58 protein-coding genes and 1 pseudogene (1 of these 59 cut by a window edge) are annotated in these 56314 nt (G+C 54.4%); 22 read left to right on the top strand and 37 right to left on the bottom strand.

Going from position 1 to position 56314, the window contains the following annotated elements; translation table 11 throughout:
* Positions 1-484, bottom strand: partial view of an aspartate-semialdehyde dehydrogenase gene (gene asd, locus GA0061070_RS08295; RefSeq protein ID WP_090135202.1) — the beginning only. 623 nt of this gene lie to the left of the window's left edge; only the first 484 of its 1107 coding nucleotides appear in the window; its start codon is at positions 482-484; the stop codon falls past the left edge of the window.
* A gap of 175 nt (positions 485-659) precedes the next feature.
* Here asd and GA0061070_RS08290 point away from each other — a divergent pair, with 175 nt between their 5' ends.
* From GA0061070_RS08290 to GA0061070_RS08280, 3 genes and pseudogenes are all read left to right on the top strand, one after another.
* Positions 660-1253, top strand: a complete 594-nt coding sequence (locus GA0061070_RS08290; RefSeq protein WP_090135201.1) for a YhgN family NAAT transporter — start codon at positions 660-662, stop codon at positions 1251-1253.
* 70 nt (positions 1254-1323) lie between these two features.
* A pseudogene (locus GA0061070_RS08285) lies at positions 1324-1493 on the top strand (type II toxin-antitoxin system HicA family toxin).
* Positions 1494-1517: 24 nt separating this feature from the next.
* On the top strand, positions 1518-1955 hold the full coding sequence (locus GA0061070_RS08280) for a type II toxin-antitoxin system HicB family antitoxin (protein ID WP_090135200.1): 438 nt from the start codon (positions 1518-1520) through the stop codon (positions 1953-1955).
* A gap of 79 nt (positions 1956-2034) precedes the next feature.
* Here the strand turns inward: GA0061070_RS08280 and gntU are convergent, their stop codons facing one another.
* The 5 genes from gntU to GA0061070_RS08255 all read right to left on the bottom strand — a co-directional run bounded on the left by gntU (position 2035) and on the right by GA0061070_RS08255 (position 7002).
* Positions 2035-3375, bottom strand: coding sequence for a gluconate transporter (gene gntU / locus GA0061070_RS08275; protein WP_090135199.1), 1341 nt, complete (start codon positions 3373-3375; stop codon positions 2035-2037).
* Complete coding sequence (gntK, locus tag GA0061070_RS08270; protein WP_090135198.1) at positions 3372-3905, bottom strand: gluconokinase; 534 nt, start codon at positions 3903-3905, stop codon at positions 3372-3374. The genes gntU and gntK overlap by 4 nt, the downstream gene beginning before the upstream one ends.
* Before the next feature lie 137 nt (positions 3906-4042).
* A complete protein-coding gene (gene gntR / locus GA0061070_RS08265) occupies positions 4043-5038 on the bottom strand; it encodes a gluconate operon transcriptional repressor GntR (protein WP_090135197.1) in 996 nt (331 codons plus the stop codon).
* A 106-nt stretch (positions 5039-5144) separates the two neighbouring features.
* The gene (locus GA0061070_RS08260; RefSeq protein ID WP_090135196.1) at positions 5145-5840 is read right to left on the bottom strand and encodes a pirin family protein; all 696 of its coding nucleotides are present in this window, start codon (positions 5838-5840) and stop codon (positions 5145-5147) included.
* A 124-nt stretch (positions 5841-5964) separates the two neighbouring features.
* The gene (locus GA0061070_RS08255; RefSeq protein WP_090135195.1) at positions 5965-7002 is read right to left on the bottom strand and encodes an oxidoreductase; all 1038 of its coding nucleotides are present in this window, start codon (positions 7000-7002) and stop codon (positions 5965-5967) included.
* A gap of 328 nt (positions 7003-7330) precedes the next feature.
* On the opposite strand from GA0061070_RS08255, the gene yhhY reads away from it, so the two are divergent.
* A complete protein-coding gene (gene yhhY / locus GA0061070_RS08245) occupies positions 7331-7822 on the top strand; it encodes an N-acetyltransferase (protein WP_090135194.1) in 492 nt (163 codons plus the stop codon).
* Positions 7823-7857: 35 nt separating this feature from the next.
* On the opposite strand, the gene ggt is transcribed toward yhhY, so the two are convergent.
* Positions 7858-9594: a gamma-glutamyltransferase gene (gene ggt / locus GA0061070_RS08240; protein ID WP_090135193.1), complete on the bottom strand. Its 1737-nt coding sequence runs from the start codon at positions 9592-9594 to the stop codon at positions 7858-7860.
* Positions 9595-9717: 123 nt separating this feature from the next.
* Here ggt and GA0061070_RS08235 point away from each other — a divergent pair, with 123 nt between their 5' ends.
* Positions 9718-10086 (top strand): DUF2756 family protein, encoded by a 369-nt coding sequence (locus GA0061070_RS08235; RefSeq protein ID WP_090135192.1) that lies wholly within the window; start codon positions 9718-9720, stop codon positions 10084-10086.
* A gap of 41 nt (positions 10087-10127) precedes the next feature.
* On the opposite strand, the gene ugpQ is transcribed toward GA0061070_RS08235, so the two are convergent.
* From ugpQ to livK, 10 genes are all read right to left on the bottom strand, one after another.
* On the bottom strand, positions 10128-10868 hold the full coding sequence (gene ugpQ / locus GA0061070_RS08230) for a glycerophosphodiester phosphodiesterase (RefSeq protein ID WP_090135191.1): 741 nt from the start codon (positions 10866-10868) through the stop codon (positions 10128-10130).
* Positions 10865-11938, bottom strand: a complete 1074-nt coding sequence (locus GA0061070_RS08225) for a sn-glycerol-3-phosphate import ATP-binding protein UgpC (RefSeq protein ID WP_090135190.1) — start codon at positions 11936-11938, stop codon at positions 10865-10867. The genes ugpQ and GA0061070_RS08225 overlap by 4 nt, the downstream gene beginning before the upstream one ends.
* A 1-nt stretch (position 11939) precedes the next feature.
* Entirely contained in the window at positions 11940-12785 is an 846-nt protein-coding gene (gene ugpE, locus GA0061070_RS08220; protein WP_090135189.1) for a sn-glycerol-3-phosphate ABC transporter permease UgpE, read from the bottom strand.
* Entirely contained in the window at positions 12782-13669 is an 888-nt protein-coding gene (gene ugpA / locus GA0061070_RS08215; RefSeq protein WP_090135188.1) for a sn-glycerol-3-phosphate ABC transporter permease UgpA, read from the bottom strand. The genes ugpE and ugpA overlap by 4 nt, the downstream gene beginning before the upstream one ends.
* Positions 13670-13770: 101 nt before the next feature.
* Positions 13771-15087 (bottom strand): sn-glycerol-3-phosphate ABC transporter substrate-binding protein UgpB, encoded by a 1317-nt coding sequence (ugpB, locus tag GA0061070_RS08210; protein ID WP_090135187.1) that lies wholly within the window; start codon positions 15085-15087, stop codon positions 13771-13773.
* Between the two features lie 446 nt (positions 15088-15533).
* A complete protein-coding gene (livF, locus tag GA0061070_RS08205; protein ID WP_090125827.1) occupies positions 15534-16247 on the bottom strand; it encodes a high-affinity branched-chain amino acid ABC transporter ATP-binding protein LivF in 714 nt (237 codons plus the stop codon).
* Position 16248: 1 nt separating this feature from the next.
* Positions 16249-17016, bottom strand: a complete 768-nt coding sequence (gene livG / locus GA0061070_RS08200; RefSeq protein ID WP_090135186.1) for a high-affinity branched-chain amino acid ABC transporter ATP-binding protein LivG — start codon at positions 17014-17016, stop codon at positions 16249-16251.
* Positions 17013-18290: a high-affinity branched-chain amino acid ABC transporter permease LivM gene (locus GA0061070_RS08195; RefSeq protein WP_090135185.1), complete on the bottom strand. Its 1278-nt coding sequence runs from the start codon at positions 18288-18290 to the stop codon at positions 17013-17015. Before GA0061070_RS08195 ends, livG begins: the two co-directional genes overlap by 4 nt.
* Positions 18287-19213 (bottom strand): high-affinity branched-chain amino acid ABC transporter permease LivH, encoded by a 927-nt coding sequence (gene livH, locus GA0061070_RS08190; RefSeq protein WP_090135184.1) that lies wholly within the window; start codon positions 19211-19213, stop codon positions 18287-18289. Before livH ends, GA0061070_RS08195 begins: the two co-directional genes overlap by 4 nt.
* Before the next feature lie 54 nt (positions 19214-19267).
* Positions 19268-20377 (bottom strand): high-affinity branched-chain amino acid ABC transporter substrate-binding protein LivK, encoded by a 1110-nt coding sequence (livK, locus tag GA0061070_RS08185; protein WP_090135183.1) that lies wholly within the window; start codon positions 20375-20377, stop codon positions 19268-19270.
* 427 nt (positions 20378-20804) lie between these two features.
* Here livK and panM point away from each other — a divergent pair, with 427 nt between their 5' ends.
* Positions 20805-21188: an aspartate 1-decarboxylase autocleavage activator PanM gene (gene panM / locus GA0061070_RS08180; RefSeq protein WP_090135182.1), complete on the top strand. Its 384-nt coding sequence runs from the start codon at positions 20805-20807 to the stop codon at positions 21186-21188.
* Positions 21189-21335: 147 nt separating this feature from the next.
* On the opposite strand, the gene GA0061070_RS08175 is transcribed toward panM, so the two are convergent.
* The gene (locus GA0061070_RS08175) at positions 21336-22439 is read right to left on the bottom strand and encodes a branched-chain amino acid ABC transporter substrate-binding protein (RefSeq protein WP_167353554.1); all 1104 of its coding nucleotides are present in this window, start codon (positions 22437-22439) and stop codon (positions 21336-21338) included.
* Between the two features lie 241 nt (positions 22440-22680).
* On the bottom strand, positions 22681-23946 hold the full coding sequence (locus GA0061070_RS08170) for a 4-aminobutyrate--2-oxoglutarate transaminase (protein WP_090135180.1): 1266 nt from the start codon (positions 23944-23946) through the stop codon (positions 22681-22683).
* A gap of 103 nt (positions 23947-24049) precedes the next feature.
* Between GA0061070_RS08170 and pdxR the strand changes: the two genes are divergently transcribed.
* Positions 24050-25543 carry a MocR-like pyridoxine biosynthesis transcription factor PdxR gene (pdxR, locus tag GA0061070_RS08165; RefSeq protein ID WP_090135179.1) on the top strand — a complete coding sequence of 498 codons (1494 nt, stop codon included), beginning with the start codon at positions 24050-24052 and terminating at the stop codon, positions 25541-25543.
* A 116-nt stretch (positions 25544-25659) separates the two neighbouring features.
* On the opposite strand, the gene rpoH is transcribed toward pdxR, so the two are convergent.
* From rpoH to ftsY, 4 genes are all read right to left on the bottom strand, one after another.
* Entirely contained in the window at positions 25660-26517 is an 858-nt protein-coding gene (gene rpoH / locus GA0061070_RS08160) for an RNA polymerase sigma factor RpoH (protein WP_074776007.1), read from the bottom strand.
* A gap of 270 nt (positions 26518-26787) precedes the next feature.
* Positions 26788-27846 carry a permease-like cell division protein FtsX gene (gene ftsX, locus GA0061070_RS08155; protein ID WP_090135178.1) on the bottom strand — a complete coding sequence of 353 codons (1059 nt, stop codon included), beginning with the start codon at positions 27844-27846 and terminating at the stop codon, positions 26788-26790.
* Positions 27839-28507: a cell division ATP-binding protein FtsE gene (gene ftsE / locus GA0061070_RS08150; RefSeq protein WP_090135177.1), complete on the bottom strand. Its 669-nt coding sequence runs from the start codon at positions 28505-28507 to the stop codon at positions 27839-27841. Before ftsE ends, ftsX begins: the two co-directional genes overlap by 8 nt.
* A gap of 2 nt (positions 28508-28509) precedes the next feature.
* A complete protein-coding gene (gene ftsY / locus GA0061070_RS08145) occupies positions 28510-29892 on the bottom strand; it encodes a signal recognition particle-docking protein FtsY (RefSeq protein ID WP_090135176.1) in 1383 nt (460 codons plus the stop codon).
* A 189-nt stretch (positions 29893-30081) separates the two neighbouring features.
* Between ftsY and rsmD the strand changes: the two genes are divergently transcribed.
* Complete coding sequence (rsmD, locus tag GA0061070_RS08140; protein WP_090135255.1) at positions 30082-30687, top strand: 16S rRNA (guanine(966)-N(2))-methyltransferase; 606 nt, start codon at positions 30082-30084, stop codon at positions 30685-30687.
* Positions 30677-30946 (top strand): DUF1145 family protein, encoded by a 270-nt coding sequence (locus GA0061070_RS08135; protein WP_244153063.1) that lies wholly within the window; start codon positions 30677-30679, stop codon positions 30944-30946. Before rsmD ends, GA0061070_RS08135 begins: the two co-directional genes overlap by 11 nt.
* A 24-nt stretch (positions 30947-30970) precedes the next feature.
* On the opposite strand, the gene GA0061070_RS08130 is transcribed toward GA0061070_RS08135, so the two are convergent.
* Complete coding sequence (locus tag GA0061070_RS08130; RefSeq protein WP_090135174.1) at positions 30971-31330, bottom strand: DUF2500 domain-containing protein; 360 nt, start codon at positions 31328-31330, stop codon at positions 30971-30973.
* Between the two features lie 129 nt (positions 31331-31459).
* Between GA0061070_RS08130 and GA0061070_RS08125 the strand changes: the two genes are divergently transcribed.
* Both GA0061070_RS08125 and zntA read left to right on the top strand, forming a co-directional pair.
* On the top strand, positions 31460-32086 hold the full coding sequence (locus GA0061070_RS08125; RefSeq protein WP_090135173.1) for a lysoplasmalogenase: 627 nt from the start codon (positions 31460-31462) through the stop codon (positions 32084-32086).
* A 75-nt stretch (positions 32087-32161) separates the two neighbouring features.
* Positions 32162-34381: a Zn(II)/Cd(II)/Pb(II) translocating P-type ATPase ZntA gene (gene zntA, locus GA0061070_RS08120; protein WP_090135172.1), complete on the top strand. Its 2220-nt coding sequence runs from the start codon at positions 32162-32164 to the stop codon at positions 34379-34381.
* Here the strand turns inward: zntA and tusA are convergent.
* Entirely contained in the window at positions 34378-34623 is a 246-nt protein-coding gene (gene tusA / locus GA0061070_RS08115) for a sulfurtransferase TusA (protein WP_090135254.1), read from the bottom strand. The two genes, zntA and tusA, sit on opposite strands and share 4 nt — an antisense overlap.
* 188 nt (positions 34624-34811) lie before the next feature.
* Between tusA and GA0061070_RS08110 the strand changes: the two genes are divergently transcribed.
* On the top strand, positions 34812-35477 hold the full coding sequence (locus tag GA0061070_RS08110; protein ID WP_090135171.1) for a 7-cyano-7-deazaguanine/7-aminomethyl-7-deazaguanine transporter: 666 nt from the start codon (positions 34812-34814) through the stop codon (positions 35475-35477).
* 72 nt (positions 35478-35549) lie between these two features.
* Positions 35550-36107, top strand: a complete 558-nt coding sequence (locus GA0061070_RS08105) for a DcrB family lipoprotein (RefSeq protein ID WP_090135170.1) — start codon at positions 35550-35552, stop codon at positions 36105-36107.
* 94 nt (positions 36108-36201) lie between these two features.
* Here GA0061070_RS08105 and GA0061070_RS08100 read toward each other — a convergent pair whose 3' ends face one another.
* Positions 36202-37398, bottom strand: coding sequence for an MFS transporter (locus tag GA0061070_RS08100; RefSeq protein WP_090135169.1), 1197 nt, complete (start codon positions 37396-37398; stop codon positions 36202-36204).
* Positions 37399-37544: 146 nt separating this feature from the next.
* Here GA0061070_RS08100 and GA0061070_RS08095 point away from each other — a divergent pair, with 146 nt between their 5' ends.
* Positions 37545-38594, top strand: a complete 1050-nt coding sequence (locus GA0061070_RS08095) for an AI-2E family transporter (protein WP_090135168.1) — start codon at positions 37545-37547, stop codon at positions 38592-38594.
* A gap of 3 nt (positions 38595-38597) precedes the next feature.
* On the opposite strand, the gene arnF is transcribed toward GA0061070_RS08095, so the two are convergent.
* The 8 genes from arnF to GA0061070_RS08055 all read right to left on the bottom strand — a co-directional run bounded on the left by arnF (position 38598) and on the right by GA0061070_RS08055 (position 46906).
* The gene (gene arnF, locus GA0061070_RS08090) at positions 38598-38984 is read right to left on the bottom strand and encodes a 4-amino-4-deoxy-L-arabinose-phosphoundecaprenol flippase subunit ArnF (protein WP_090135167.1); all 387 of its coding nucleotides are present in this window, start codon (positions 38982-38984) and stop codon (positions 38598-38600) included.
* A complete protein-coding gene (gene arnE, locus GA0061070_RS08085) occupies positions 38981-39319 on the bottom strand; it encodes a 4-amino-4-deoxy-L-arabinose-phosphoundecaprenol flippase subunit ArnE (RefSeq protein ID WP_090135166.1) in 339 nt (112 codons plus the stop codon). The genes arnF and arnE overlap by 4 nt, the downstream gene beginning before the upstream one ends.
* On the bottom strand, positions 39316-40974 hold the full coding sequence (arnT, locus tag GA0061070_RS08080) for a lipid IV(A) 4-amino-4-deoxy-L-arabinosyltransferase (RefSeq protein WP_090135165.1): 1659 nt from the start codon (positions 40972-40974) through the stop codon (positions 39316-39318). The genes arnE and arnT overlap by 4 nt, the downstream gene beginning before the upstream one ends.
* Complete coding sequence (gene arnD / locus GA0061070_RS08075) at positions 40971-41873, bottom strand: 4-deoxy-4-formamido-L-arabinose-phosphoundecaprenol deformylase (protein WP_090135164.1); 903 nt, start codon at positions 41871-41873, stop codon at positions 40971-40973. Before arnD ends, arnT begins: the two co-directional genes overlap by 4 nt.
* Before the next feature lie 2 nt (positions 41874-41875).
* Positions 41876-43855, bottom strand: coding sequence for a bifunctional UDP-4-amino-4-deoxy-L-arabinose formyltransferase/UDP-glucuronic acid oxidase ArnA (arnA, locus tag GA0061070_RS08070; protein WP_090135162.1), 1980 nt, complete (start codon positions 43853-43855; stop codon positions 41876-41878).
* Positions 43852-44835: an undecaprenyl-phosphate 4-deoxy-4-formamido-L-arabinose transferase gene (gene arnC, locus GA0061070_RS08065; RefSeq protein ID WP_090135160.1), complete on the bottom strand. Its 984-nt coding sequence runs from the start codon at positions 44833-44835 to the stop codon at positions 43852-43854. Before arnC ends, arnA begins: the two co-directional genes overlap by 4 nt.
* 1 nt (position 44836) lies before the next feature.
* On the bottom strand, positions 44837-45973 hold the full coding sequence (gene arnB, locus GA0061070_RS08060; RefSeq protein ID WP_090135158.1) for a UDP-4-amino-4-deoxy-L-arabinose aminotransferase: 1137 nt from the start codon (positions 45971-45973) through the stop codon (positions 44837-44839).
* A 426-nt stretch (positions 45974-46399) separates the two neighbouring features.
* The gene (locus GA0061070_RS08055; RefSeq protein WP_090135156.1) at positions 46400-46906 is read right to left on the bottom strand and encodes a phenolic acid decarboxylase; all 507 of its coding nucleotides are present in this window, start codon (positions 46904-46906) and stop codon (positions 46400-46402) included.
* Between the two features lie 98 nt (positions 46907-47004).
* Here GA0061070_RS08055 and GA0061070_RS08050 point away from each other — a divergent pair, with 98 nt between their 5' ends.
* From GA0061070_RS08050 to GA0061070_RS08015, 8 genes are all read left to right on the top strand, one after another.
* The gene (locus GA0061070_RS08050; RefSeq protein WP_090135154.1) at positions 47005-47862 is read left to right on the top strand and encodes a LysR family transcriptional regulator; all 858 of its coding nucleotides are present in this window, start codon (positions 47005-47007) and stop codon (positions 47860-47862) included.
* Between the two features lie 118 nt (positions 47863-47980).
* Positions 47981-49549 (top strand): nickel ABC transporter substrate-binding protein, encoded by a 1569-nt coding sequence (gene nikA / locus GA0061070_RS08045; protein WP_090135153.1) that lies wholly within the window; start codon positions 47981-47983, stop codon positions 49547-49549.
* Positions 49546-50487: a nickel ABC transporter permease subunit NikB gene (gene nikB / locus GA0061070_RS08040; RefSeq protein WP_090135151.1), complete on the top strand. Its 942-nt coding sequence runs from the start codon at positions 49546-49548 to the stop codon at positions 50485-50487. Before nikA ends, nikB begins: the two co-directional genes overlap by 4 nt.
* Positions 50487-51320, top strand: coding sequence for a nickel ABC transporter permease subunit NikC (gene nikC / locus GA0061070_RS08035; protein WP_090135150.1), 834 nt, complete (start codon positions 50487-50489; stop codon positions 51318-51320). The genes nikB and nikC overlap by 1 nt, the downstream gene beginning before the upstream one ends.
* The gene (gene nikD / locus GA0061070_RS08030) at positions 51320-52084 is read left to right on the top strand and encodes a nickel import ATP-binding protein NikD (protein ID WP_090135148.1); all 765 of its coding nucleotides are present in this window, start codon (positions 51320-51322) and stop codon (positions 52082-52084) included. The genes nikC and nikD overlap by 1 nt, the downstream gene beginning before the upstream one ends.
* Positions 52081-52866, top strand: a complete 786-nt coding sequence (nikE, locus tag GA0061070_RS08025; RefSeq protein ID WP_090135146.1) for a nickel import ATP-binding protein NikE — start codon at positions 52081-52083, stop codon at positions 52864-52866. The genes nikD and nikE overlap by 4 nt, the downstream gene beginning before the upstream one ends.
* Entirely contained in the window at positions 52854-53252 is a 399-nt protein-coding gene (gene nikR / locus GA0061070_RS08020; RefSeq protein ID WP_090135145.1) for a nickel-responsive transcriptional regulator NikR, read from the top strand. Before nikE ends, nikR begins: the two co-directional genes overlap by 13 nt.
* A gap of 169 nt (positions 53253-53421) precedes the next feature.
* The gene (locus tag GA0061070_RS08015; RefSeq protein ID WP_090135144.1) at positions 53422-54216 is read left to right on the top strand and encodes an SDR family NAD(P)-dependent oxidoreductase; all 795 of its coding nucleotides are present in this window, start codon (positions 53422-53424) and stop codon (positions 54214-54216) included.
* A 68-nt stretch (positions 54217-54284) separates the two neighbouring features.
* Here the strand turns inward: GA0061070_RS08015 and GA0061070_RS08010 are convergent, their stop codons facing one another.
* From GA0061070_RS08010 to GA0061070_RS08000, 3 genes are all read right to left on the bottom strand, one after another.
* The gene (locus tag GA0061070_RS08010) at positions 54285-55262 is read right to left on the bottom strand and encodes an AEC family transporter (RefSeq protein WP_090135142.1); all 978 of its coding nucleotides are present in this window, start codon (positions 55260-55262) and stop codon (positions 54285-54287) included.
* A 142-nt stretch (positions 55263-55404) separates the two neighbouring features.
* Positions 55405-55920 (bottom strand): hypothetical protein, encoded by a 516-nt coding sequence (locus tag GA0061070_RS08005; protein WP_090135140.1) that lies wholly within the window; start codon positions 55918-55920, stop codon positions 55405-55407.
* Positions 55921-55982: 62 nt separating this feature from the next.
* A partial coding sequence (locus GA0061070_RS08000) for an IS3 family transposase (RefSeq protein ID WP_139109739.1) occupies positions 55983-56314 on the bottom strand: 332 nt, incomplete at its 5' end.

Raw genomic sequence — 56314 nt, 5'->3', positions numbered from 1 at the left:
AGGTTGCTACAGAGGCCCATTCCACCAGATCGTTGGCGAACAGACCGCCCAGCGACATCAGCATCAGGCTGACGGTACAGTTACCGCCAACAAAAGTTTTGATGCCATTATTCAGGCCATCATTGATAACCGCCTGGTTAACCGGGTCGAGGATAATAATGGCGTCATCTTTCATGCGTAAAGAAGATGCTGCGTCGATCCAGTAGCCCTGCCAGCCGCTTTCACGGAGCTTTGGATAGATTTCATTGGTATAATCGCCGCCCTGGCAGGTGACAATGATGTCGAGTGCCTTCAGCGCTTCCAGATTGAACGCATCCTGAAGCGTACCTGCTGCATGGCCGCCAAACGCCGGTGCAGCCTGCCCAAACTGGGAAGTGGAAAAGAAGACAGGGCGAATGGCGTCGAAATCGCGCTCCTCAACCATGCGTTGCATGAGTACAGAGCCGACCATTCCACGCCAGCCGATAAAACCAACATTTTTCATAGCGAAAGTTCCTGCAGAGGTATGTGCTGAAGATGTGTACCAGTATCCCACTGGGCCAGTGCTCACATTACAAAATGCAGCCAAAGTCGCAAGTGAAATTAATCAATGATAGCGAATGCATCAGAAACGCGGCTAATTACTGCAAGTTTGCCGCCAGCGTCAGGGATAATAATAAATGAGTGAAATCATCTCCGCAGCGGTGTTGTTGATCCTGATAATGGATCCATTAGGCAACCTGCCCATCTTTATGTCGGTGTTAAAACATACCGAGCCGAAACGCCGCCGGGCGATTATGATCCGCGAGCTGCTGATCGCCCTGCTGGTGATGTTTATTTTCCTGTTTGCCGGGGAAAAAATCCTCGCGCTGCTTAATTTACGCGCGGAAACGGTATCGATTTCCGGCGGCATCATTCTGTTCCTGATCGCCATTAAGATGATCTTCCCCAGCGAAACCGGCAGCAGTTCCGGCCTGCCTGCCGGTGAAGAACCGTTTATCGTGCCGCTGGCGATCCCGCTGGTCGCTGGCCCTACGCTGCTGGCAACGCTGATGCTGCTTTCACATCAGTATCCAAACCAAATGAGTCATCTGGTGATTGCGCTATTAATCGCCTGGGGCGGTACGGTCGCCATTTTGCTGCAATCGACGCTGTTTTTACGCCTGCTCGGCGAGAAAGGGGTGAATGCACTGGAACGCCTGATGGGATTGATTCTGGTGATGCTCGCCACCCAGATGTTCCTCGACGGCATTCGGGTGTGGATGAAGGGTTAAGCCCGCCGCATCTCCGCCCTCCGTTCGTGTGTATATGTGTGTATAATGATTTTTGGGTTAGGGAGGACCTATGAAATCTGCTGACCTGTTGAAAGAACTGATCGCCGCCGGTTGTGTTCTTCAGCGGCACATCAGATCTGGTGGTCACCCATCACGGGGAAAACCTTTCCTGTACCGCATCCAAAGAAGGATTTACCTCTGGGAACGGTCAGATCAATCAAAAAAATGGCGGGGATCTAATCCCCGCCGACTATGGAGGTAACTATGTTTTTCTCTGTCGGGGTTGAATCACCTAAAGATGCAGATACTGCGTATGGCATTGCAGTTCCGGCTTTCGATCAATTCGACTACGGCTGTGTTTCCGCTGCTGATGAGCAGATTGATATCCCGGTGATGGCTCGCGAGGCCATTCTCAGCATTATTGAAGAGATGATGTTAAACGGCGCGCATTCAGTGAAGGATATAACCGATGCTGGCTACATGGTGTATGCCGCGAACCCGGATTACACGCACTGTGATTCCTGGTTCATGATTGACGTCGATTTGTCAGGGTTTGAAGGCAAACAGCAGCGAGTGAATATCACCTTACCGGATGTGCTGATTAAGCGTATTGATGGTTTTATTCAGGATAAACGCGCTGTTTATAAAGACCGAAGCCATTTTCTGGCGCAGGCAGCTCGCCACGAACTGGCGAATAAGTAGCGCTTGCCGCGCCAACAGGAAATGAAAGAAGGAATAACTATTTTGGCCCAGTAAGCATCTTGCCACTGGGCCATGCAGCTTAACTCAACAACGTGAAAGCAATCATCCCGATAATGGCACCGGTGGTGCCGAGAATGGTTTCCATCATTGTCCAGGTCTTCAGCGTTTGTGCTTCGGTTGCGCCGGTAAAACGGCCATACAGCCAGAAACCCGCGTCGTTCACGTGGCTCACTACGATTGAACCACCCGCGATACAGATGGAGAGTGCCGCCAGTTGCGCGCCGTTGAAATGCAACTGTTCAATAACCGGCATCACCAGACCAACTGCCGTCAGACAAGCAACGGTTGCAGAACCCTGAATAATGCGCACCGCCGCCGCCAGCACGAAGCAGGTAATAGCGATAGGCAGACCCATACCGGTCAGCGCTTCACCCAAAGCCGGACCCACGCCTGAGTCAACCAGTACCTGTTTGAACACGCCGCCCGCACCAATCACCAGCAAAATAATGCCCGCCGGTTGCAACGCGTGGCCGCAGATTTCCATAACGCGATCTTTCGGCATCCCCTGACGCATCGCCAGGCCGTAAATCGCCACCAGGCACGCCACAAGGATCGCGGTGAACGGATGACCGATAAATTCCAGCCAGTTGTACAGGTTGCTACCTTCAGTAACGAAACGCGCAGCAATTGTCTTCATCCCTACCAGCACCAGCGGCAGCAGGATCAGCGACAAGCTGAAGGCGAAGGACGGCATTTTGCCTTCGCCAAGATGCGGCTCGCTCACCTCATCAGGAATGTGCAATTCAACATAACGGCTGATGAAGTTGCCCCACAGCGGGCCGGCAATCAGCATACCTGGAATGGCCGCGCACAGGCCAATCAGGATCATCCAGCCGAAATCAGCGTGCATCTGCGAAGCCAGCAGCATCGGCGCTGGCCCCGGCAGCAGAAACGCTGCCGCTGCCGCAACACCGGCAAACAGTGGAATCACCAGTTTAACCAGGTTGGTACCCGTGTGGCGTGCCATTGAGAAAGCCACGCTAATCAGCAACACAATTGCCACTTCAAAAAACAGCGGCAATGCGCAAATCAGCCCGGCCAGTCCAATCGCATAATGCGCGCGGCTGTGGCCGAAAGATTTCAGCATCTTGACGGCAATTTGGTCCACCGCCCCGGTTTCATGCAGGATTTTGCCGAACATTGCGCCAAGCGCGACTACAATCGCCAAAAAGCCGAGCGTTCCACCCATCCCTTTTTCCATAGTCTGCGCGATCTTAATCAGCGGCATACCGGAAAAAAGCCCTGCACCAATAGAAACCACCATCAAAGCGACGAAAGCGTGCATGCGCGCTTTCATCACTAAAAACAGCAGCAACAGCACGGAGCCGACTGCTGTTAAAACCAGTGTTAATGTACTCACTGCACATTGCCTTTGCTAATAATCTCAATGGTGCTGGCAACAACACCTTCCAGCGGCTGGTCGATATCAACAACCAGAACGTCGCGCTCGTCAGCACCCGGCTCTTCAAGGGTGTCAAACTGCGTGACCAGCATTTGCGTTTTAAAGAAGTGGCCTTTACGCGCCTTCAGACGGCTTTCGATAACGTCGAAATCCCCTTTCATATAGATGAAGGAGAGGTTCGGGTTACCGTCGCGCAGCAGGTCGCGATAGTGCTTTTTCAGCGCTGAGCAAACAATCAGCGACACTTTATTAGTGCGCTGCATGGCGAAAGCGGCATCGTTCAGCGCCTGCAACCACGGTTTGCGGTCGTCGTCGTTGAGCGGTTCGCCGGAAGCCATTTTCATGATATTGCTGCGCGGATGGAGGAAATCGCCATCGAGAAACGCGGCATGTAACTGATGCGCCACTTCGCTGGCGACAGCAGATTTGCCACTGCCTGAAACGCCCATCAGGATATAAATGTGGTGATCAAAGTTCGTCGTGCTCAAGGGTAGCCCCCACAAAGTGCAAGAGTGAATTGTTACGGGTAACTGTTATCGGTAACATTGTCCTGCCGGGGTTACGGAGAAGCAATATGCATTCGTGCCAGAGATAAATAAGTGTGAGCTACTTCAAATTTGTCAGACTAAATAGATCCACCCGGTGACAAAGTGAAACCTAAATCTAACATTTTCGGCGTAACTGCTTCACCGCGAATGCGCGCCAGTAAGCGCTCTGCGCCAATGCGCCCCATGCGCTCACGCGGCGTCAGGACGCTCGCCAGACGCGGCTCCATCACCTGGCCAATATCGTGACCGTGGAACCCGGCAATCGCCATATCTTCCGGGATCCGCAGCCCCAGACGCTGGCACTCAAACGCGGCGCCGACGGCAAGGTCATCGTTGGTACAGAAAATCCCGTCCAGTTGTGGGTACTCGCGGCGCGCCTGACGCATCAGTTCTATTCCTGACGTGTAAGAGGATGACTGCTCCATCATGACGCTGTACGGCGTCAGCCCGGCATCCAGCATCGCCTGCTCGTAACCCTGCTGTTTGATGATAGTACGTTCATCCAGACGTGCGCCGAGATACGCCACGCGCCGGTGGCCGCGTGCGAGAATGGCGGCGGTCATCTGCCGCGCGGCTTCGAAGTTGTCAAAACCCACAGCGATATCAATGCATGGCGAACGGCTGTCCATCAGTTCCACCACCGGAATACCCGCAACCTGAATCATTTTCAGCGTGCGCGCGGTGTGTTTGCGTTCGGTGAGAATCAGCCCGTCGATATTCCACGAAAGCATCGATTCCAGACGTTCCTCTTCCATCTCCGGTTTATAACCGTAGTGGGCGAGCATCGTCTGATAACCGTGCGCGTCAGTCACGCTTTCAATACCGCGTAAAACTTCGGCGAAAACCTGGTTGGTCAATGAGGGAAGCAGAACGCCAACAGCCCGGCTGGTGGCATTGGAGAGAATATCGGGAGCGCGATTGGGAATATAACCCAGTTCATCAAGCGCAGCGGCGATTTTGCCACGTAAAGCCACGGAAACCTGCTCCGGGTTACGTAAAAAACGGCTGACCGTCATTTTGGTCACGCCAACGCGATCGGCCACATCCTGAAGTACGGGTCTTTTCTTTTTCATCGTCCTGACATTTTTATCTGAGAGAGAGTTCCCCAGTTTATCACGGACAATATGCAACCTTCCGGTAATAACCGAAAGGTTGCGTCATTTATTCAACTAAATCAGATCAAACCGGCGGCAAATCGAACAGCAGAATCTCACTATCACTATCGGCATGAACCGAAATAGCCTGCTCGTCCCAGATTGCCAGACCATCGCTGGTGGTCGCTTTGGTGCCATTTATGGTCACACTGCCTTTCACCACCTGGATCCAGACGCGGCGTTCAGCGGCAATCTGATGGACAGACTGCTCATCTTTCAACAGCGCCCAGCGATACAGTTCCATATCCTGATTCACTTTCAGCGAACCGTCGCGGGCATCCGGCGACAGCACGAGCTGTTTACCCTGCTGGGCGTCGAAACGGCGCTGTTCATAACGCGGCGTGATACCTGTTTTTTCCGGAATGATCCAGATCTGATACAGACGCAGACGATCGGTGTCGCTCGGGTTGTACTCAGAGTGACGCACCCCGGTACCGGCGCTCATAATCTGGAATTCACCGGCGGGCACCTGCTCTTTATTGCCCATGCTGTCCTGGTGTTCAACTGCGCCTTCCAGCACGTAGGTCAGGATTTCCATGTCTTTGTGCGGATGTGTGCCGAACCCCTGGCCCGCATCGATCACGTCGTCGTTAATCACACGAAGTGCCGAGAAGCCCATGAAATTCGGGTCGTAATAATCGGCAAAAGAGAAGCTATGCCAGGAATCCAGCCAACCGTGATTTGCGTGGCCGCGATCGTTTGCTTTACGTAAATAGATCATCTTTTTTTACCCCCGTATGTTTTCGATGGAGTAAGTGTGGACGCAAACGTCAGGCAATCATAGAGGGTGAAAATTGACTCCTCTGTTCAAAAAAAATGAATAATTACAGAGGAGCTATTTTTACTTATTTCGCAAGGGTTATCGTGGCTGGAGATGCCTGTTCAAAGGCGCGTTCGAGCAGTTCAAGGTTGGTAAGAACTTCAGATTCCTTGACGTAATTTGGCGCCCCGGTTGTCAGCGTCTGATAGAGCGCATCATAAACGCGTCCATAGTCGCCGGTTTCTGGCGCAACCTCTTCGCGCACCGTTTCGCCCGCCGCATTCACATACTCCAGAATGCCGATACTGTCGTCAGCGGCAAAGCCCGGTTCACCCGGCATAATATTGGCTTTCAGGCTGGTTTCCTGTTGATCGATACCGTATTTGATAAACGAGCCTTTCGTACCATGCACAATAAATTTCGGGTAATCGATTTTTACCAGATGGCTGGTTTTTACGATGGCTTTTAAATCGCCGTAAAAGAGCTGAGCTTCAAAAGTATCGTCCGGATTGGCCTTGTTACGCAGGCTGCGAATATCGTAGGCCGCATGATCGGGGCGACCAAACAGCGAGATAATTTGGTCCATAGTATGCACGCCGAGGCCATAAAACGAGCCATCCTGCGGCAACCCGGGTTTGGTTTCCGCCACCGGGCGGTAATAGTCAAAGTGGCTTTCAATTTCAACAATATTGCCAAGCTTACCGCTTTCAATCGCTTTTTTAGCGGTCAGGAAGCAGGAGTCAAAGCGGCGATTCTGGTACGGCGAAACCGTCAGGCCTTTGCTTTTCGCCAGTTCAAACAGCGCGATCGCTTCCGCCATTGTCGGGGTAAACGGCTTTTCCACCAGCACGTTTTTCCCCGCTTCCAGCGCGCGCTTCGCATAGTCGAAATGGCTGTCGGCATGAGTACAGACAATCACCAGTTTTACCTGCGGATCGAGCAGAATGTCGTCCAGATCGCTGGTGAAATGAATATGTTGATACGCGGGATGTTGTTCTTCCGGTTTTGCATGGCGGCGAAAGATGTGCGCCACGCTCCAGCTCGCTTTCCGGTTGAGAACATAGGGAAGATGATAACGGGTCGTGCTTTTGCCAAAGCCGATAAATGCGCAACGTAGAGTCATGATCCAGTCCTTGTTGAGGTGACTGTCACTACCATAGCGCAACTTCGAAAACCATGCCCCTCGCCCTTTTCTCAAAAGGCAGCCGTGAAGCGGGTACCACCAGCAAATGACAGGCAAAAAAAAGCCAGCACGCGGCTGGCTAAGAAATACTGGAAGCAATGTGAGCAATGTCGTGCTTTCAGGATTACCGCAACGGTTCCCCTGAATGCATGACAATAATAATTATTATCATTCGCACTTGTCTACAATTTTTTGCAAAAAATGGCAGTTGACGCTTTTTATGAAAGCCCGGAATGTATTGGTAAACCTAACCAAACGGAGAAGCAGGATGAGTGAGATAGTGATACGCCATGCCGAAGCGCGCGATGCAGAAGATTTACGCCAGTTCTATGCGCTACCTGAGGTGTATCACAACCTGCTACAGCTACCGCATCCGCCTGCCGAACTGTGGGAAGATCGCCTGAAACCACAGCCAGGACGCCGCCAACTAGTCGCCTGCATTGATAATCAACTTGCCGGAAACCTGACATTGATGGTGGAACAGAACCCGCGCCGCAGCCACGTTGCCACCTTTGGCATGGCAGTTTCGTCGGCGTTTCACAACCGTGGCGTCGCCAGCGCGCTGATGCGCGAGATGATCAACCTGTGCGACAACTGGCTACGCATCGACAGAATTGAGCTAACCGTGTTTGTCGATAATGATCCGGCGTTGGCGGTGTACCGTAAATTCGGCTTTGAAATTGAAGGCACCGGAAAACATTATGCGCTGCGTAACGGCGAGTTTGTCGATTCGTACTTTATGGCGCGCATGAAAGGCTAACCCCTTCCCTCTCCCCTACGGGAGAGGGAAACCATTCAATATCCGGCCGTTAGATCATCCACCGAACGCGGGTCCGACGCGCCATACAGCGTACCATCTGGCGCCACCATAATGCTCTGCGTGCTGCCCATCGCCTCTTTCACCACCACTTTTTGCCCTTTCTGTTCCAGCAGTTTCAGCGTATCCGGACTAAAGCCTTTTTCAACGCGCAATTCATCCGGCAACCACTGATGATGGAAACGTGGTGCATTGCTGGCTTCCGCGACGTTCATTCCGAAATCGATAGAATTCACCACCATTTGCAGCACCGTGGTAATAATCCGGCTGCCGCCTGGGCTGCCGGTCACCAGCCACGTTTTACCGTCTTTCAGCACAATGGTCGGCGACATTGATGACAGCGGCCGTTTGCCAGGCTCAACCGCGTTCGCATCGCCGCCTACCAGACCATATACGTTTGGCACACCGGGTTTGGCAGAGAAGTCATCCATTTCGTTGTTCATCAGGATGCCGGTATTGCCAGCTACGATACCGGTGCCGAAGACCGTATTTAGGGTATAGGTGACGGCCACCGCCGTGCCCTCTTTATCCACCACCGAATAGTGCGTGGTTTGGTTGCTCTCGTAGGGTTCAAGCTTGCCGGGGCGGATCTGGCTGGAAGGGCGGGCTTTATTGAGATCAATCTGCGCGGCAATCGATTTGGCATACGCTTTATTGGTCAGCGCCTGCCACGGCACTTTGACGAAGTCCGGATCGCCGAGATATTCGGAGCGGTCAGCATAGGCGTATTTCTCCGCTTCAGTCATCACCTGCATAGCATCGGCGCTGCCAAAGCCATATTTCGCCAGATCGAAGTTCTCCAGAATATTGAGGATCTCGACGATATGGATCCCACCGGAAGAGGGCGGCGGCATGGAGTAGACCTGGTAGCCGCGGTAGTCGCCGCTGATCGGCGTGCGCTCCACGGCTTTGTAATTGGCTAAATCCTCTTGCGTGATAAGCCCGCCATTTTTGCTCATCTGCTGGGCGATTTGCTCAGCGATAGCGCCTTTGTAGAAGGCGTCCGGCCCTTTTTCCGCAATCATCTCCAGGCTTCTGGCCAGATTGCTCTGCACCAGTTTGTCACCCTTTTTCAGCGGCTCACCATCCTTCCAGAAAATTGCTTTACTGTTTTCATTATTTGGCAGCACTTCGCTGCCGTAGATTTTCAGATCGTTAGCCAGCGCATCGTTGACCACAAAGCCCTGCTTCGCCAGTTTAATCGCAGGCTGCACCACTTTTTTCAGCGGCAGCGTACCGTACTTTTCCAGCGCCATTGAGAAACCCGCCACCGTGCCGGGCGTACCGGATGCCAGATGCGAAGTCAGGGATTTCTTGCTGTCCGGATTACCTTGATCGTCAAGGAACATATCGCGCGTGGCGGCGGCAGGCGCCATTTCCCGGAAATCGATCGCCGTGACGTTCCCCTCTTTGGTACGAATCAACATAAAACCGCCACCGCCGAGGTTACCGGCCTGCGGGTGCGTGACCGCCAGCGCATAACCCACCGCGACGGCCGCATCAACGGCATTCCCTCCCTGCTTCAGGATATCGACGCCGACGCGCGTTGCGGCTTCATCCACCGACGCTACCATGCCTTGCTTCGCAACAACCGGGTGGAAGACATCGGCTTCAACACCGTATGAGACCGGCGGCGGCGCAGCCGAAACGCAAAAACATCCTCCCGCTGTCAGCGCAGCAATTGCCACCCAACGCGCAAACTTCTGTTTCATCATCGTCGTTACTCCCGAGTAAGAGGCTACCGTTCCCGCTTAAGCCTGGTTCACAACTCTTAAAAAATCATTTTCATCAATGAAAGCAAGTAAACTGAAAGGAAGCATCAACAGGAGGGAATAACAATGAAACATTTACTGATTCTGGCGGCTCTGCTGCCTTTTAGCACCTTTGCACAGCCGCTAAACACGACGAATAACCCAAACCAGCCGGGGTATGTGATCCCAAGCCAGCAGCGGATGCAAACTCAGATGCTCAACCAGCAACAACAGCAGCAAAGCATGCTGAAGCAACAGCAGCAGACGCAAAGCCGAATGCAACAGCAAAATCTGCAAATGCAAATGGATAACAACTCGCAGCGGATTAAACAGGCACAGCCTGGCGCGCTTAACCAGGGCCAGCAGGTACTGCCGAATAGCGGTAGCGGAATGTTAAGCGGCGGGGCGAATTCTGGCGGGACGACGACGCAGCAGCATATGCTGCCGCAAAATTAAAACGGCAACTTGCAGCAAAGCACGTCGTCGTCGACCACATCTCAATAACGGAAGTGCGGCCCGATATCGTCGATTTTATCGGTGCAGATGCTGTCCACGCCCCAGCGCAACAGTTCGGCAGCGCGCGCGGGCTGGTTTACGGTGTAAACCAGAATGCGTAAGCCCGCGTCGCGCAGCATACGCACCCGTGCTTCATCCAGCAGTTTATGATTTAGATGGATGGAGACGCATCCCAGGCGCGTGGTCAGCACCTGCCAGTCATCGCGCCACTCATCAAGTAACAGGCCGCGCGGCAGTTCCGGCGTGGCTTGTTGGGCTGCTTCCAATGCGTCGATTTCAAACGAAGAGAGCAACGGTGCAATCATGCCTGCCCACAGTTCACGGGCGGCCAGCGCCACCACTTTGCCGGTCAGCGGACCGGTGCCAGTGGTGGGTTTGATTTCGATATTCGCCATCAAGCTGTGCTGGCGGCAACGTTCCGCCACCTGCGAAAGCAACGGCAGCGGCTCGCCTTTGAATTCGCCGCTAAACCAACCACCAGCATCCACTTTCAGCAAATCATGCCACGGCAGCTCTCCCGCCACTCCCCAGCCATTACTGGTACGCTCAAGGTTGTCGTCATGCAGCAGGAAAATCTCGCCGTCTTTCGACAACTTGGCGTCAAACTCAATCATGGTATGCCCGTAACGCGCGCCGACGTCGATTGCCGCCAGCGTGTTTTCCGGTGCCAGTTTCCCGCCGCCGCGATGGGCGACGATGTGGGGATAAGGCCAGTTACTCATACGCGTTGTCCTGTTTCACCATCAAATAAGTGCAGGTTATTTTCCGGCAGATGCAGCCATAACGTGCTGCCCGCCGCCGGGCGTTCCTGATGCGATAAGCGAACCACCAGCTTCTGCTCGCCCCAGCGACCGTGCGCCAGGTTGTCTGCGCCGAGCATCTCCAGCGTCTCCATCACCAGCGGAACACCACCTTCGGCCTGTGAGCTTAACGCAATATGTTCCGGGCGGATACCCAGCGTCATTTTGCGCCCGGCGTAGCCGCGGTAGTACCAGCTGATCGGCAACGCCATACCGCTACCCAGTTCAAAATGGGTGCCCTCGCTATTGATGCGACCCTCCAGCAGATTCATCGCCGGGCTGCCGATAAAGCTCGCCACAAAGCGGCTGGCGGGTTTTTCATACACCTCTACTGGCGTACCGATTTGTTCAGCGACGCCTTTATTCATCACCAGTACACGTTGCGCCAGCGTCATCGCTTCAACCTGATCGTGCGTGACATACAGCGAAGTGGTATTCAGGCGGCGATGCAGTTGTTGTAATTCCAGACGCATCTGCACACGCAATTTAGCATCGAGGTTCGACAGCGGTTCATCAAAGAGAAACACCGCCGGATCGCGCACAATGGCGCGGCCCATCGCTACACGCTGACGCTGGCCGCCGGACAATTCGCGCGGGCGTCGCTTTAGTAAACCATCCAGTTCAAGAATGCGCGCCGCTTCCGCTACCCGACTGGCAATATGCGTTTTGCCCATGCCGCGGATTTTCAGTCCCCACGCCATGTTCTCTTCCACGCTCATATGCGGGTAGAGCGCATAGTTCTGGAACACCATTGCAATACCACGATCTTTCGGCTCCCTTTCGGTCACGCGCTGGGTATCGATCCAGATATCGCCGCTGGAGACGCGCTCCAGCCCGGCAACCATACGCAATAACGTTGATTTCCCGCAGCCCGAGGGGCCAACCATCACGATAAATTCACCATCCGCCACGTCCAGCGTCAGCGGCTGGATAACCTGCGTTTTGCCGCTGTCCCAGCTTTTGGTTACAGCCTGTAATTTTAAACCTGCCATCTTATTTCTCACTGTCCACTAAACCACGCACAAACGCGCGTTGCATGGCTAAAACGATAACGACCGGGGGGATCAACGTCAGCAGCATCGCCGCCATCACCTGATTCCATTGCGTAGTGCCTTCACCGCTGGCAATCATGCCTTTCACGCCCGCCACAGCAGTGCCGAGGTTAACGTCGTTGATAATCAGCAGCGGCCATAAATACTGGTTCCAGCCGTAAATAAAGGTGATCACGAACAGCGCTGCCAGGTTGATTTTGGAAAGCGGTAGCACAATGTCGCGGAAAAAGCGCATTGGCGAGGCGCCATCAATGCGTGCGGCTTCCATCAGCTCATCGGGCAGAGTCATAAAGAACTGGCGGAACAGAAATGTCGCGGTGGCCGAGGCCATCAGCGGCAACGTCAGACCAGTGTAACTATCGAGCATCTTCAGGTTGGCGATCACTTCCACCGTCGGGAAAATACGTACCTCGACCGGCAGCATTAAAGTGATGAAAATCATCCAGAAGAAGAGGTTCCGCAGCGGGAAGCGAAACCAGACGATAGCGAAAGCCGACAGCATCGACACCGTGATTTTGCCCACCGTAATCGCCAGCGCCATGATGAAGCTGTTGGTCAGCATCAGCCAGAACGGCGCGCTATTTACGCCGACGCCGTTCACCCAGATGTTGCGCAGGTTTTCCCACAGGTGCGAACCGGGAATTAAGGTCATCGGCGTGTCATAGACGGCGTTGATATCCAGCGTCGCAGTCACGAAGGCGACATACAGCGGAAACAGCACCACGACGATACCGAGAATAAGCATGATATGGCTGAACAGTGTCAGTCCGGGGCGATTCTCAATCATTGGTAGCGCACCTTACTTTCAACATAGCGAAACTGGATAACCGTCAGCACAATCACCAGCACCATCAGTACCACCGACTGCGCCGCCGACGCAGAAAGATCCAGTCCGGCAAACCCTTCGCGGTAGATTTTGTAAATCAGCGTGGTCGTCGCCTGTACCGGGCCACCAGCAGTCGCAGCATCAATCACCGGGAAGGTATCGAAGAAGGCGTAAACAAGGTTCACCACCAGCAGGAAGAAACTGACCGGCGCGATAAGCGGCAGCGACAGTTTGAAGAAGCGGCGAATCGGCCCGGCACCGTCAATAGCGGCAGCCTCGACCAGCGAACGGGGGATCGATTGCAGCGCAGCGAAAAAGAACAGGAAATTGTAGCTGATCTGTTTCCACACCGAGGCGAAAACCACCAGAAACATCGCCTGACCGCTGTTTTGTGCATGGTTCCAACTGTAGCCAAACTGTTCCAGAAAATGGGTAATCAACCCACGGCCGGGGTTAAACAGGAAGATCCACAGTACAGCGGCAACGGCCGGCGCAACCGCATAAGGCAGCAGCATCAACGTCTGGTAGATACGGCTGCCGCGCACTACGTTGTCCACCAGCGCAGCAAAAAACAGCGAGACAAACAGGCCGCTAAAGGTAACCAGCGCGCTAAAGCGCATCGTGGTCCAGAAAGAATCCAGATAGTAGCTGTCATGAAACAGCGCGATAAAGTTGTCCAGCCCGACAAACTGGCTGGAAAGCCCGAACGGATCCACGCTTTGTACCGAGTACCACAACGCTTCGCCCGCAGGCCAGATAAAGAAAATAATGGTGATGACCAGTTGCGGGGCAACCAGCAGCCAGGGTAGCCAGCGAGAACGGAACACCGGACGGGATGATGACATTGCGATTTGCTTCCTGAACCGCGCCAGGTGGCGCTCTGCTTATCCGGCCTACAAGCATCTGCAGGCCGAATAAGGCAAAGTCGCTACCCGGCATTTCTACATTAGGACTTCGTTGACTGCTCGAAACGGCGCAGCAGTTGGTTACCACGCTCAACGGCGGAATCCAGTGCCTGTTGCGGGGTTTTCTTACCGGTCCACACGCTTTCCAGCTCTTCATCGACAATGGTGCGAATCTGCGGCATGTTGCCCAGACGCAGACCTTTGGTGAACGCCAACGGCGGCTTGTTCAGCATCTGACGCGTAGCGATATCAGCACCCGGGTTTTTGTCATAGAAGCCCTGTTTGCGGGTCAAATCGTAAGCGGCAGTGGTGATCGGCAGGTAACCGGTTTTCTGGTGCCATTCGGCGGCAATTTCCGGTTTCGCCAGGAAGTCGAGGAACTGCGCCACGCCTTTGTAGGTCGCCTTATCTTTGCCCTGCATCACCCACAGGCTTGCCCCGCCGATGATGGCGTTCTGCGGTGCGCCTTTTACGTCAGCGTCGTAAGGCATCATGCCCACGCCGTAGTTGAATTTGGCGTAGTGACGAATATCCGCCAGCGAACCGGAAGAAGCCGTAGTGATGGCACAGTCACCGTTGTAGAACTTCTCGGTGGATTCGTCTTTACGCCCAAAGTAGCTGAAATCGCCTTTCTTGTTCAGATCTTCCAGCATGGCGATATGTTTCACCTGCTCCGGCTTGTTGAACTCGAGCACTGCGTCAGTACCGTCGAAGCCGTTATTTTTGGTCGCTACCGGCAGGCCGTGCCAGGCACTGAAGTTTTCAATCTGGATCCAGCCCTGCCAGCCGCTGGCGTAACCGCATTTCATTCCGGCCGCTTTCAGCTTCGCGGTATCAGCAGCCAGATCCTGCCAGGTTTTCGGCGGCTGCTCCGGATCTAAACCGGCTTTTTTGAAGGCATCTTTGTTGTAGTACAGTACCGGCGTGGAGCTGTTAAACGGCTGAGAAAGCAGATGGCCGGATTTAGAATCGGTGTAATAACCGGAAACGGTCGGTACGAACTGGCTTTCATCAAAGTTAATACCAGCGTCTTTAAATACCTGATACACCGGCTTGATCGCTTTGGACGCCATCATGGTGGCGGTGCCTACTTCATACACCTGCAAAATGGCAGGCGCGTTACCGGTACGGAACGCAGCGATACCTGCGCTCAGGCTCTGCTCATAGTTGCCTTTGTAGACCGGAACAATTTTGTAATCCGGGTGTGTGTCATTGAAACGTTGCGCCAGGGAGTCAACTTCTTTACCTAACTCCCCTTCCATCGAATGCCAGAACGGAATGGTGGTTGCAGCCATAGCGTTGCCTGCAAAAACTAACCCCATAGCCAGACCCAAAGCTGTATGCCGTAACGTTGTCATTGTGATCTCTCTTGTTATACGGGATGCGCGATATCACGCGTTTTTATGCTCGCGAGGTAACATGACATGCTCGAATTACAGAAAAATAACCTTTTAATTACAATAAAATGACAGCCAGGCGTCAGGGAAATGTCGCAGAGATGATGGTACGGTGACGAAAAAATGGCGGCTAATCGGCGGGTTGATGACGCCGTCCGTAAAGGTAAAAAGGCTTCCCCGTAGCGGAGAGGCCTTTTTGTTACATCAATAACAGTACAATCTGCATCGCCTGGCGGCTCAACATGTCAGCCATATCAATCAACCGCCTGAGGTACTGCCCGCATAAAATTTGCTAAAAAACCGGCTCTTACAAAGCCGGGTTATAGCCTAAATAATTCGAGTTGCAGGAAGGCTAACACACATGCAATTTGAAGTATGACGGGTATAGATACTGTTACCTCAAAGAATTACCCACCCAAATAAGCGCTGCGCACCGCTTCGTTCGCCAGCAGCGCGTCGCCGGTATCTTCCAGTACCACGTGGCCGTTCTCCAGCACGTAACCGCGATCGGCGAGCCTCAACGCCTGGTTGGCGTTCTGCTCCACCAGGAAGATGGTCATCCCTTCTTTGCGTAGTTGCTCGATGGTGTCGAAGATTTGCTGAATGATGATGGGCGCCAGGCCCAGCGACGGTTCATCCAGCAGCAACAAACGCGGCTGGCTCATCAGTGCGCGGCCAATCGCCAGCATCTGCTGTTCACCGCCGGACATGGTGCCCGCTCGCTGAATACGCCGTTCATGCAGACGCGGGAACAGCGCATAGACCCGCTCAATGCGGCTCTGGAACTGTTCACGATCGGCGAAGAAACCGCCCATCGCCAGGTTCTCTTCCACGGTCATTCGAGAAAAGACGCGGCGCCCTTCCGGCACAATCGCCACCGCTTCACGCATGATTTTCGCGGTCTGCCAGTCGGTGATCTCTTTGCCGTCAAACACAATATGCCCGCTGCTCGCGCGCGGATCGCCGCACAGCGTGCCCAGCAGCGTAGTTTTGCCCGCGCCGTTAGCACCAATCAAGGTCACGATTTCACCCTGATTAATATGCAAACTGACATCGTGCAGCGCCTGAATTTTGCCGTAGTGGGCGCTAACTTTGTCAAAAGATAACATCACTTTTTCCATCTTATGCCTCACCCAGGTATGCGCGGATCACGTCCGGGTTGTTACGGATCTGTTCCGGCGTCCCGTTCGCCAGCGGCGTACCCTGGTTCACCACATAAATCCTGTCGGAAATCCCCATCACCAGTTTCATATCGTGCTCAATCAGCAGAATGGTGGTGTTGTGGTTGTTGCGCAGCTCGACGATCAGCTCGTCCAGCTCTTTGGTCTCTTTCGGGTTCAGACCAGCCGCCGGTTCGTCGAGCATCAGGATCTCCGGCTGCGTCACCATGCAACGGACGATCTCCAGACGACGCTGATCACCGTAAGCCAGGTTACTGGCCTGACGGTTAGCGTGGGCTAACAAACCGATACGCTCCAGCCACACTGCGGCGCGATCCAGTGCTTCACTTTGCGCGCGGCGGAATGCAGGGGTTTTCAGCAAGCCAGAGAAGACGCCGGTCTTCAGTTGCTGATGCTGGCCGACCAGCAGGTTCTCAATCACTGTCATTTCACGGAACAGTCGCACATGCTGGAAAGTACGTACCACACCCATCCGCGCGATTTGCTGGCCCGGCAACCCTTCGAGGTGCTTATCACGCAACATAATGGTGCCGCCGGTCGGCTTATAGAAACCGGTGAGGCAATTAAATACGGTGGTTTTCCCCGCACCGTTCGGACCAATCAGCGAAACGATCTCTTGTGGATGCAGATCCAGCGCGACGTTGTTTACCGCCAGCAGACCGCCGAAGCGCATCATCAGGCCGTTTACGGATAACAATGGCTGACTCATGCCTGCTCTCCTTTCACTTGCCCGTTTTTCAATTTCAACTGCGGACGGGTCATCGGCAGCAAGCCTTGCGGACGCCAAATCATCATCAGTACCATTAAACCACCCAGCATCAACATGCTGTATTCATTGAAATCACGCATCAGCTCGCGGGAAACCACCAGCAGGATGGCCGCGAGAATAACCGCAAACTGCGAACCCATACCGCCCAGTACCACGATCGCCAGCACAAAGGCAGATTCGGCAAAGGTGAAGGATTCCGGGCTGACAAAACCCTGGCGCGCAGCGAACAGCGTCCCGGCAAAACCGGCAAACGCGGCGCTGATGGTAAAGGCGGTCAGCTTGATGCGCGTCGGATTCAGGCCCAGCGAGCGGCAGGCAATTTCATCTTCACGCAGCGCTTCCCACGCGCGGCCAAGCGGCATACGCAGCAGGCGGTTAATGACAAACAGCGTGGCCACGACCAGTAACAGCGCTACCAGATAGAGGAAAACCACGCGATCGTTCGGATCATAGGCCACATGGAAGAAGTTGCTGAAGGTGTCCCAGCCGCCTTCACGCGCAGTACGGCTGAACTCCAGGCCGAACAGCGTCGGTTTCGGGATCTGACTGATGCCATTCGGGCCGCCGGTAATTTCGGTGTTATTCAGCAGCAGGATACGGACGATTTCACCGAAACCGAGGGTCACAATCGCCAGATAATCGCCGCGCAGACGCAACACCGGAAAGCCCAGCAGGAACCCGGCAGCAGCGGAAACCAGCCCCGCCAGCGGCAGACAAGTCCAGAAACCCAGCCCGTAATAGTGGTTCAACAGCGCGAAGGTATAGGCGCCGATGGCGTAAAAACCGCCATAGCCCAGCACCAGCAAGCCTGAAAGCCCCACCACAACGTTCAGCCCAAGACCGAGGATGATATAAATCATCGTCATGGTGGCGATGTCCACTGTGCCGCGCGACACAACAAACGGCCATGCCACAGCGATAACCAGCAGCGCCAGCAGGAACAGTTTCTGTTTTACCGTAGAGCCATCAATCGCTGGCAGAACGAATTTCGGACCGGAAACACCGCGCAGACTTTTCTGTAACAGCGGACGCAGCAACTGGAAGAAAAAGACCACGGCAGTACCGATGATGATCCACTGCCAGCGGATATTCGCCGCCGTGTTCACCACCAGTTTGGTACCATCCAGCTCAAGCTGAACACCCATAAAGACGCCAGCCAGCACGAAGAACATCGCGGCGGAAAGCAGCGCCATCGCAAAATGCATCGGTTTCATACTTTTTCCACCTCCGGGCGACCCAGGATACCGGTAGGCATCACCAGCAGCACCACGATCAACAACCCGAACGAAACCACGTCTTTATATTCCGTACTGAGATACGCAGAGGAGAGCGATTCGGTAACGCCGAGGATCAGCCCGCCGATCATCGCACCAGGAATGCTGCCGATACCGCCCAGCACCGCTGCGGTGAACGCCTTCATCCCGGCCATAAAGCCGATGTATGGGTTGATTACGCCGTAGAACTGGCCCAGCAACACGCCAGCCACCGCCGCCATTGCCGCACCGATCACGAAGGTCAGCGCGATAACGCGGTCAGTGTTAATCCCCAGCAAACTGGCCATTTTCAGATCTTCTGCACAGGCGCGGCAAGCGCGGCCCATACGGGAGTAGCGGATAAACAGCGTCAACGCCAGCATCGCCACGAAAGTCACAATCCAGATGACTAACTGCATGGTGGTGATGGAAGCAGAGAAGTTTTCGCTACGGCCAACAATCCACTGGCCGTTGAACAGGCTCGGCAGCGCCACATCACGCGAACCTTCGGTCAGGCTGACGTAGTTTTGCAGGAAAATGGACATACCGATGGCAGAGATCAACGCAATCAGGCGCTTGGAGTTGCGCACCGGGCGATAGGCCACCCGTTCTATGCTCCAGCCGTATGCGCTGGCGATCACGATGGCACCAATAAAACCGGCAGCGACCAGCAGCCAGCTGCTGTCGATACCCATCATCATCAGCGCGGCGATGATCATAAAGGAGACATAGCTACCGATCATGTAAACCTCGCCGTGAGCGAAGTTGATCATGCCGATGATGCCGTAAACCATGGTGTAGCCAATGGCAATCAATGCATAGGTGCTTCCCAGCGTTACGCCGTTAAACATCTGCTGCACAAAATAGAGAAACTGCTCGGACATAACTTAACCTTCTTAAAACTTCCCGAGCATTGCGCCCGGGAAGCGGGATGACAGTTATTTCGCCACAGAGGACGAACCATCGGCGTGCCATTGGAAGACGCCAAACTCAAATCCTTTCAGATCGCCTTTTTCATCCCAGTTCAGCGGCCCAATCACGGTTTTAGCCCCGTTGGCTTTTAAGTCTTTGATAAGCGTCAGCGGGTCGTCGCTGCCGGTACGCTCCAGCGCGGTCGCCAGCGATTGCACTGCGGCGTAAGTGATCCACACATATGGCCCACTCGCATCTTTCTTCTGCGCTTTCAGGGCATCGACGATGCTCTGGTTCGCCGGATCCTGGTCATAGCGCTTCGGCATGGTCACCAACATACCTTCCGCCGCATTGCCCGCGATGTTAGACAGAGAAGCGTTACCCACGCCTTCCGGCCCCATAAACTGGGTTTTCAGTCCGCTGGCGCGCGCCTGACGCAGCATTTGTCCCATCTCCGGGTAATAACCACCGTAGTAGACAAAATCGATATTTTCTTTTTGCAGACGGGCGATAAGCGCGGAGAAATCTTTCTCCCCGGCGGTGATGCCATCAAAGAAGATAATGTTAGCGCCGCCGGCTTTCAGCCCTTCCTGCACGGAACGCGCAAGACCTTCGCCGTACTGCTGTTTATCGTGAATGATGGCGATACGCTGCGGTTTAACGGAATTCAGAATATATTTCGCGGCGGTCGGACCCTGTGAAGAGTCCAGCCCGGCGGTGCGCATAATGTGCTGATAGCCGCGCAAAGTCAGTTCCGGATTCGTCGCGCCTGGCGTGATCATCAGAATACCTTCGTCTTCGTAGATATCAGATGCAGGCTGCGTGGAGGATGAGCAGAGATGGCCAATTACATATTTCACACCGTCGTTAACGATTTTGTTCGCTACGGCAACAGCTTGTTTCGGGTCACAGGCGTCGTCGTATTCAACAGCAACCAGTTTGTCGCCTTTGATTCCGCCTTTGGCATTGATATCGTGGATAGCCTGGCGCGCGCCGTTAAACTCCATGTCGCCCCACTGGGCAACAGGACCGGACATCGCCCCAACAACCGCCACTTTAATACCCTTCGCCACGGCCGCGTGAGACATCGCAAGTGCAACCATTCCCGCGATTAATGTCTTCGCGTTCCTTCTCATTGTTGAAAATCCCCATTCGTGATGTCGTGTAATAATTTTGTTTTTTTATGGTTAAAAAGCATTCTGTACTTTTAATGCACAACGCTATTTTTACCAGCGCCTTTAATGGTTTAGCGCAGTTTTTTGGCAAAAACCAGACTAAATCCTCTATTTTTCAGGCGATTAAGCACAGATAATATTCTGTATTTAATCGGAGATAAACAAAAAAAGTCCCATTGCCAGCATAAAATAATGGTACATAAAGCGGAATAAATCACTACCAATCAGGTTAAAATGCTACCTGTTTTTCAATCTCTAATGTTTCACACTGGCTAAGCGTCTGCGGTAAAATTATTCCCCTACCAAATGAAAAATAAAAAACCACCACTCCCCGACCGATAAAATTGATTACACTCACCCTCTCTTTTGCGTTTTGGACAAGTTGTACATGAAATTGACTATCATCCGACTGGTAACCTTTACCGAGCAGGATCATATTGATTTAGCGAAAGTCTGGCCGGAATACTCCCCTGCTTCCCTTGAAGTAGATGATGACCACCGCATTTATGCGGCCCGCTTTAACGATCGCCTGCTGGCCGCCGTGCGTGTAACCCTGCTCGGCACCGAAGGCGCGCTGGATTCGCTGCGCGTACGCGATATCACCCGCCGGCGTGGCGTCGGGCAGTACCTCGTTGAAGAAGTGATTCGTGATAACCCCAGCATCACCAGTTGGTGGATTACCGATATTGGTGTCGAAGATCGCAATGTGATGGCGGCGTTCGCTCAGACGCTGGGCTTTACCGCGCAGGAAAATGGCTGGGAAAAACGATAAAAAATGCCGGATAGCATTTGCTTACCCGGCATAACTAAAGAACGACATTGTTCTCTCATCCCCGGAAGCTTACTGAAGTAAGTGGCCGGGGTGAGTGAATGCAGCCAACGCACCTGCGGCGCGAAAGGCGACGGTCAGTTCAGAAAATTACTTAGCGTCAGTCGCCGTACCATTCGCGTGCCAGGTAAACACACCAAACTCAAAGCCTTTCAGATCACCCTTCTGATCCCATGACAGTGGCCCCATCACGGTGTCAACAGTGTGTCCTTTCAGGTAAGTGGCAATCGCGTCAGGTTCCGCAGCCTGGTTCAGACCTGCCGCCAGAGATTGCACGGCTGCGTAGGTGGTCCACACAAATGCGCCGCTCGGATCCTGTTTCTTCGCTTTGATAGCATCAACAATCGGTTTGTTCGCCGGAACCTGATCATAGTTCTTCGGCTTAGTCACCAGCATACCTTCCGCTGAATCGCCCGCGATGTTAGACAAAGAGACGTTCGCTACGCCTTCCGGCCCCATAAACTGGGTTTTCAGGCCAGCCGCGCGTGATTGACGCAGGATCTGTCCCATTTCCGGGTGATAGCCGCCGTAGTAAACGAAATCGATGTTCTCTTTCTTCAGGCGCGCCACCAGCGTGGAGAAATCTTTCTCACCGGCGGTGATACCGTCAAAGAACACTACGTTGGCGCCGCCTTTTTTCAGGCCTTCCTGCACAGCACGTGCCAGACCTTCACCGTACTGCTGTTTGTCGTGGATGACCGCGATGCGTTGCGGTTTCACTTTATCCAGAATGTATTTCGCAGCGGTCGGGCCCTGATCGGAATCGAGGCCAGTTGTACGCAGCGTCAGTTTGTAACCGCGAGCAGTCAGCTCAGGCGCTGTCGCCGCAGGCGTGATCATCAGAATACCTTCGTCTTCATAGATATCCGACGCAGGCTGAGTAGAAGAGGAGCACAGGTGACCGATAACATATTTGATGCCGTCGTTAACCACTTTGTTGGCTACAGCAACCGCTTGTTTCGGGTCACACGCATCGTCATATTTTACCGCTACCAGTTTATCGCCTTTGATGCCGCCCTTCGCGTTGATGTCTGCGATAGCCTGCTCAGCGCCGGTAAATTCCTGGTCGCCGTACTGCGCAACCGGACCGGACATCGCACCGACAACGGCAACTTTAATATCTTTGGCGAATGCCACGTTGCTCATTGCTAACGCAATACATCCTGCCAGTAACGCTTTGCCCTTCATTTTCATCCTGAGTTTCCCCATTGTTATGGTTATTGCATTTGTTGTGATGTTGTTATGTGGCACATTATTTTACTTACCATCATAAGCAAAGAATATGATAGTAGTTATTAACCATTCTGCCGGTGCCTTAGCAGCATACTCTGCTAAAACATACCCCATTTTTCGGAATATGGAATAACAATTTTGAAGGTTATGCGACAGAGTGATGACACGCGGTGAAAAAGCCGCCCGTAAGGCGGCTGAATCATTAGCGGGTCAGCGACTGGTGGATAATGTCCAGCGCTTTGCGGAACTGAACTTCCGGAATGGTTAACGGATAGAGGAAACGGATCACATTGCCGTAGACACCGCAGCTCAGCAGCAGAACGCCTGCCGCCAGTGCCTTGTCCTGCACCTGTTTGGTAAATTCAGGCGATGGCGCGCCAGTACTGGGATCGTTAAATTCCGCTGCTACCATCGAGCCCTGCGCGCGGACATCTGCAATATACGGGCACTGCGCTTTTGCCTGCGTCAGCACTTCCACCAGATGTTTGCCCAGATGGTTAGCACGCTCACACAGGTTTTCTTCATCGATCACATCCAGCACCGCGTGTGCTGCGGCCACCGCCAACGGGTTACCGGCGTAAGTGCCGCCCAGCCCGCCAGGGGCAGGTGCATCCATCACCTCTGCGCGACCAGCCACTGCCGACAGCGGCAACCCGCCCGCCAGGCTTTTCGCCATCGTGATCAGATCCGGTTTAACATCGTAATACTCGCTCGCGAACAATTTGCCGGTACGGGCAAAGCCGCTCTGCACTTCATCAACAATCAACAGAATGCCGTGGTTGTCGCACAATTTGCGCAGCGCGTTCATAAAATCTGCTGGTGCCACGTTAAAACCACCTTCGCCCTGGACCGGCTCCAGCAGAATGGCCGCAACCTGGTCCGGCGCGATATCCGCTTTAAAGATGCGTTCAAGACTTTTCAGCGCATCGTCAGTGCTGACGCCGTGCAGCGCATTCGGATACTGCGCGTGGTAAATCGAACCGGGGAACGGACCAAACCCGATTTTGTACGGTGCGACTTTTCCGGTCAGCGCCATAGTCATAAACGTACGGCCATGAAAACCACCGCCGAAGGTAATCACGCCAGGACGTTTGGTGTAAGCGCGGGCAATTTTCACCGCATTCTCCACCGCTTCCGCGCCGGTTGAGAAAAACGCTGTTTTCGCCGGGCCATCAACTGGCACGCGCTCATTAATACGCTCCGCCAGCGAGACATAGCTTTCGTAAGGAACAATTTGGTAAGCGGTGTGCGTAAATGCCTGCAACTGCTTTTCTACTGCGGCCATCACTTTCGGGTGACGATGCCCGGTGTTGAGCACCGCAATCCCGGCGGCAAAGTCGATGACCTCGTTGCCTTCAACATCCCATAATGTGGCGTTTTCTGCTTTTTCCGCATAAAACCCACACATCACTCCAATACCGCGCGGCGTCGCCTGTAAACGGCGCTGATGTAGTTCGTTATTCTTCACCTGATGACCCTCGTCTGTGTTCGTTGTTGCTGCGTCTGTTGTGAAAACATGACATAAGTGGTTCTATAATCGAGTACCAGTTTTTAATAATTGAGGGATCCAATTGCGCTCGCTCGTCTCTGACTTGCTGCAACTGCGTCTGGACGAGCAGCACGAAGGCAAGCTGCATAAGAAATTATATAACGCGATTCGCCTGTCGATACTCGACGGTAGTCTGCCAACACAAAGCCGCCTGCCGCCGAGCCGCGATTTAGCCACACAACTGAATATGTCGCGCAATACAGTGCTGACGGTATATGAGCAGCTACTGGCCGAAGGGTATGTTGTTTCCCGTACCGGCAGCGGCACCTTTGTGGCAGGCACTGTCCCGGACAGTCTGCTGGCCGCGCCCCTGACTGCGGGGGAAAAACTCAGTGCCAGCCTGCCTTCACAGCTTTCCGCCCGCGGCCAGCATCTGCTGAGCCACAGCAATGCCAGCGCGCGTCAGTGGGGCGCGTTTCTGCCTGGCGTCCCGGATATCAACGCTTTCCCACATGCGCTGTTGCGAAAAATACAGTCTCGCGTAAGTCGAAAACCGCAGGCAATACAGCTTTCTTATAGCAATGCTGGCGGCGGCAGCGCGCTACAGCAGGCACTGGTGGAGTATTTGCGGGTAACACGCTCGGTTCGCTGTAGCGCGGAGCAGATCCTGATTACGGAAGGCATTCATCAGGCCATTGATCTGGTCTCGCGCATGCTGTGCAATCCTGGCGATCTGGCATGGATTGAGGAGCCTGCCTACTGGGGAATTCGTAATGTGTTGGCGGTGAATGGCGTTAACTTGCAGGCCATAGAAGTCGACAGATCCGGGATGAACCCGCCGGAGCCAGGCGATGCACCGCCGAAACTGATTTTCGTTACCCCTTCACACCAGTATCCGCTGGGCTGCGTAATGAGCCTGGAGCGCCGACAGCGGCTATTAGCACTGGCACGGCAAACCGGGAGCTGGATTATTGAGGATGATTATGACAGCGAATTCCGCTTCTCGGGTCAGCCTATTCCCGCCTTGCAGGGGCTGGTGGACGATGCGCCAGTGATTTACACCGGCACATTCAGTAAAACGCTCTACCCTGGGTTGCGGCTCGGTTACCTGGTGTTGCCGCGCCCGTTGATGCAGGCGCTAAAAACCGCGCATGCCGAACTCTATCGCGGCGGGCGTTTGCTGGATCAGGAAACACTGGCACAATTCATTCGCGAGGGACATTACACGGCGCATATTCGCCGGATGCGGTTGCTGTACGCCCGTCGTCGCGCGCGGCTGGCGCAGCTTATCACCGATTATCTTGGCAAAGAGGCGCTTAGCGAGTTTAACGATAATGCAGGGCTGCATCTTGTGCTGTCTTTGCCTGCTTCCTGCGATGATGTCGTACTGGCGCAAATGGCTAACGTCCGTGGCATTCTGGTGCGGCCGCTGTCGCGTTATTACAGCGGCAACAGGCCAGCGCGCGGCCTGTTGATGGGATTTGCGGCGATGGAAGAAGAAGAGATGGAACCGGTGTTTGCCGAGCTTGCGGCGCTGATACGCGAAGCGCCGGGAAGCAAAAATGCAGCGCGTTAAAAAATAACGGGCTTAAAGCCGAAAGCTTTGCGAGCCCCCAACCCAGCAGGGGTTTTCTGTAGATAACAAAAAGCCGGGCGAGGCTTGCGCCGACCCGGCTTCTTCACGGTATATGCTTACGCTTCGATAGCAGCGCGCAGTTTTTTCATCGCGTTCTTTTCAAGCTGTCGTACACGCTCGGCGGAAACGCCGTAACGGTCAGCCAGCTCCTGCAGCGTGGACTTGTTCTCTTCGTCCAGCCAGCGGGCGCGGATGATCTGCTGGCTGCGTTCGTCCAGCCCTTTCATTGCATCAGTCAGCTTGTTGGCGGCCTGCTCTTCCCAGTTGTCGTCTTCAATGCCATCGGCAAAGTTCGACGATTTATCCTGTAAATAGAGCACGGGAGCCATCGGCTGGCTGTCGTGAGCGTCATCGTCCGGGGACATATCAAACGTCATGTCCTGCGCCGCCATACGCGATTCCATTTCACGCACGTCTTTGCTGGTCACGCCCAGTTCACGAGCCACCATTTCGACTTCGTCCTGGTTAAACCAGCCCAGACGCTGTTTTGCTTTACGCAGATTAAAGAACAGTTTGCGTTGTGCTTTGGTGGTTGCCACCTTCACGATACGCCAGTTGCGCAGCACATACTCGTGGATCTCAGCTTTGATCCAGTGCACGGCGAAGGAAACCAGTCGTACTCCCACTTCCGGGTTGAAGCGACGCACAGCTTTCATCAGGCCGATATTACCTTCCTGGATAAGATCCGCCTGCGGCAGACCATAGCCCGAGTAATTACGAGCAATATGAACAACAAAGCGCAGGTGAGACAGAATCAGCTTTTTCGCTGCTTCCAGATCGCCCTGGTAATGCAGCTTTTCAGCCAGCGCCCGTTCTTCATCAGCCGTCAACATCGGCCATGCGTTAGCGGCCCGGACGTAAGACTCCAGGTTACCAACAGGGGCTAAAGCTAAAGTTTGCATTTCTTTGGTCATTCAAATCCTCTCAATTTACTTTCCACTGGCGGCGGTCTGTCCCCATCAAGCAACAAACATGCCAGCAATTATGAGCAACGAGATTAACATTCACATTTGTATCAGACAGTGATTTTATCCACAAGTTCCATGTCGCCCTGTGAATAAATTACGCACAAATTGTGACATCAGGATGAAAAAGCCGGTGCAAGGAAAACATCAGAAAGGGGCGATACGCTTTCCCTGCTACGGGAATACTTCATTGCAGGGAAAGAGTATACCAGACTTTTTTTAATCGGGAGTAAAGTGACGTAAATGTTGCACCGTTGCCAGCCAGGCAGCTATCCAACCGATCATCGAACAGACCAGCAGCAGCAATAAGCATTCGTCAAAAGACAAGCCACTTAGCTCGAACTGAGTGCCGAACACTTTCGCCACTTCGGTAACGGCTGAAGAGAGCCGCAATACCATAATCTCCGACAGGATCAGCGATAAGAACGCGCCTGAGAACCCGAGCAGCGCGCCACCATACAGGAACGGACGCAGAATAAAACCGTCCGTTGCGCCGATCAGTTTCTGCACGTTGATGGTATCGCGGCGGGCAAAAATACTCAGCCGCACGCTGTTGCCGATAACCAGGAAGACAGCCGCAACCATCAGTACGCCGATCATCGCCGACACGCGTCCGACCAGCCCAGTCAGCGACGCCAGACGTGCAAACCAGCTATCGTCCATACGCACTTCATCAATGCCATGGATATGAGAGATACGATCGCGCAGAGTCTTCAGCGAATCCGTGCTCTGAAAATCCAGTTTAGGAACCACAACCGCCACGGCGGGCAGCGGGTTTTCTTCCAGCATGTCCAGCGCGCCGCCAAACCCGGACCAGTTGCGGAATTCACCGAGCGCATCCTCGCGGGAAAGGTAGTTCACCTTCTCCACGCCCTGTTCGGACTGGAGCTGGCCCACCACCTGCTGTGCAGCGTTATCATCCAGTGCTTTGTCGAAATAGACGGTGATCTGCGGCGACGGATAGTACTGCGACGCCGCCTGATTGACGTTTTTGTAGACCATATAGCAAACGCTCGGCAACGTCAGAGAGATGGCAATCACCATCACCGTCAGGAACGTAGCCAACGGTTTGCTTTTCAGATCCTGCAACGCGCCGTGCCATGCGTAACGAACCTGCTCGTTAAACACATTGGTTTTACGTGATGGCGGTTTGTTTGTCGCTTTACCACGGCGTGGGGCGTTGCGATTACCATCGCCGACACCAGTAGCGGATTTACGGAAACGGTCAAGCCGGCTGCCAAACTGCCGGATATGATTTAATGCGTCGCGCTTATTCACCCGCCGCGCCTCCATGCAAATGGCCATCGCTCAGGGTTAGCATGCGGTACGAACGCCGGGAAATAAGCCCCAGATCGTGGGTCGCCATCAGTACCGTAACCCCAACACGGTTAAACTCTTCAAACAGACGTAAAATCCCTTCCGACAATGCGTCGTCCAGGTTACCGGTCGGTTCATCTGCCAGCAGCACTGCCGGTTTATTCACTACCGCGCGGGCAATGCCGACACGCTGCTGTTCACCGCCGGAAAGCTGAATCGGGAAGCTTTTCGCTTTATCGAGCAGCCCGACCTTATCCAGCGCCGCCGACACACGACGACGAATGTCATCACCGCTCGCGCCAGCGATAATCAGCGGAATCGCCACGTTGTCATACACCGTGCGATCCATCAGCAAATGGTGATCCTGAAAAATCATGCCGATCTGACGACGTAAAAACGGGACTTCACGGTTCTTCAGACGGCTAATGTCGTGGCCGCTGAACAGGATTTTCCCGGTGCTTGGCCGCTCAATCCCGCAGATAAGCTTCAGCAGGGTACTTTTCCCCGCGCCGGAGTGCCCGGTCAGAAAGGCCATCTCGCCTGGTTGCAGATGGAATGTGACCCCCTGCAACGCTTGTCTCCCACCGAGATAGGCTTTGCTGACTTGTTCAAAGCGAATCATTGTTAATCCTCTCGGGCAAAAAGCGCCTCAATAAAATCGCCCGCATTAAACGGACGCAGATCTTCGATACGTTCGCCGACACCAATGTAGCGGATCGGAATGCCGAACTGATCCGCCACCGAGAAAATCACGCCGCCTTTGGCGGTGCCGTCGAGTTTGGTCAGTGTGATACCGGTAAGACCAACAGCTTCGTGGAACAGTTTGGCCTGGCTTATCGCATTTTGCCCGGTGCTGGCATCAATCGTCAGCATCACTTCATGAGGAGCGTCCTCGTCCAGCTTTTTCATGACGCGGACAATTTTCTTCAACTCTTCCATCAAATGCGATTTGTTCTGCAAACGCCCGGCGGTATCGGCAATCAGCACATCAATATTGCGCGCTTTCGCCGCCTGAATAGCATCAAAAATGACCGAAGCAGAGTCTGCGCCGGTATGCTGAGCAATCACCGGGATATTGTTGCGCTGGCCCCAAACCTGCAACTGCTCAACCGCTGCCGCGCGGAAGGTGTCGCCCGCCGCCAGCATCACCGATTTGCCCTGCTGCTCAAACTGACGCGCCAGCTTACCGATGGTGGTAGTTTTACCCACGCCATTAACGCCAACCATCAAAATAACAAACGGCGTTTTGCCTTCAATATTCAGCGGCTCATCAACTTTCGCGAGGATGTCGCTCATTTCCTCTTTCAGCAAACCATAAAGTGCTTCTGCATCGCGAAGCTGCTTACGGCTTGCGCCTTCCGTCAGATTGGTGATGATTCTGCGCGTGGTTTCAACGCCAACATCTGCAATCAGCAACTGCTCTTCCAGTTCTTCAAACAGATCATCATCGATTTTTTTACCGCGAAACAGACTGATAAATCCGGAACCCAGATTTTCTTTTGTTTTCAGCAAACTGCGTTTCAGACGCGCGAAGAAACCCTCTTTTGTCGGTTTCTCCTGCTCCTGCGCCGCGTCCTCTGGTGGCACAACCATCACTGCCTCTTCCGCAGCTTCAGCGGCCAGCGCCTGCGCATCCAGCTCTTCATCGCTCAGTGACCCATCGTCCTCTGCGGCTTCTTCAACCAGCGGTTCTGCTTCAGTCTGCCACTCTTCCGCACCGATCTCTTGCTCTGCGACCTCTTCCGGCAACGGCAGTTCTTCGTGTTCAACCTGAAGCGCCTGCTCTTCGACGACGGGTTCCGGCTGCGTCTCTTCGTGGGCCAGTTGTTCGCTGACCTCAATGACCTCTTCGGCAAATTTTTCGTGGTCGGTGGCAGGTTCGCTCGCCAGTGTCTCGTCGACCGGCTGCTCAGTTACCGGCTGTTGTTCGGTTTGCGACCCTTCGGCCTGTTCTTTCTGCCCAAAGCCGAGCCAGGAAAAAAAGCCACGTTTCTTCTCATTTGCCATTGGCGACTACACTCCCGCTGTTGATTCATGGCGCAGCCCGTCTTACATAACAGGGACTGAAAACATTTGTTAATTAGTCGGATAGTCTAACACTTTCCTCAACTCGCATCACGGCCTGCGGATTAGGGTTTAACGTCCTTCGTCAGACCGCTAGAATAGCAGGTCGAAATGATGAGCAAAGCGAAAACCATGAAGAAACCTAACCGTGCCGCCAGCGGCCAGATACGCATTATTGGCGGGCAGTGGCGGGGCCGTAAATTACCGGTCCCGGATAGCCCCGGCCTGCGTCCGACCACCGATCGCGTGCGGGAAACCTTATTCAATTGGCTGGCGCCATCGCTGGTTGATGCGCACTGTCTTGATTGCTTTGCCGGAAGTGGCGCATTAGGGCTGGAAGCGCTCTCGCGCTACGCCGCCAGTGCGATCCTGGTGGAAATGGAGCGTAGCGTCGCGCAGCAATTGCAGCAAAATCTGGCGATGCTGAAAGCCATCAACGCCAAAGTGGTGAATACCAATACACTGTCCTATTTAGCAGGCCAGGGCACGCCGCACACCATTGCCTTTATCGACCCGCCGTTTCGTAAGGGGATGCTGGAAGAGACCGTGCAACTGCTGGAAAACAACGGCTGGCTCGCCGATGACGCATTAATTTATATCGAAAGTGAAGTCGAAAATGGCTTACCGCCAGTGCCGACACACTGGCACCTGTACCGGGAGAAAGTCGCGGGCCAGGTGGCGTATCGTTTATATCACCGCGAAGCACCACAAGGAGAAAAACATGCCGCTGCTGATTAATCTGGGACGCTTGCTGATGCTTTGCATCTGGGCCTTTCTGCTCTGGAATCTGATCCAACCGTTTCCGCGTCCGTTGAATATTTTCGTCAACGTCGCCCTGGTCTTTACCGTTTTCATGCATGCCTTACAGGCAACGATGCTGAAAACCGCACTGCCGAAAGATGGCCCGCAAATGAGCAAAGCTGAACAGATCCGTATTTTTCTGTTCGGCGTGTTTGAGCTGTTGATTTGGCTGAAAAAACTAAAAGCGAAGAAGTAATGTTATAGCCCGGGAGCATCGCGCTTACCGGGCTTGTTCAAAGCCAACAAAACGCGAGCCTTTATAGCTCAGCACGCCTTTATCGCCGACTGTCAGCATATGATATTGCTGCTCATCAACACGGAACATCATCTCCAACCCGCCGTTTTGCGGTTTGAAACTCACTTCATAACGCATGGCACTGCCCGCCGGGATCACCTCTTGCTGGCGCGACCGGCGATCGTTAAGGGGTTTTTCCCGCTTATTGCTCACTACTACGTTTTTTTGCTGTAACGGCGCCGCATCGTTTGCCGCCTTTTCCCGCCGCTGTTGAACATAGCGAAAAGAAGCGAGCACGACGATCAACCCAATGACAAGAATGAAAAAAAGCGGTGGTTTACTCATGGCAGCGCCCTGTCAGAAAAAGCGAAATTGAGCTTATCGTGAGTGAAATAGCATTGTCATCCTCCTTTTTCCGCCACTACACTGAACAGGAGAGATTTACGCAAAAATAACAGATACAGGGACTTAATTATGCTGTGGTCATTTATTGCTGTCTGCTTGTCTGGCTGGCTCTATGTCGATGCATCTTATCGCGGCCCGACCTGGCAACGCTGGGTTTTCAAACCCGTAACCCTACTGCTCCTGCTTTTGCTGGCCTGGCAAGCGCCGATGTTAGACGCCATCAGTTATCTGGTGCTGGCTGGCCTCTGCGCCTCACTGATTGGCGACGCGCTAACCTTGCTGCCGCGGCAAAAAATGCTCTACGCCATTGGCGCTTTTTTCCTCGCCCATCTGCTTTACACCATCTACTTCGCCGGCCAGATGACACTCTCCTTTTTTTGGCCGTTGCCAGCAGTGCTGCTGGTTATTGGCGCGTTGCTGTTGGCGGTGATCTGGACGCGTCTCGAAGAGCTACGTATGGCCGTATGTGCTTTTATCGCCATGACGCTGGTGATGGTCTGGTTGGCGGGCGAGCTGTGGTTCTTCCGCCCTACCAGCCCCGCGCTGTCGGCGTTTATCGGTGCGGCGTTGCTGCTACTCGGCAACATCGTCTGGCTGGGTAGCCACTACCGTAAACGCTTCCGTGCCGATAACGCCATCGCTTCGGCCTGCTACTTCGCCGGACATTTTCTGATCGTCCGTTCGCTGTATATTTAAAAGGCTTGACTCTGGAGTCGACTCCAGAGTGTATCCTCCGGTTAATGAGAAAATTATCATTACCCGGAGGATACTATGCCGACCCCCACCTCGCCCACCGACACGAAGAAAGCCCCACAGTTTGCGGCGATAAAACTGCACCCGTTGCCGGAGAAAGTGCAACCCTGCTGCGCTGATGGTGCCTGCGAAAGCAAGGCTCAACCGACTCTGAGTGCGGAAGGAGAACGCTATAGCTGGCTGGTTTCTGGTATGGACTGCGCCGCCTGCGCTCGTAAAGTAGAAAATGCCGTCCGCCAGGTTGAAGGCATTACTCAGGTTCAGGTGACCTTTAGTACAGAAAAATTGATCGTTGTGGCCAACAGCAATGTGCGCGAACGCGTCGAGCAGGCAGTTCAGCAGGCTGGCTACCAGTTGCGCAGCGAGAACAGTACGCCCGAGCCCGCAGCTTCGCGGCTGCGGGAAAACCTGCCGTTGATAGCCCTGATGGTGATGATGGCGCTCAGTTGGGTGCTGGAGCAGTTTAGCCATACTCTGAGTCAAGCTGCCTTTATCGCCACCACGTTAGTCGGCCTGTGGCCAATTGCCCGCCAGGCGCTGCGCTTAATCAAAAGCGGTAGCTGGTTTGCGATCGAAACACTGATGAGCGTGGCGGCGATAGGAGCACTGTTTATTGGCGCAACAGCAGAAGCGGCGATGGTATTGCTGTTATTTCTGATTGGCGAACGCCTTGAAGGCTGGGCCGCCAGCCGCGCACGCCGTGGTGTCAGCGCGCTGATGGCGCTTAAACCGGATACGGCCATCCGGCTGCGTAATGGTGAACGCCAGACGGTCGCTGCCAGCGAGTTACAGCCGGGCGATATCATTGAAGTCCCGGCAGGTGGGCGTTTACCCGCCGACGGCAAGCTGGTGTCGGCATTTGCCAGTTTTGATGAAAGTGCCTTGACCGGCGAATCGGTGCCGGTGGAGCGCACTCACGGCGAATCGGTACCGGCTGGTGCTACTAGCGTTGATCGGCTGGTGACGCTGGAAGTGGTATCGAAGCCCGGCGAGAACGCCATCGACCGTATCCTCAAGCTGATCGAAGAGGCCGAAGAGCGTCGCGCGCCAATTGAGCGCTTTATCGATCGCTTTAGCCGCATCTATACACCAACGATTATGGCAGTAGCGCTGCTGGTTGCGGTTGCACCGCCGCTGTTATTTGCTGCGCCGTGGTTACCGTGGATCTACAAAGGGCTGGCGTTGCTGTTGATTGGGTGCCCGTGCGCGCTGGTGATCTCTACGCCAGCCGCGATTACTTCAGGGCTGGCAGTAGCCGCACGGCGTGGCGCGTTAATCAAAGGTGGCGCGGCGCTGGAGCAACTTGGTCGCATCCGCCAGGTGGCATTTGATAAAACCGGCACGCTGACCATTGGCAAACCGCAGATTGTCGCGGTCACGCCGCTGGCGGGGATCGACGAAGCGGAACTGCTGGCGCTCAGTGCCGCCGTTGAACAGGGTTCTACGCACCCACTGGCGCAGGCTGTAGTACAGGAAGCACTGCGCCGCCAGTTGCCGATTCCGACGGCGCAAGCACAGAGAACGCTGGCCGGGAAAGGGATTGAAGCACAGATTGACGGGCAATATATTCGCATCAGCGCACCGGATAAACTGCCGCAAGGAATGCCAGGTAGCACGCTGTTAACACACATTCATCAGCAGGAGAGCCTCGGCCAGACCGTCATTGTGGTTGAGCGTGATGGCGAAACAATTGGCACGCTGGCGTTGCAGGATACGCTGCGCGATGACGCCAAAGAAGCGGTCACCGCGCTGGATAAACTGGGCGTTCAGGGTGTGATCCTGACCGGAGATAACCCACGCGCGGCGGCGGCGATCGCCGGGGAGCTGGGACTGGATTTCCGCGCCGGGCTGTTGCCGGAAGATAAAGTGCTGGCGGTACAGACACTTAATCAGCGCTTACCGCTGGCGATGGTTGGCGATGGCATCAACGATGCGCCCGCCATGAAAGCCTCAACTATCGGGATTGCAATGGGCAGCGGCACCGATGTCGCGCTGGAAACGGCGGACGCGGCATTAACGCATAACCGCCTGATCGGCATTGGGCAGATGATCCGCCTGGCACGGGCAACACAAAGCACTATTCGCCAGAACATTGCTATGGCGCTGGGTTTGAAAGCCATCTTTCTGCTGACGACGCTGCTGGGAATGACCGGGCTGTGGCTGGCGGTGCTGGCGGATACCGGCGCAACGGTACTGGTGACAGCTAATGCGTTGCGCCTGTTACGCAGCAAAGATTAGTGGCTTTTACGCACCACGTACCGATACGGCAGTGATTCGGTTTGCCCGGCGACCAGCTCATGTTCCATAAAACGACAAAAGCCGGGAATATCGCGGGTGGTAGCCGGATCGTCGGCGATAATCAACAATGTTTCGCCAACCTGCATATTGCGCACGGTTTTGCGCACCATCATTACCGGCTCCGGGCAGCGTAAACCCTGCGCATCCAGCGTATGGTCAGCAGTGAAAAAGAAATCGGTCATTTTCATCTCGCAAGGGGAAAAACCGCATTAGTTTACGCTGCCTTTTTTGTGACGCAAGCAAGGTTAACGATTGCGTTAAAATTAACCATTGCATCCAGCAATGGTTGCAGTATCATGCGGCGGCTCTGCATGACAGAGTACAAAAAAGTACTGGGTTCCCTCACCCCATTTACCAAAAAGGTTACAATATGACGCAATTTTCATCCTCGCAGCGCATGAAAGCGCTGGTCTGGCTTTCGCTCTTTCATCTGCTGGTGATTATCTCCAGTAACTATCTGGTGCAGCTACCAGTCGCCATTTTTGGTTTCCAGACCACCTGGGGCGCATTCAGTTTCCCGTTTATTTTCCTTGCAACAGATTTAACCGTGCGCATTTTTGGCGCGCCACTGGCAAGACGCATAATTTTCGCCGTGATGGTGCCTGCACTACTGGCCTCTTACGTGATCTCTTCGCTGTTCTATATGGGAAGCTGGCAAGGTTTTGGCGCGCTGGCGCATTTCAACTTGTTTGTGGCCCGTATCGCCAGCGCCAGCTTTATGGCCTATGCGTTGGGGCAAATTCTCGACGTGCATGTATTTAACCGTCTGCGTCAGAATCGCCGCTGGTGGCTTGCGCCTGCGGCTTCCACCGTCTTCGGTAATGCCAGCGACACCGTTGCGTTCTTTTTTATTGCTTTCTGGCGCAGTCCGGATGCATTTATGGCGCAACACTGGACGGAAATCGCGCTGGTGGATTACAGTTTTAAAGTGCTTATCAGTATCGCTTTCTTCCTGCCGATGTACGGTGTGTTGTTGAATATGTTACTGAAAAGGCTGACAGACAAATCTGAAATTAACGCGTTGCAGGCCAGTTAAGAGTACCGCCGAGCAGATGTGATAAGATGGATTGATGAGCCGTTATGGCTGTTTATTGAAAGGAAGAATTCAATGCGCAATCTGGTTAAATATGTCGGTATTAGCCTGCTGGTCGTCGGTCTGGCTGGCTGTGATAACAGCGACAGCAAGAAGCCGGTTCAGGCCGCTTCAGCCGAAAGCAATGCAACAGGCCAGCCAATAACGCTGCTTGATGGCAAGCTCAGCTTCTCGCTGCCGGCGGATATGACCGATCAGAGCGGCAAGCTGGGCACCCAGTCTAATAATATGCACGTTTACTCCGACGCCACCGGCCAGAAAGCGGTGATCGTCATTGTTGGTGACAACACGCAGGAAGATTTAGCGGCACTGGCGAAACGACTGGAAGATCAACAGCGTGGCCGCGACCCGCAGTTGCAGGTTGTGACCAATAAAGCAATTGAGATCAAAGGCCAGACGCTGCAACAACTCGACAGCATTATCTCGGCCAAAGGTCAGACGGCCTGGTCTTCCGTGGTGCTGGGCAAAGTCGATAATAAACTGCTGACCTTGCAGGTCACGCTGCCGGCGGATAACCAGCAGCAGGCGCAAACTGCCGCAGAAAACATCATCAATACCATCGTGGTGAAATAATCCCGATGTGAATGGTAAAAAAGGGGATCTGCGGATTCCCTTTTTTATTGGCGGATGACATTGTCGACTCGATAAACTGAGCGCTACCGGACAATCATCCCACCAACACCGGTTTTTGTTTTAATCGCCAGGCTAGCAGCAAGGCGATTGCCACCAACCCTGCCGCCGCCAGATAAATCGATGACACGCCCGTCCATGCCATCAGTAACCCTGCCAGCGGGCCGGTAATGCCCAGAGATAAATCCATAAACACCGTATAAGTCGCCAGCGCAGAACCCTGGTTATTCTGCGGTACCACTTTTACAGCTACGACGCCCAGCGCCGGGAACACCAACGAAAAACCTGCGCCGGCAAGAAACACACCGAGTTTTGCCATCCATGGATCTACCGCCAGCCCTACCAGTACCAGGCCGAGCGTTTCGACCACAAAACAAATCATCGATACATTCAGGCCGCCAAAACGGTTGATGCCGTTCGGGAATAGCAAACGTGCGCCAACAAACGCACAGCTAAACAGCGTCAGCGCAAATGCCGCGCCATCCCAGCCTTTGGCCGCGTAATAGAGCGTGATGAAGGTAGCTATCACGCCAAACCCCGCCGAACCCAGCGCCAGCGCCATGCCGTACGGCCAGACGCGTCCCAGCACTGCGCGAAACGGCAGTGGTTTGCCTTTGCTGGCTTTCACCCTCGCCCGCGGTAATGCCAGCACAATCGCCAGCAACGCAATACCCATAATGGTTAATGACAGGCCCTGTAACCCGCCGTAGCGGTAACAGAGTACGCCGAGCGGCGCACCCAGTGCCATTGCGCCGTAGGTGGCAATTCCATTCCACGAGATCACGCGGCCAATATGAATGGAACCGACAACGCCCACGCCCCACAGCGTCGCGCCGGTTCCGGCAAAGCTCTGGCCAATACCCAAAATCACACGCCCGAGGCACAGCAACAGCAGGCTTAATATGCCAAGGCTGCCGCCCATTGCCGCCAGCAAATAACTGAGACCGCTAAGAAAGGCGCCACACAGACCAAAGATAACGACCTTCTTCGGTCCCAATAAATCGGCATAGCGCCCGGCATGCGGTCTGCTGAGCAGCGTGGCGAAATATTGCAAGCTGATCACTAACCCAGCCCAGAAGGCGCTATAACCCATCACATCATGGACATAGCCAGGCAACACCGCCAGCGGCAGTCCAATGGTGAGATAACTGGCAAAGTTAAAAATAACGACGGACAAAATCCGCAGATTGAGGCGCAATCCGCTAAGCGCCGGTTCGGCGGCATTTTCAGGCATGAAGTTTGCCCCAGAGATTCACAACAGTGTTTCACTATTATCACGTCAGGGCGCAGAAATCAGCACCCACTTTAAGAATATCTCTGTCGGGCGAAGATGTTACGGGGCACTACACTTAACGGGCGTGATAACAAAAGGAATGCCGAATGACACAACCTCAGCCGGACCAGGCAGGTCTTCATATTCTGTTAAAACTGGCAGCACTGGTGGTGATCCTCGCCGGGATCCACGCCGCCGCCGACATTATAGTGCAACTGTTGCTGGCGCTCTTTTTCGCTATCGTCCTTAACCCACTGGTGAGCTGGTTTATTCGCCGCGGACTGAAACGGCCACTCGCCATTGCGATTGTGGTGCTGGTGATGCTGATTTTCCTCAGCGCGCTGTTCGCGGTGCTTGCTGCATCAGTGAATGACTTTATGACCTTGCTGCCGAAATACAATCGCGAATTCACGCGCAAGTTTCTCCAGTTGCAGGATGCCATACCGTTCCTCCAACTGCATATGTCACCAGAGCGCATACTGCAACGCATGGACTCCGAGCGGGTAATGACTTTCGCAACATCCATGGCAACACAGCTATCGAATGCGATGGCCAGCATTGTGCTGCTGGTGATGACCGTGGTGTTTATGCTATTTGAAATACGCCACGTTCCCTACAAAATGCGTTTTGCCCTTACTAATCCGCAGGTGCATATTGCCGGGCTGCACCGCGCGTTAAAAGGCGTCTCTCACTATCTGGCGCTAAAAACGCTGCTCAGCGTATGGACTGGCCTGATCGTCTGGTTGGGGCTGGTGTTGCTGGATATTCAGTTCGCGTTAATGTGGGGCGTGCTGGCTTTTCTGCTTAACTATGTACCCAATATCGGCTCGGTGCTCTCCGCTATCCCACCGATGATTCAGGCGCTACTGTTCAATGGCGCTTACGAATGCTTGCTGACTGGTGCGCTGTTCCTGGCGGTGCATATGGTGATTGGCAATATTCTTGAACCGCGCATGATGGGCCACCGCCTCGGGATGTCAACGCTGGTGGTCTTCCTGTCATTGTTGATTTGGGGATGGCTGCTCGGCCCGATCGGTATGCTCTTGTCAGTACCGCTGACCAGTGTCTGTAAGATCTGGATGGAAACCACCACCGGTGGCAGCAAGCTGGCAATTTTACTGGGTCCAGGCAGACCGAAAAGCCGTCTGCCCGGGTAAATATTATTTTCCTGACCGCCCAGGCAGAAAAATAACCAGCACACCGGCGACAATCAGCAGCACGCCAAGCCCACCGCGCAGAGAGAAGGGTTCATGCCAGCCGGGCAACCAGATGGCGGCGACCCACACCAGAATGTAACTCACGCTGAGCAGGGCATAAGCTTTGCTCAGCGGCAAACGGTGCAGTGCAAAATACCAACATCCCATCGATGCCAGGTAGCCGAAAAGCCCGGCAATCAGCGCCAATGTTCCTTTCTGCGGCTGTAGCAGTACCGACACAAACTCCCACGAGAGGCTCACCGGCGGCAGTGAAATCATCGCATAACGTAGCAACAACTGCGCGACGCTGACCAGCAGCACGCTCGCAAGCGCCCATACCATGCCCCTCATCGCGTACTCCCCAGCAGAACAATACCGGCAATGATCAGCACAACACCCACCGCATGGCGCACGGTAACTCGTTCATGCCAAATAAACCGCGCGGCCAGCGTAACCCAGACAAAATTGAGGCTTAGCATCGGATACGCCACGCCGACCGGAATACGCTGAAGCACCAGCAGCCATAGCGCCATACCGGCACCCAGTGATGCCAGCGCCAGCCCCAGCCACAGGCCGAGATGGATGCCGCGATGCCCCGAGGGCGCGGGCCGTGTCGCCTGTTTCTGGCACAGTTGCCCGATGCAACTCAACAGGCTGGCGACGAGGAGCCAGAGCCAACTGGTCATTGAGGATAGTACTGAATGAAGACCATACGCCCCTGCACGTAGACATTATCAGGTTTCGGGATCGGCAAACGGGTAAAATCATCCGGTTTAGATTGGTGCAATATCAGCGATATCACCCCTTGCTGACGGTGTTGTGCCAGCCAGTCGGTAAAACCATCCTCACTGACAAAGCGGCCCTGTCCGTCAGGGTACCCCATTCCGTAGGTAAGCTCACCCTGCGTATCGAAGAGAATAATATCTTCGCGCTTCAGCTCCCACGCCAGACCGGCTGCGACCCCTACATTATCGGTCAGCACATAGCGGCTAGGGGTAAGCGATTCATTGACGAAGTTAATTAAAAATTGCGGCTGTTTAGAGTCCATTACTTTGTCCGGGACAACAATGCCTACCAGCAGTGCAATCCCCAGCGGACACAGCGCGGCATAAGACCAACGCTTATGACTGACGCGCAACGTAAACAGCCCGACCAGCGCCCAGCAGAAAAAGGCAAATGCTGCCAGCGCTGCTTTATACGCTTCGATCGGCGCCCATACCGGATGCTTCAAGAAGCCCCACGACGATACCACCAGCGCGGCAACCGTGACGATCAAACCAAAAGCAATGTTGATCCAGGCATTAACGCGCAGCACCCGGCCATGCTCTTTGGCCGCCGTCACCGCATAGCGCGCCATCAAGATAGCCAGTGGTCCGAAACACGGCAGAATATAGGTCGGCAATTTCCCTTTCGCGATGCTGAAGAAAATCAGCGGCATCACCACCCAACCCAACAGATAGAAGGCTTCGCGCAACCCCTCTTTACGCGCCAGCCAGCCCATTTTCAGCGCGCCAGGCAACAGCGCGAGCCATGGCAGCGAACCGGCAATCAGGAACGGGATGTAATACCAGAACGGCGCTTTGTGCTGCGCGTCCTGCTGGGCAAAACGCTGAATATGCTCAACCCAGAAAAAGTAGCGCCAGAAATCTGGCTCACGGGCAGCAATCGCCAGCCCCCAGGGCAGCACAGTCACAACACAGCAGATCACCGCCAGCCAGCCCCAGAGCAGTACCTCTTTCCAGCGTTTCTGCACAATCACCCACGGCAGCACGCCGATCACCGGCACTGCCAGCGCAAGGAACCCTTTGGTCATCACCCCCATGCCGCAGGCAATGCCCAGCAGCACATAGCCGCCAAACTTACCACGCAGCGTGGTGGCTTGTGACGCGAGCCAGAAGCTGAGCATCGCCAGCGTCATCCACAGCGTGATCATCGGGTCGAGCACCGCATACGTACCGATGCCGTAAACCAAAAATGCCGTCAGGAATATCACACCGGAGAGCACCGCAATCCGTTTGTCGCGCCACATCTTCCACGCCAGCCCGCTTACCAGCAGCGCCGACAACGAGATCGAAAAGATGGAGCCGAAACGAACCGCGAAGTTATTGTGACCAAACAGCCACTGACCAATATTGTTGATCCAGTAGCCAGCAATCGGTTTTTCGAAATAGCGCAGGCCGAGGAAATGCGGCACCACCCAGTCGCCGCTGCGCAGCATCTCCCGGCTGATTTCCGCATAGCGGGTTTCATCGGGCTGCCAGAGCAAACGATACTCAACAGGAACGAGATAGTAGAGGACAAATAGCGCGAACAGCGCCAGCGTAAAATAACGGGATTTCATGACCCAGAACTCAATAGTTGTTGGCAACCCAGCCAGCCTTCCCGGCCAGCCACTTCTCCGCGCACGACTTTGCCCACCGGCAACGTGGCAACATCATTCGGCAATAGCTGACTCAACGGGCAAAAGACGATTTGCTCGCGGGCCGCCATTGTCAGTAATTCATCAAATCCATCCGCGCCGATGATCCCTTCTACTTCAGCATGAATGGTATAAACCGGCGTACCGTTGTCATGATGGATACAGTCGAGAATATAGCGATTGTATTCTGTGGCACTCACCGTAGTGCCGACTACTTCATCCCAGGTCGGCAACGTCACCGGGATCTGCGGAACAGCACAGGTGCTATCCGTCAGTTGCGGGCGAAACGGCTGAGTACCGCGACAATCGCTGTTATAACGGAAGTCGAACGCAGACTTCGCTTTTACTACCCGCTGATCTGCGCGCCAGCCCGCGACGGCAGAACAGGTCACCGAACGACCGATAATCACTTCCAGCGCCAACAGGCCGCGTTCGATCTCCGCTTCTAAACGCTTTTGATCCCATACACCGCTCCAGCGCTGCCAGGCGTGGTGATCCCAGGCGTGCAGTCCGACTTCGTGGCCCTGCGCGGTCTGGCGAATAATCTCCGCATTCCCTTCACCAATTAACCGCCCCGGCCAGGCTGTTCCGGCCAGCAGAATATCCCAGCCGTAGAGCGATGCCGCGCGCGAACGCAGCATCTTCCACAGAAACTTCGGCTTAAGCAGGCGCCAGATATGGCGCCCCATGTTGTCCGGCCCGACGCTAAAGAAAAAGCTCGCCTGAATATGGTGCTTTTTTAACAGCTCCAGCAGACGCGGTACGCCATCACGTGTGCCGCGAAAGGTATCGACATCAATGCGTAAGCCGACATATTTCATGCTTATTTCTCATCCGTCAGTTCGACAGTGCGCAGGAAGAAATCCAGCGTCTCGTCAATGGTCTGACGCATATCGATGGTCGGTTCCCAGTGCAGGCAGCGTTTAGCGTTACGGATACTCGGTTTGCGATGTTCTACATCCTGGTAACCTTTGCCGTAATAGCTGCTGCTTTCCACTTCGCGGAAACCGGCGAATGGCGGGAAACGATCGCGCAGCGGGTGTTTCTCAAAGCTCGCCAGCAGCATTTCGGCCAGCTCTTTGATGCTCGCTTCGTTATCCGGGTTACCGATGTTGATAATCTCGCCATCGCAGCGGCCATCTTTATTTTCGATAATACGGAACAGCGCTTCGATACCGTCGCTGATATCGGTGAAGCAGCGTTTTTGTTTACCGCCTTCAATCAGCTTAATCGGCGAACCTTCCACCAGGTTGAGGATCAACTGGGTGATGGCGCGGGAGCTACCGATGCGTGCAGCGTTCAGGTTATCCAGGCGCGGCCCCATCCAGTTAAACGGACGGAACAGGGTGAATTTCAGACCGTGTTTGTCGCCGTATGCCCAGATTACGCGGTCGAGCAGTTGCTTCGATACCGAGTAAATCCAGCGCTGTTTGTTGATCGGGCCGACCACCAGGTTTGAATTGTCTTCGTCGAAATTCTTGTCGGTACACATGCCGTATACTTCGGATGTCGACGGGAAAATGATGCGTTTATTGTATTTCACGCAGTCACGGATGATTTTCAGGTTCTCTTCGAAATCCAGCTCGAACACGCGCAGCGGGTTACGGGTGTATTCGATCGGCGTAGCGATCGCCACCAGCGGCAGCACCACGTCGCATTTTTTGATGTGATACTCGATCCACTCGGAGTGAATGCTGATATCGCCTTCGACGAAGTGGAAGCGCGGGTTGCCAAGGAAACGGCTGATCGCATCCGATCCGATATCCAGGCCGTAGATCTCGTAATTGTCGTCACGCAGCAGACGCTCGGTCAGATGGTTACCGATAAAGCCGTTCACGCCAAGGATCAGCACGCGGGTACGGCGTTTTATCGCCACCACTGGCTTACTGGTCAACAATGCGCCAGCGACCAGCCCCAGCGACTGCGCCAGTTGCGCGCCCTGCATATAAACGCCGTTGTCGGCCTGGCCAGTCAAAATTTCCAGCGCGCCTTCACCACAGGCAACGATCAGCGGCGCAACAGACAGCACGGTGCCTGCGCGGGCCGGGCTGAGGTCGGTACGTACACGGGCTTTCCAGACGATAAATTTATGGGTACCGGCAAAGCTGTAGGCGCCCGGCCACGGATCGGAAACAGCGCGCACCAGGTTTTGCAGCGTCTGTGCCGGTTTTTCCCAGTCAAGACGGCCATCTTCCGGCGTGCGGCGACCAAAATAGCTTGCTTTGCTCTCGTCCTGCGCGGTTTCGCTGAAGCTCTGCGCTTTGATGTCTGGCAGCACGCTACTCAGCATCGCTTTTGCCGCCTCGGACAGCTTACGGTGCAACGCGAGGGCATCATCATTTTCCGCAATTGCCACACGCTGCTGCGCGATAATCGCGCCCGCATCGGCCCGAGCGACCATGCGATGCAGAGTGACGCCGGTTTCCGTTTCACCATTCACCAGCACCCAGTTCAGCGGTGCGCGACCACGATAAGCTGGCAGCAGGGAGCCATGCAGGTTGAACGCGCCAAGACGCGCAGTATTGATGATGTTGTCGGACAGCAGGTCGCGGTAGTAGAACGAGAAGATCACATCCGCATTGAGGTCGCGAATACGGTCAACCCACAGCGGATGGTTAACATCATCCGGTGCATAGACCGGAATGCCACGTTCAGCGGCAATGCGTGCCACGGAGCCAAAAAAGTGGTTTTCGTTCGCGTTGTCAGGGTGAGTAAAAATCGCCGCAATCTCAAATCCGGCATCCAGTAACGCCTGTGTACCAACACATCCCATATCGTGGTAAGCAAAAACTACGGCTTTCATTGATTTTTTTCCTCTTGCGAATCATCAGATTCTTGACGAACAACACGTTGAATAAAGTAGCGGGGACGGGCGCGCACATCGTTGTAGATACGGCCGATATACTCCCCAAGCAGCCCCATGCCGATAAACTGCGCGCCGATAAAGGTGAACAGAATGGCGAAGAGCATAAACACCCCTTCCCCCGCCCACTGCGGGCCAAACGCCAGACGCAGCACCACCAGCAATACCGCCAGTGAGAAGCCCGCCAGCGCAATCACACTACCGAAGACGCTTAGCAAGCGCAGCGGCGTAGTGGTCAGGCAGGTCACCAGGTCGTACATCAGATTGATCAGCCGCAAAAAGCTGTATTTCGAATCACCAAACTCACGTTCGGCGTGCTGCACCGGGATCTCAACCGCCCGGCGCGCAAAGGTGTTGGCGAGGATCGGGATAAATGTGCTGCGCTCGTGGCAGTGCAACATAGCATCGACAATATGGCGACGGTAAGCGCGCAGCATGCAACCGTAGTCGCCCATTGCTTTACCGGTGGTACGTTGAATCAGGCGGTTAATGGTGCGTGACGCCATTTTGCGGAACTGGCTGTCCTGGCGGTTCTGGCGCACGGTACCGACCACGTCATAACCTTCATTGGCTTTCGCCACCAGACGTGGGATCTCTTCCGGCGGGTTTTGCAGATCGGCATCCAGCGTGATAATCAGATCGCCGGTGACATGGTTAAAACCGGCCATGATTGCTGAGTGCTGCCCGTAGTTGCGGTTCAGCAGCACAGCAACCACATGGCTGCCTGGCTCTTCAGCCGCAGCAGTTAACATCTGCGCGGAGTTGTCGCTGCTGCCGTCATCGACCAGCAGAATTTCGTAATCAATGCCCAGCAGATTGCAGCTCGCCGTGGTACGGCGAATCAGCTCTGGCAGGCTCTCTTGCTCGTTGTAAACCGGGATAACCACGGAAACTTTTTCGACAAGCGGTAAGGTAAACATATCAGCGCCCTGCAATGTTTCTGAGCGCATCAATGACGCGGGTTGAGTCGTCATGGGTCATATCCGGGAAAAGCGGCAGGGAACAGATACGCGCGCTGTTCCACTCCGTATTGGGTAAAACAATCGGGAAGCGTTCGCGGTAGTACTTTTGCGTATGTGCCGCGCGAAAATGCAGGCCAGTGCCAATGCCCTGCGCTTTCAGGGTTTCCATCAGTGCGTCGCGGGAAATACCGCAACGTTGTTCGTCAACGCGAATAATAAACAGATGCCAGGCGTGTTGATGCGGCCATGACGGCAGCGCCAGCGGCTGGAACGGGGTATCAGACAGTTCGTGTAAATAGCGTTGAGCAATCTCCTGGCGACGAGCATTAGCCGCTGGCAACTTGCCAAGCTGCACCAGCGCAATGGCGGCGTTGATGTCGGCCAGGTTGTATTTAAAGCCAGGAGAGATAACTTCCGCCTGCGGCGCGCGGCCGTGGGTCTGCCGATCGTAGGCGTCCACGCCAAGCCCGTGGAATTTCAGACTGCGAATACGGTTGGCCAGTTGTTCGTCATCCGTCACCACTAACCCGCCTTCAGCGCAGGTCATGTTTTTAATAGCGTGGAAAGAAAAAATCGCCGTACCGCGCGAACCTACATGCTGGCCTTTGTAGTAAGTTCCGGCCGCGTGCGCTGCATCTTCAATGACCGGAATACCGTGCTTCTCGCCAATGGCGCGAATGGCATCAATATCGGCAGGCGCGCCCGCATAATGGACAGGAATAATGGCTTTGGTTCGTGGCGTAATCGCCGCTTCAACCGCTTCAGGCGTGACCATCAGCGTATCGCGATCGACATCGATCATCACCGGCGTCGCGCCCAGCAGGACGATCATGTTGAGAGTGGAAACCCAGGTCATCGACGGGGTGATGACTTCATCGCCCGCACCAATCCCCAGCGCCATCAGCGTGACGTGCATTCCGCCTGTCGCCGAACTCACTGCAATCGCATGGCGGTTGCCGGTCAGCGTGCAAAAAGCTTCTTCCAGTGCCTGGTTTTTCGGACCTGTCGTGATCCAGCCGGAAGAGAGCACTTGCTGAATGGCTGCGAACTCTTCATCCCCCATCGACGGGCGCGAGAACGGTAAAAAATCACTCATCTTTTTTCCTTGGCGTCAAAGACGCATAAACAGACAGTCGCAAAGGCACTTTGCGACTAGTGAGTAAAATGGCGGATGAATGTTAAACCACAATATAATAACTGCACATTTTTTTATGCGTTAATCAGCATTCACATTGATCTGGGTATGTTACCAAAGGAATATTAGGACAAGATTAAGAAATCAGGGAAGCGACAAATTTAACAATTATAAAAAATTTTATTTTACAATAAGTTAAATAGGCAGGCGAGACATTCAGTCTGTGACTGTTGTCAAAAAAACGAAACAATTAACGCCTCCGACTGTGTACAAAGGCGTTTTCGTTGCTATTTAAACAATACATCAACAAAATAGAAAAAGTTAAGATTATTACGCAAATAATTATTTCTATCGTTACTGTTTAAATATATTTATCTGAATAATCAATCAGGATAAATTCTGCGGAAAATTAGCCGGTAATTCGCTGGCGGCACAGTCTATCACGCTATCGTTATTCTCACCGCAATCGCGCACAAACGTAATAGTGGCGAATTCATCAATCACTTCAGTCGGATAGGCCGGGCCAGCCGCGCGGTAAGACTCCATCAGCGGAATGTGATCGTTCTGGAAACAGACGGTTTTTTCCGGGTTGTTGATCACCCAACGCGGGAAGAAGATAGTGCCGTGGAACAGGCGATCGCCGAGGTTGACAATCAGGCTTACATCCGTGCCGGTCGGTTCAGTCCAGGAAATCTTATAAATACTTTCCCCTACACGAACGATATACACACGCTGGTTTTTCACCCAACGGTTAGCCACGATGCCGCTATGAATACGGTAATCGATAGTTTCGCCGTTTTTCACGTAGAGCTCGTAATTCCAGCCATTATCGTAGGTATAAACCAGATGTTTGCCGATAAAACCGCTCAAATCATGTTTATCAAAAATGCTCATTTTTAATCTCCTCTGTTCGATAAGATGATCCTACGCTCGTAAAAATCCAATGAATAACGCTATATTTACATCATATTCATTCAATTTTTAGATGAGTTATGCACAAGACCACGCTGGAACAATGGACGCTGCTGCAAAAAGTAGTGGAACTGGGGAGCTTTGCGAAAGCCGCCGACGAAACACACCGTAGCCAGTCATCAGTGAGCTACAACCTGGCGCTATTGCAGGAAAGGCTGGGGGTTGCATTGCTGGTACAAGAAGGGCGTCGCGCGGTGCTGACACCCGCTGGAGAACTGCTGCTCAATCAGGTTAAACCGCTGCTCAAAGCCTTCGACTGGGTCGAAACCCGCGCGGCAACGCTGCGTAATGGCATGCGCACCCGTCTGGATCTGGTAGTGGATAACATCTTTCCCCGCGCACGCCTGTTCGCCATCCTGCGCCAGTTCCAGCAGCGCTATCCACAAACTCAGGTACGATTGACCGAGGTACTGGAAAACGCCGCTAACGATCTGCCGGTATATGCACAGGCGGATGTGATGGTGCTGACCCGCCGCCAGGACACCACCGGGCGCGGTGAATGGCTGATGAATATTGATTTTGTCGCCGTCGCGCACCGCGATCACCCACTGGGCGCAGCGCAACAGGTGAGCGAAGAGATGCTGGCCGAGTGGCCATTAATCCGCATTGCCGAGAGCGATGCCCGGCAAAACCAGAGCGCGCAGGAGTCATGGACCTTTTCCACCATCGATGCGGCGATAGAAGCCGTACAGTATCAGGTCGGCTATGGCTGGCTACCGGAAGAGCGCATCCAGACATTGCTGACAAACGGCGTGCTGAAAGTGCTGCCGCTCAGCCACGGTATACGACGCGCTACACCGCTGCATCTGATCGTAAAAAAAGACCTTGTGCCGCTGGATGAACAGGTTGAGCTTCTGTTGCAGCTATTTAAGGCATAGCGCCCGACAATAAATCCATATAATCCGCATGGCTTTTGATCCAGAACAGGCCATGAGTATGATGAATAAATAAAATCGTCACACCTTCTCTCCACCGACTTTCGTCAGGGAATTCAACGTGTCCTTCTTTCGCCATGCCGCCGCGCTGCTGTTATGCGCCTCCTTTGTCGTCAGAGCAGCGCTACCAACATTGACCACAGCCTGGCCGGTGAATGTTGGCCCGCTCAACCCACACCTTTACACACCGAACCAGATGTTCGCCCAGAGTATGGTGTATGAACCGCTGGTAAAATATCAGGCTGACGGCAGCGTAAAACCCTGGCTGGCCACGCAGTGGACACACTCGGAGGATGGCAAAACCTGGGTATTTACCCTACGCGACGGCGTACTGTTCTCCAACGGCGAGCCGTTTAATGCCGAGGCCGCAGCAGAGAACTTCCACGCGGTGCTGGAGAACCGCCAGCGCCATGCCTGGCTGGAGCTGGTAAACCAGATAACTGACGTCAAAGCCCTGAACTCCAGCCAGTTACAAATCACCCTCAAAAGCGCCTACTATCCGTTTCTGCAAGAACTTTCCCTGCCCCGACCGTTTCGCTTTATCGCCCCGTCGCAGTTTAAAAACCAGCACACTATGAACGGCATTATCGCGCCGATCGGCACCGGGCCGTGGGTGTTACAGGAATCCCGACTCAATCAATATGACGTAATGGTACGTAACGAACGTTACTGGGGCGAAAAACCGGCTATCGGCAAAGTCGTTATTAAGGTGATCCCCGACGCCACCAGCCGCGCAGTGGCGTTCGAAACGGGTGACATCGATCTGCTCTACGGCAACGAAGGGCTGCTGACACTGGATACCTTCGCCCGCTTTAGCCATAACCCGGTCTGGCGCACGCAGCTTTCCGCACCGGTAGAAACAGTGATGCTGGCGCTTAACTCTACGCGCGCACCAACCAGTGAACTGGCGGTGCGTGAAGCGCTGAACTACGCGGTAGATAAAAAAACGCTGATCGATGGCGCGCTCTACGGCACGCAACAAATCGCCGACACCCTGTTTGCACCAACGGTGCCTTACGCCAGTATTGGACTAAAACCCCGCAGCTACTCGCCGGATCGGGCGCGGGCATTGCTGGAAAACGCTGGCTGGACGCTGCCCGCCGGGAAAACCATCCGTGAAAAAGCCGGCCAGCCGCTGCATATTGAACTGGCGTTTATCGGCACCGATGCGCTGAGCAAGTCGATGGCGGAGATTATCCAGGCCGATCTGCATCAGGTGGGCGTCGAGGTGGCGTTGGTGGGTGAAGAGGAGAGCAGCATTTATGCCCGTCAGCGCGATGGCCGTTTCGGTATGATTTTCAACCGTAGCTGGGGTGCGCCGTACGATCCGCATGCCTTTATGAGTTCCATGCGCGTACCGTCCCATGCTGATTACCAGGCACAGCGCGGCCTGGCAGATAAAGCAATCATCGACCGCGAGATCAGCGAGGTGCTGACCACCCGCGATGAACACGCGCGCCAGGCGTTGTACCGCGATATTCTCACACGTCTGCACAACGATGCAGTTTATCTGCCGATCAGCTATGTATCGACGATGGTGGTGGCGAAACCGGAACTGGGTGTGATCCCGTTCGCGCCGATTGCGTCTGAGATCCCCTTCGATCAGATTTCGCCGGGGACGGTGCAATGAGCCGCTATTTACTCCGTCGCTTGCTCATCCTGATCCCGATGATCCTCGCCGCATCGGTGGTGATTTTCCTGCTACTGCGCCTTGGTACTGGCGATCCGGCAATGGATTATTTGCGCCTTTCCAGCCTGCCACCAACGCCGGAGATGATTGCTGCTACGCGGGCGCAGCTTGGTCTCGATCAACCATTGGCCGTGCAATATTTCCACTGGTTATGGCGCGCGCTGCACCTCGACTTCGGCATCTCCTACGCCACCCAGCGCCCGGTGCTGGATGACGTGCTGCACTTTCTACCCGCCACATTGCAACTGGCGGGTGCGGCGTTAGCGCTGATTTTGCTCATCTCTGTTCCGCTCGGCGTCCTGGCCGCGCGTCATCGCGACGGCTTACCGGACTTTATCGTGCGCGCGATTGCCTTTCTCGGCGTGTCGATGCCCAACTTCTGGCTCGCTTTTTTGCTGGTGATGTTCTTCTCAGTGTACCTGCAATGGTTGCCTGCACTGGGTTATGGTGGCTGGCAACACCTGATTTTGCCTGCACTGTCGATTGCGCTGATGTCGCTTTCGATCAACGCCCGTCTGCTGCGCGCCAGCATGCTGGAAGCGGCGGGCCAGCGCCATGTCACCTGGGCGCGGCTGCGTGGCTTAAACGAAAAGCAGACCGAGCGCGGGCATATCTTACGTAACGCCGGGCTACCGGTGATCACCGCACTGGGCATGCATATTGGCGAACTGATTGGCGGCACGATGATCATCGAAAACATCTTCGCCTGGCCCGGTATTGGCCGCTATGCGGTGTCGGCCATTTTTAACCGTGACTACCCGGTGATCCAGTGCTTTACGCTGGTAATGGTCGTGGTGTTTGTTCTGTGCAACCTGGTGGTAGATCTGCTGAGCGCCGCTCTGGATCCCCGCATTCGCCATCATGAAGGAGCGCACTGATGCACTTTTTTCTTACTGCACGCTGGTCGGTACGTGGAGCGATGCTGATCCTGCTCCTGCTGCTGGTGATTGCGCTGACCTGCCAGTGGTGGGTGCCGTTCGATCCGCAGGCCATTGACCTGCCTTCGCGCCTGCTGCCGCCCGGCAGCCAGCACTGGTTCGGCACTGACCACCTCGGGCGCGATATCTTCTCCCGGCTGCTGGCCGCCACCCGTGTGTCGCTCGGCTCGGTGATGATTTGCCTGCTGCTGGTGCTGGCGTTGGGGCTTGCTGCAGGCGGCTGCGCCGGGCTGTTGGGTGGACGCGTCGATCAGGCGATTATGCGCGTGGCGGATATTTTCATGACTTTCCCCACATCGATCCTGTCGTTTTTTATGGTCGGCGTGCTCGGCACCGGGCTGACCAATGTGATTATCGCCATCGCCCTTTCCCACTGGGCATGGTACGCGCGCATGGTGCGCAGTCTGGCGATCTCCCTGCGCAGCCGGGAGTATGTACTGGCGGCGCGCCTAAGCGGTGCGGGCTATCTGCCGCTGTTTCGCGATCATCTCGCGGGCGCGATAGTGCCCTCGTTACTGGTGCTGGCGACGCTGGATATCGGTCATATGATGCTGCACGTAGCGGGCATGTCGTTTCTCGGGCTTGGCGTGACCGCGCCTACGCCGGAATGGGGTGTGATGATCAACGATGCGCGTCAGTTTATCTGGACGCAGCCCCTGCAAATGCTGTGGCCGGGGCTGGCGCTGTTTATCAGCGTGATGGCGTTTAATCTGCTGGGCGACGCCCTGCGCGACCATCTCGATCCTCATCTGGTTACGGAGCACGCACACTGATGCCTGAACAACTGTCTCTGGAGAGTCTCACTCTGCATGCCGAAAGGCCGCTGGTACAGGAGGTCTCGCTGACGCTGCAACGCGGACGTGTGCTGGCACTGGTTGGCGGCAGCGGCAGCGGTAAATCACTGACCTGCGCGGCAGCACTCGGCGTGTTACCTGCTGGCGTGCGGCAGATAAGCGGCCAGTTGCGGCTGGATGCACAACCCGTCAGTCCGCAGGCTTTGCGCGGCGTCACCGTCGCCACAGTGATGCAAAACCCGCGCAGTGCCTTTAACCCCCTGCGCACGATGGCCGCGCACGCGCGGGAAACCTGCCTGGCACTCGGTAAACCCGCCGATAACGCGACGTTAATTGCTGCACTGCACAGCGTCGGGCTTGAAGCGCCGCAGCGCGTACTGGCATGTTATCCCTTTGAGATGAGCGGCGGCATGTTGCAACGCATGATGATTGCCATGGCGCTGCTCAGCGATGCACCCTTTATTATCGCTGACGAACCCACTACCGATCTCGATGCTGTGGCGCAAGCACACATCCTCGATCTGCTCGATGGAATCGTACAACAGCGCCAGCCAGGCATGCTGCTGGTGACGCATGATATGGGCGTGGTCGCCCGTCTGGCCGATGATGTGGCGGTAATGGATAACGGGAAAATTGTCGAACGTGGCCCGGTGACGACACTGTTTACAGCACCGCAGCATCCGGTCGCCCGGCAGTTAGTCGCGGCGCATCTGGCGCTGTACGGCATGGAGCTGACACAATGAATATTCTTGAGGTCAATCGCTTATTGCATCACTACCAGCAACAGCCAGTGCTACAGCATCTCTCCCTGCAACTTAAACGCGGCGAAACCGTGGCGCTACTCGGACGCAGCGGTTGCGGCAAAAGTACGCTGGCGCGGCTGCTGGTCGGGCTGGAAGCGCCGCACGCAGGTGAAATTTTCTGGCAGGGCGCGCCGCTTTCCCGGCTTAATGGCCGCACACGTAAAGCGTTTCGCCGCGATATTCAGATGGTGTTTCAGGATCCGCTCAGCGCGGTAAATCCGCGTCACACAGTGCGCGAGATCCTGCTTGAGCCGCTGCGCCATTTGCTGGCGCTTAACAGAGCGGAGCAGCAGGCGCGTATTGCGCAGTTACTGGAAGATGTCGAGCTGGATGAAGCGTTGCAGCATAAGCGTCCACCGCAGCTGAGCGGCGGCCAGCTTCAGCGCGTCTGCCTGGCGCGTGCGCTGGCAGTAGAGCCAGGGTTATTGATCCTCGACGAAGCGGTCTCCAGCCTTGATGGCGTGCTGCAAGCCGGGATGATTGCGCTGCTGAAGCGCCTGCAACAGCGCACCGGTCAGGCGTGCCTGTTTATCACCCACGATCTGCGGCTGGTCGAACGTTTTTGCCAGCGGGTGATGGTGATGGAAAACGGCACCATTGTTGAAATCGTGGAGGTCGCCGCGCCACTGCGCTTTACCTCCACGGCAGGCCAGGCATTACAACAGGCGGTGCTACCCGCCTTCCCTTCACCACGACAAAGAAGAGCGCCATGCAACGTGTAACCATTACCCTTGACGATGATCTGCTGGAAACGCTGGATAACCTGAGCGAGCAGCGCGGCTACAACAACCGCTCGGAGGCGCTGCGCGATATTTTGCGCAGTGCGCTAACGCAGGAATCCACGCAGAACAGCGAGCAGCAGGGCTATGCCGTGCTCTCCTACGTTTATGAACATGAAAAGCGCGATCTGGCGAGCCGTATTGTCGCCACGCAGCATCACCATCACGAGCTTTCCGTCGCTACATTGCATGTGCATATCAGTCACGACGACTGTCTGGAGATCGCCGTGCTGAAAGGCAAAATGGGCGATGTGCAGCATTTCGCCGACGATGTGATTGCCCAGCGCGGCGTGCGCCACGGCCATTTGCAGTGCCTGACCGAGGAATAGCTACACCGCGTAACGCGGGGTGAAAAATTGCTCCGTCTGGCGCAGCGCCAGGTGGATCGCTTTTAACGGTGCCAGCCTCCACGCGCCATAGCGCAACAATTAACAACAGCTCTGCGGCATAGGTGCTAGCCTTAGTTATTCGTAAAATCCAACTGGCAAGGAGCAGACGATGAAGATTGAGCTGCACGATAAAGTTGCGCTGGTCACCGCCTCAACGGGCGGGATCGGCTTTGCAATTGCGAAAGGTCTGGCACAGAGCGGCGCGGAAGTGATCCTGAACGGACGCAGCGAAGGGTCGGTCAATAAGGCGAAAGAGGCGCTGACGAAGCAAGTGCCAGGCGCGCGTCTGCGCACGGCGATTGCCGATCTCAGCTCGGCGCAGGGTGTGGAAACGCTGCTGAAAGCGGCGGCGGAGGCCGACATTCTGGTCAACAACGCCGGGATTTACGGCCCGCAGGATTTTTACGCTACCGATGATGAGACCTGGGAAAAATACTGGCAGACCAATGTAATGTCCGGCGTGCGCCTTTCCCGCGCGCTGCTGCCGGGTATGGTGAAAAAAGGCTGGGGCCGCGTGGTGTTTATCTCTTCGGAATCGGCACTGAATATACCGGCGGATATGATTCATTACGGAGTGACGAAAACTGCGCAGCTCTCGCTGGCGCGCGGGCTGGCGAAATTCGTCGCCGGTAGCGGTGTGACGGTTAACAGCGTGCTGCCGGGGCCGACGATGTCGGACGGTTTTGCCGATATGATGAAAGACGAAATCGAGAAAACCGGTAAATCTCTGGAAACGCTGGCGAAAGAGTTTGTAATGGCGCAACGCCCGAGTTCGGTGATCCAGCGCGCGGCTACCGTCGAAGAGGTAGCAAACATGGTGGTTTACGTCTGCTCAAAACAGGCTTCAGCCACTTCCGGCGCTGCACTGCGCGTCGATGGCGGCGTGGTGGACGATATTGTCTGAGTCCGTGGCTGCCCAATACCCGGCAGCCGTTTTAACCGGCTACCGGGAAGGCGAAAGAGAGATAATCTTCAGGGCCAGTTGGGGTAGAAGTGCGCCATCAAAATCATAAACAGCGGCGTCGTCACGGTAGAGAATAGCGTGGAAAGCAGCATGCTGGTTGCCGTCGCACCCTGCAATACATGGAACTTTTGCGCCATCAGATAGACATTGATCCCCACCGCCATTGAGCCTAGCAGTACCACCACCTGGCTTTCCTGCCGCGGAAGATGCAGCAGATACGCTATTGCCCAAATCAGCCCTGGCATCAGGATCAACTTCAGCAGGCAGATGGCGCCGCTTTCACGCAGCCCTTTACGGATTTGATAGCGCGACAGGCTCATGCCGAGGGTGATCAGCGTCAGCGGCGCGGCCACCTGCGCCACCATGCTGACCGGGCTGTCGAGGAAGGTGGGAACCGGGCGATGCAGCAGAAAGCTCCAGGCAAAGCCGGTGAAGATACCGATGATAATCGGGTTACGCAGTACGCTGAGCAGCGTTTTGCCAATTCCGCGCAGCGAGAAGCTACCGTTCTGCGCCCACTCCACCGACACGGTGACCAGCGTCCACAGGATCAGGCTGTTAAACACCAAAACCAGCGCCACTGAGGCGAGGCTCGCCGGGCCAAGCAGGATCACCGCGACCGGAATGCCAAGCATCACGTTGTTAGAGAAAATGCCCGCGAGGCCAAACACCGAGGCGGAAACCGAATCCAGGCGGAACAGCCCTTTCGCCAGGATCCGCCCGATAATGTAGATCACAAAGCAGGTGCCGAAATAAGCAATCAGCAGCCGCACGTCTACCGCCGGGCTTTCGTAGAATTTACTCATTACTTTGAATAGCATGCAGGGGATCGCTACGTTAAAGCAGAAGCGGTTTAACCCCTCGTTGACCGATTCCGGCCAGCCGGCAAAGCGCCCCAGTGAATACCCCAGCGCAATCAATAAAAAAAGCGGCGCAGAGAGCAGCAGTTGCTGCGCAAGCTGGCCGAAAAATTCAGCTGTATCCATCCCTTACCCTGTTGATATCGATAAACGTAATTTTCTTTTTGTTTTCCGCAGTATAGAGGATGGTTTTGTGTACGTCTGCTCGCCTGGCGCCCGTTTTGTGATAAATGGTTTACACCTGGAAATCTCAAAAAAGGGCGTGGAACTAAAACGGGGGACTTAAAATTACTCCCAACGTCCTTAATTGTTTCTTTGCGCTATTACCTATTGCATCATTATTAGCAGCGCTAAGTAACTTTAATTTTTCAATAGCATCTTTATTATTTATTTTTGCCAGAACTCTTATACATTTATCTGCCAACACGAAATCTTCATCATAATCACGATAACTGAGCTTTAATAAAGCTGCTTCGCATAGGGAATTTACACTTGACGCACTCTTATAGAAATCCAATAATCTAACCAATTCTTCATGCTTTTCATGCCAATCATCTGTAATTAAATCATTTAGGACATCTATGCGCTTGAACTCATAACTTATCACAGCAGCAAGATATAGCAATAGATCAACGAATTCACCATCCCTCGCTTCACGGGCTAAAATAAGTTCGTTGCATATATCTAATTCCCCATACGCTTCATTGAATTCATTAAGAAATCTCGAAAAGTCAATATCGTTTTTCATTAACGAAATAATCCAATTTTTCTTTTTAGTTATCATTTATATTAATTTAACCTCTCAAAGCTCTCAATACCATTATTGAATGAATCGCCACGGATAATCTAGACACTTCTGAGCCGTTGATAATACTGGTTTTCATATTCTGTCGGTGACATCTGATTGCTCGAACCATGCCGACGCTTACTGTTATAAAACATTTCGATGTAATCGAAAATATCGCTGCGGGCTTCTTCCCGTGTTCCGTAGATCTTTTTCTTTATCCGTTCGCGTTTCAGCAACTGGAAAAAGCTTTCTGCAACCGCATTATCGTGACAGTTACCGCGACGGCTCATGCTGCCCTCCAGGCCGTGTGATTTCAGGAATGACTGCCACTCATGACTTGTGTACTGACTGCCCTGATCTGAATGAACCATCACCTGTTTTAGAGGATTAC

This window comes from Kosakonia oryziphila (assembly GCF_900094795.1).
GTDB classification, from domain to species: domain Bacteria; phylum Pseudomonadota; class Gammaproteobacteria; order Enterobacterales; family Enterobacteriaceae; genus Kosakonia; species Kosakonia oryziphila.
This window is presented reverse-complemented; position numbering and strand designations above follow the sequence as displayed.

What these genes read in the sequence shown, in the direction of transcription:
- GA0061070_RS08290 (WP_090135201.1), top strand. Translation starts at nt 660, where the DNA reads ATGAGTGAAATCATCTCCGCAGCGGTGTTGTTGATCCTGATAATGGAT.
- GA0061070_RS08280 (WP_090135200.1), top strand. Translation starts at nt 1,518, where the DNA reads ATGTTTTTCTCTGTCGGGGTTGAATCACCTAAAGATGCAGATACTGCG.
- gntR (WP_090135197.1), bottom strand. Translation starts at nt 5,038, where the DNA reads ATGAAAAAGAAAAGACCCGTACTTCAGGATGTGGCCGATCGCGTTGGC.
- GA0061070_RS08260 (WP_090135196.1), bottom strand. Translation starts at nt 5,840, where the DNA reads ATGATCTATTTACGTAAAGCAAACGATCGCGGCCACGCAAATCACGGT.
- GA0061070_RS08255 (WP_090135195.1), bottom strand. Translation starts at nt 7,002, where the DNA reads ATGACTCTACGTTGCGCATTTATCGGCTTTGGCAAAAGCACGACCCGT.
- yhhY (WP_090135194.1), top strand. Translation starts at nt 7,331, where the DNA reads ATGAGTGAGATAGTGATACGCCATGCCGAAGCGCGCGATGCAGAAGAT.
- ggt (WP_090135193.1), bottom strand. Translation starts at nt 9,594, where the DNA reads ATGATGAAACAGAAGTTTGCGCGTTGGGTGGCAATTGCTGCGCTGACA.
- GA0061070_RS08235 (WP_090135192.1), top strand. Translation starts at nt 9,718, where the DNA reads ATGAAACATTTACTGATTCTGGCGGCTCTGCTGCCTTTTAGCACCTTT.
- ugpQ (WP_090135191.1), bottom strand. Translation starts at nt 10,868, where the DNA reads ATGAGTAACTGGCCTTATCCCCACATCGTCGCCCATCGCGGCGGCGGG.
- GA0061070_RS08225 (WP_090135190.1), bottom strand. Translation starts at nt 11,938, where the DNA reads ATGGCAGGTTTAAAATTACAGGCTGTAACCAAAAGCTGGGACAGCGGC.
- ugpE (WP_090135189.1), bottom strand. Translation starts at nt 12,785, where the DNA reads ATGATTGAGAATCGCCCCGGACTGACACTGTTCAGCCATATCATGCTT.
- ugpA (WP_090135188.1), bottom strand. Translation starts at nt 13,669, where the DNA reads ATGTCATCATCCCGTCCGGTGTTCCGTTCTCGCTGGCTACCCTGGCTG.
- ugpB (WP_090135187.1), bottom strand. Translation starts at nt 15,087, where the DNA reads ATGACAACGTTACGGCATACAGCTTTGGGTCTGGCTATGGGGTTAGTT.
- livF (WP_090125827.1), bottom strand. Translation starts at nt 16,247, where the DNA reads ATGGAAAAAGTGATGTTATCTTTTGACAAAGTTAGCGCCCACTACGGC.
- livG (WP_090135186.1), bottom strand. Translation starts at nt 17,016, where the DNA reads ATGAGTCAGCCATTGTTATCCGTAAACGGCCTGATGATGCGCTTCGGC.
- GA0061070_RS08195 (WP_090135185.1), bottom strand. Translation starts at nt 18,290, where the DNA reads ATGAAACCGATGCATTTTGCGATGGCGCTGCTTTCCGCCGCGATGTTC.
- livH (WP_090135184.1), bottom strand. Translation starts at nt 19,213, where the DNA reads ATGTCCGAGCAGTTTCTCTATTTTGTGCAGCAGATGTTTAACGGCGTA.
- livK (WP_090135183.1), bottom strand. Translation starts at nt 20,377, where the DNA reads ATGAGAAGGAACGCGAAGACATTAATCGCGGGAATGGTTGCACTTGCG.
- panM (WP_090135182.1), top strand. Translation starts at nt 20,805, where the DNA reads ATGAAATTGACTATCATCCGACTGGTAACCTTTACCGAGCAGGATCAT.
- GA0061070_RS08175 (WP_167353554.1), bottom strand. Translation starts at nt 22,439, where the DNA reads ATGAAAATGAAGGGCAAAGCGTTACTGGCAGGATGTATTGCGTTAGCA.
- rpoH (WP_074776007.1), bottom strand. Translation starts at nt 26,517, where the DNA reads ATGACCAAAGAAATGCAAACTTTAGCTTTAGCCCCTGTTGGTAACCTG.
- ftsE (WP_090135177.1), bottom strand. Translation starts at nt 28,507, where the DNA reads ATGATTCGCTTTGAACAAGTCAGCAAAGCCTATCTCGGTGGGAGACAA.
- ftsY (WP_090135176.1), bottom strand. Translation starts at nt 29,892, where the DNA reads ATGGCAAATGAGAAGAAACGTGGCTTTTTTTCCTGGCTCGGCTTTGGG.
- rsmD (WP_090135255.1), top strand. Translation starts at nt 30,082, where the DNA reads ATGAAGAAACCTAACCGTGCCGCCAGCGGCCAGATACGCATTATTGGC.
- GA0061070_RS08130 (WP_090135174.1), bottom strand. Translation starts at nt 31,330, where the DNA reads ATGAGTAAACCACCGCTTTTTTTCATTCTTGTCATTGGGTTGATCGTC.
- GA0061070_RS08125 (WP_090135173.1), top strand. Translation starts at nt 31,460, where the DNA reads ATGCTGTGGTCATTTATTGCTGTCTGCTTGTCTGGCTGGCTCTATGTC.
- zntA (WP_090135172.1), top strand. Translation starts at nt 32,162, where the DNA reads ATGCCGACCCCCACCTCGCCCACCGACACGAAGAAAGCCCCACAGTTT.
- tusA (WP_090135254.1), bottom strand. Translation starts at nt 34,623, where the DNA reads ATGACCGATTTCTTTTTCACTGCTGACCATACGCTGGATGCGCAGGGT.
- GA0061070_RS08110 (WP_090135171.1), top strand. Translation starts at nt 34,812, where the DNA reads ATGACGCAATTTTCATCCTCGCAGCGCATGAAAGCGCTGGTCTGGCTT.
- GA0061070_RS08105 (WP_090135170.1), top strand. Translation starts at nt 35,550, where the DNA reads ATGCGCAATCTGGTTAAATATGTCGGTATTAGCCTGCTGGTCGTCGGT.
- GA0061070_RS08100 (WP_090135169.1), bottom strand. Translation starts at nt 37,398, where the DNA reads ATGCCTGAAAATGCCGCCGAACCGGCGCTTAGCGGATTGCGCCTCAAT.
- GA0061070_RS08095 (WP_090135168.1), top strand. Translation starts at nt 37,545, where the DNA reads ATGACACAACCTCAGCCGGACCAGGCAGGTCTTCATATTCTGTTAAAA.
- arnF (WP_090135167.1), bottom strand. Translation starts at nt 38,984, where the DNA reads ATGAGGGGCATGGTATGGGCGCTTGCGAGCGTGCTGCTGGTCAGCGTC.
- arnE (WP_090135166.1), bottom strand. Translation starts at nt 39,319, where the DNA reads ATGACCAGTTGGCTCTGGCTCCTCGTCGCCAGCCTGTTGAGTTGCATC.
- arnT (WP_090135165.1), bottom strand. Translation starts at nt 40,974, where the DNA reads ATGAAATCCCGTTATTTTACGCTGGCGCTGTTCGCGCTATTTGTCCTC.
- arnD (WP_090135164.1), bottom strand. Translation starts at nt 41,873, where the DNA reads ATGAAATATGTCGGCTTACGCATTGATGTCGATACCTTTCGCGGCACA.
- arnA (WP_090135162.1), bottom strand. Translation starts at nt 43,855, where the DNA reads ATGAAAGCCGTAGTTTTTGCTTACCACGATATGGGATGTGTTGGTACA.
- arnC (WP_090135160.1), bottom strand. Translation starts at nt 44,835, where the DNA reads ATGTTTACCTTACCGCTTGTCGAAAAAGTTTCCGTGGTTATCCCGGTT.
- arnB (WP_090135158.1), bottom strand. Translation starts at nt 45,973, where the DNA reads ATGAGTGATTTTTTACCGTTCTCGCGCCCGTCGATGGGGGATGAAGAG.
- GA0061070_RS08055 (WP_090135156.1), bottom strand. Translation starts at nt 46,906, where the DNA reads ATGAGCATTTTTGATAAACATGATTTGAGCGGTTTTATCGGCAAACAT.
- GA0061070_RS08050 (WP_090135154.1), top strand. Translation starts at nt 47,005, where the DNA reads ATGCACAAGACCACGCTGGAACAATGGACGCTGCTGCAAAAAGTAGTG.
- nikB (WP_090135151.1), top strand. Translation starts at nt 49,546, where the DNA reads ATGAGCCGCTATTTACTCCGTCGCTTGCTCATCCTGATCCCGATGATC.
- nikC (WP_090135150.1), top strand. Translation starts at nt 50,487, where the DNA reads ATGCACTTTTTTCTTACTGCACGCTGGTCGGTACGTGGAGCGATGCTG.
- nikD (WP_090135148.1), top strand. Translation starts at nt 51,320, where the DNA reads ATGCCTGAACAACTGTCTCTGGAGAGTCTCACTCTGCATGCCGAAAGG.
- nikE (WP_090135146.1), top strand. Translation starts at nt 52,081, where the DNA reads ATGAATATTCTTGAGGTCAATCGCTTATTGCATCACTACCAGCAACAG.
- nikR (WP_090135145.1), top strand. Translation starts at nt 52,854, where the DNA reads ATGCAACGTGTAACCATTACCCTTGACGATGATCTGCTGGAAACGCTG.
- GA0061070_RS08015 (WP_090135144.1), top strand. Translation starts at nt 53,422, where the DNA reads ATGAAGATTGAGCTGCACGATAAAGTTGCGCTGGTCACCGCCTCAACG.
- GA0061070_RS08010 (WP_090135142.1), bottom strand. Translation starts at nt 55,262, where the DNA reads ATGGATACAGCTGAATTTTTCGGCCAGCTTGCGCAGCAACTGCTGCTC.
- GA0061070_RS08005 (WP_090135140.1), bottom strand. Translation starts at nt 55,920, where the DNA reads ATGATAACTAAAAAGAAAAATTGGATTATTTCGTTAATGAAAAACGAT.